Origin of the sequence: Streptomyces marispadix (assembly GCF_022524345.1) — a bacterium.
Taxonomy (GTDB): domain Bacteria; phylum Actinomycetota; class Actinomycetes; order Streptomycetales; family Streptomycetaceae; genus Streptomyces; species Streptomyces marispadix.
In genome coordinates, this window is sequence record NZ_JAKWJU010000002.1 from 2,414,262 (window position 1) to 2,470,945 (window position 56,684).

Genomic DNA, 56,684 nt, shown 5'->3' on the forward strand with positions numbered 1-56,684 from the left:
GCGCGACGTGGAGGGGGACCGCCGGGGCGGCTGCTTGACCCTGCCGGTACGGCGAGGGGTGCGTGCCGCGGTCCGTACGGCTGCCGCGCTCCATGCGGCGGCGCTCGCAACTGCCGTAGCGGCGCTGTCGGTCGGTGAGGTGGAAACCCCAGCCGGGGAGGGCTTCGGAGCGTCTTCGTCGTCCATGGCGCTGTCGCTGGCGCTGCTGCTCGGTGCCGTGGCCTGCGGTGCGGTGGCGTTCTTACCGTTGCTACGCGAAGGCGAGAGCGGCGCCCCGGAGGCACTCGATCCCCGGCGTGCCCTGCGGGCGCACGAGGTGCTGGTGGCCGAACGGATGCTGCTGGCGGGCGCGTTGCTGGCCTGCGGCTGGGGGCCGCTGCCCGCGCTGCTGATCGTCGTTCCGCTGCTGGGCCTCAGCCTGGTCGCGCAGTCGCGGATGCGCTCGCGCCATGAGTTCCCCGGCCCGGACGGCACCGTGGCGCATTCGAGCCCTGTACGGGATCTGCGAGGTGATGTCACATCATGCTGAGCCCTCGACTCGCCGGGCGGATACGGGAGTCGGTCGACGCGGGCTGCGAGGCGCTGTTCGCCCGGCAGCGCGCGGACGGCGTGTTCGACCCCGGCGGCAGCCGCTTCTCCCCCGCCAACACGGCCGCCGCCCTCATAGCCCTGCACCACGCGGACGACGCGCAGGAACGGGGCCGGGAGAAGGGCACCGCTCACGACGGCGTCGTCGGCGCCGCCGTGGCCCGGCTGCTGAAGTCCCAGCGCCCCGACGGCGGTTGGGCGATGGCCGGTGTCCCCACCGAGCTGCTGGCCACGGCCGCCGCGACGGCCGCGCTGCGGCTGACCGCCCTCGGGCGTGCGCAGTCCGCGATCCGGGCGGGCGAGGGCCTCGTCAAGCGGCTCGGCGGTGCGCAGGCGCTTCCCGAACCGACGATGACCGGTCTTGTACGGCAGTTCGACGCGCTGTCGGGCGCCGGGGACGTGGCGTCGCTGCCGAGACTGCCGCTGGAGCTGATCCTGCTGCGCGGCCCGGCGCGCAGGATGCTCAGCCTCCGGCTCCCGATCTTCGCGAGCATGGCGCTGGCCCAGTCCGCACACCGACCGCCGCCGCCGTTGCTCGCCCCCTTCCACGGCCGGGCCCGGCGCGAGGCGCTGCGGGTGGTGCGTGACGCGTACGAACGCGAGGGCACGACAGGGGAGTTCAGCACCGACCCCTGGCTGACGAGCCTGATCTCGCTCGGCATCGCCCGCTCGGGTCTGGCACCCGACATCTCCCGTGCGTCGGCGCGAAGGCTGCGTGCGATGGCGCAGCCCTGCGAGGGCGGCTGGGATCTGATGCCGCTCGACGTGACGTGGTCCACGTTCGCCACGTCGGCGCTGCTGGAGGCCGGTCACGCCGAGGACCCTCGGCTGGAGGCGACCCGTGCCATGTTCCGCGAACGGCAGCAGAACGAGCCGTTCGCGGCGCTCGGCTGCCCTCCCGGCTACTGGGGCTTCTCCAGCGCGCACAGTTGGCCGATGGCGCTGGAGACCGCGGAGGTCGGCTCGGCGCTGATGCGCATGCCTGGCGGCGCCGGCGACGTACACGCACGGCGTGGCGTCGAGTGGCTGACGGCGATGCAGGATCCGTCGGGGTCCTGGAGCCTGGCCGTACGAGGCAGTAAGCCGGGCGGTTTCGGGCCCTGCCCGCACATGACGGCGAAGGCCGTACGGACGCTGCTCGACCAGGGGGCGAGTCCCCAAGACCGCCGGGTGGTAAGGGCGTTGCGGTGGCTGAGCCGTGTGCAGCTCCCGGACGGATCGTACGAGGCGATGTGGTATCGCGGGCGGACGGCGGGCACCTCCGTGGTGCTGGAGACCTTCAGCCGCGCGGGACTCGGCGACGGGCCGACGGGGCGGCGGGCGAGGGAACGGCTGCTGAACACGCAGTCGGAGGACGGCTCTTGGGCGACGCCGGACGAGGAGGACCCGGCGACGGCCGCCGGAGCGGATTCACGAGACGCCGCGGGCACCGGTTCCGGCACCGTCGAGGAGACCGCCTGGGCGCTGCACGCGCTCCTCGCCGCGGGCGCCGATCCACACGGCGAGCCGGTTGCCGCAGCCGCACGCCGGCTGACCGACTGGCAGCGCACGGACGGGAGTTGGCAGGGAGCGCCCGTCAACGAGTACGTCCGCCACTGCTCACGCTACGCAGACGACGGCATCGCCTCGGGCCTGGCGCTGCGCTCCCTGGCCCGTCTCCGCGCCGCCCTGGACGGCGACCCCGGGCATGAACACGCGCCGGACCGTACGAAGGAGGCCGGTACGGCATGAACCAAGGCCAGGGCACGAACGGCGGCCAGGGCGTGAACGGCGGACAAGGCATGAACGGCGGGCACGCGACGAACGACGGCCGAGGCGTCCAGGGATCGAACGGCGGACGGGACAACGGACAGGACAACGAACGGGACGCGGGCCACCGCGGCGACTACGACGTGGTGGTGTGCGGCGCCGGAGTGGGCGGTCTCGCGTCCGCCCGCGCGCTGAACGCGATCGGGCTGCGCGTTCTGGTCGTCGACAAGCAGCGCAGCCCGCGGCCCGTCGCGAAGGGCGAGGTGCTGCAACCCGGAGCGCTCCGTGCGCTGCGCCGCTGGGGCACCGACCGGCTGCTGACTCGCAACGGCGCGCTGCGACTCGGGCGGCTGGTGGTGCGCGACCCGGAGGGCGGGCCCGTGATGACGCTCGACTACGGACGACTACCGCCCGCCGACAGCTCGTTGCTCGCACACGACCATCTCGCCGTCCTGGAGGCGCTGACCGCCGGGCTGGGTCCGGACGTCGAGATACGCCGAGGGGTACGGGTCGTCGAGGCACTGCGCGACGACACCGGACGGGTCGTCGGGGTACGCCTCGACGACGGGCGGGGCCGCGCCCACACGGACGGCGACGACGGTGACGACGCCCACCGGGCCGACGGCCGTACCCGCAGCGGCACTTGGGACGTACATGCCCCGCTCGTCGTCGCCGCCGACGGCATCGGCTCCCGTCTGCGCCGCGCCGCGGACATCGGCGGTACCCGCCGCGACTATCCGCACCGGCTGGTCTCGTTCGAGCTGGCCGATCCGCCCATGCGGCCGGAGGACTTCTCCGCGTATCTCACCGACCGCGGGCTGCGGCTGGTCTATCCGCTGCCCGGCGGGCGCATACGCCTCTATGTCCAGGCACGGCCGGGTGAGCTGCGCGGTCTGGACCGTGCCGGGTTCGCACGCTGGGGCGCGGACGCGGTCCGTGAGGTGCCCGCGCTGGAGCCGCTCGCCGATGCCGTGTCCACGGCGGCGGACACCCGTCAACTCTTCCCCGTCGGCCGGTTCCTCGCCGAGCGGCTGACAGCCCCGGGGCTCGCTCTCGTCGGCGAGTCGGCGTTCGCCGTACACCCCATGGCCGCGCAGGGCATGAACGCGGCGATCACCAGCGCCGCGGCCCTGGCGGAACAGCTCGCGGCCCGACTCGCCCCGCCCGTAAGGCCGTCGGCGAAACCGTCGGCGCAGAAGAGGACGACGGAGACGGCCCCCGCGGCCGGGACGGCGACTGGGACGGCGACGGCGGAGCAGACGGAGCGGCTCACTCGTGCCGCCGTCGACGAGGCCCTGCACGGCTATGAGTCGGAACGGCTGCCCGTGCTCGCGCAGGCGGCAAGCACGAGCGACAAGGCCGCCCGCATGGTCACCGAACTCGCCTGGCCCGGACGGGTGCTGGGCCGCCGCGCGGTGCGCTGCACCGGCGCCAACCCCCGGCTGCTGCACACCGTCACGTACAACATGGCCGGGCTCGGCCCCCGACCGCTGACGCTGCTGGACCGGCTGCAACAGCTCGGTCTGCTGCCCGACCCCCGCGCCCATCGCGTACCGCAGGAGTGAGGCGCCCCCGCGACCCGCCCTCCCGTACTTCTCGCCCCGGTCTTCCTCCCAGACAACCCCGCCCCGTCAACTCGCCCCGCAGAACGGAGAATCCGTGAACGCCGCCCTCGACCCCAAGGACCAGAAGGACCCGCAGGAGATGTCCGTACGGCCCGTGTCCGGCGCGATCGGCGCCGAGCTGCACGGCGTCGACCTCACCGCGCTCGACGACGAACTCTTCGCCCGCATCCATGAGTTGCTGCTGCGCCACCTCGTGCTGTTCATCCCCGGGCAGTCCGGACTGACCCCCGAGGCGCACGTCGCACTCGGACGGCGCTTCGGGGAGGTCGAAGTGCATCCCTTCCTGCCGAAGCTGGAGAGCCATCCCGAAGTGACCCTCATCGAGTCGGACAAAGGCGGCAAGGCCGACGAGTGGCACATCGACGTCACCTTCAGCCCGAACCCGCCGGTCGCCTCGATCCTCCATCTCGTCACCTGCCCCGAGTCGGGGGGCGACACCATGTGGAGCAACCAGTACCTCGCCTACGAGACGCTCTCCGACCCGTTCAAGGAGATGCTGGACGGGCTCACGGCCGTGCATGTGCTTCAGGCGCCGGAAGTCGGGACGCTGTCCGCCGAACACCCCGTCGTACGCGTACATCCTGAGACGGGACGGCGCTCGCTGTATGTGACGCGGATGTGGACCTCGCACATTCCGCAGCTCAGCCGGAACGAGAGCGACGCGGTGCTCCAGTACCTCTTCGAGCACTCCGAGTCGCCGCGCTTCAACTGCCGTTACCGCTGGGAGCCGGGCGCGGTGGCCATCTGGGACAACCGGGCCACTCAGCATCTCGCGATCAACGACTACCAGGAGTACCGCAGGGGCCAGCGCGTCACCGTGCTCGGCGACCACCCCACGGGCGACGCGCCCCGCTGGAAGCCCTACGAGCGGCGGGGCGACGAGCGCTACTACCCGCGCCGGGTCAACGCACGCAGCGGCTACTGAGAACCCGGTGGCTGTCGAGAAGGCAGTGGCTACCGGGAAGGCAGTGCCCGGGGAGACCCGACCGTGACGCCGCGGCACTCACCGCCGACACCACGACGCTGACGCCGGACGCCCACACCGGACGCTGACGCTGCCGCCCACACCGCGACGCTCAGGCCGGGTCCTGGCCGAGCGCCCGCATCCCGGGCGCGCAGCTCTCACGCAGCCGCGCCAGCTCCTCCGGCGGCAGCGCCCGCGCCGCGCCCCGGCGGTCTCCGTCGAGCAGCGCACTCGCCTCCCGCAGCCAGCCGGGGTGCGGCTCGACGCCGATGTGCCGGGCGAGCGCGGTCAGTCGGGGCTCCGGCGCGTCGAGCAGTTCGTCGTACGAGAGCGAGGCACGCAGCGAAGGCGGCACCTCCGCGAGCTGCTGAAGACCCTCGGTGATCATGCCGCTCCACAGCTCGCCGAACCGTTCCACGGGTACGGGCCGCTCCAGCACGCCACGCAGGTCGAACGAGTCGTCCGCCGTCAACTCGCCCAGGGCGGCGGCGAGATCCTGTTCGGGGCTGCCGTCCTCGGCTTGCGCGGCCATGCGAAGCAGCCGGAATCCCGCGTGCCTGCTCATGGAGAGCGCACAGTCGGGGCCGTAGCGGTGCAGATGGACGAAGCGGGCCTCGGGGAAGGCGGCCCGCAGCCTCGGCACGGCCGTGAGCGAGAAGCCCGACCGCTCGACGACGGCCCGCCTGCCGCCGCTCATGCGTGCCAGTTCGTCGAAGAGCGCCAGGTAATGGTCCGCGGCGGGAGCGAGTTCACGTCCCGCCAGCACCGGCTCCAGCGCGTCGAAGAGGGCGTCCGGCTCGTCGGTGAGATGCGGCAGGGTGGTCAGGCAGAGCGCTGGGATGCCGCCGTCGGCCGCCGAGAACCGGCCTCCCCGCACGCCCGGGTACAGATGCTCCGGCAGCGGCGTCCCCTCGCGCACCATGCGGTCGGCGAAGGGCCTGGGAGTGGCGAGCAGCCGCCAGAACTCCTTGCCGGTCAGGGGCTGTTCGGGCAGTGCGCCCGGTTCGACGGAGGCGATCAGCTCGCTCACGCTGAGCACATCGGGGTGGAGTCGTAGCACGCGTGACAGCGCGGTCGAGCCACAGCGTCCGGTGCCGACGACGAAGGTCAGCGTCCCGGAGGCCCGCCCCCGCCCGGCCGAAGCATCCGGCGTGGTGTCCGGCGTGGTGTCCATCCAGCCCGTCCCCTACAGCTACAGCACGAAGTCCACGTTCGACGCGTCAAGTCCTCAAGTCCGCTTCCACCGCCCGCGGTTCGCGCGCTCACAGCACGAAGTCCACGCTCACCGGCGCGTGATCGCTCCAGCGCGCGTCGTGGGAGAGGGCCCGCTCCACCTCGGCCTTGACGGCACGTTCGGCCAGGCCGTGCGTCGCCACCACGTAGTCGATGCGCCATCCCGAGTCGTTGTCGAAGGCACGCCCGCGATACGACCACCACGAGTACGGGCCCGCGACATCCGGGTGCAACTCCCTTACGACATCGCGATATCCGCCGTCCGCGGGGTCGAACACGCGGGACAGCCACTCGCGTTCCTCGGGCAGGAAACCGGCGTTGCGGCGATTGGCGCGCCAGTTCTTCAGATCCGCCTCCTGATGCGCGATGTTCCAGTCACCGCACACCAGCACCTCGCGCCCCTCCGCGGCGGCCCGTTCGCGCAGCTCGCGCAGATAGGGAAGGAAGGCGGCCATGAAGCGTTCCTTCTGCGCCTGCCGCTCGGTGCCGACGTCCCCCGACGGGAGATAGAGACTGGCGACGGTCATGCCCGGCAGATCCACCTCGGCATAGCGCCCGGAGTCCTCGAACTCCTCGGCGCCGAAGCCGACTTGCACGCGGTCCGGTTCCCGCCGGGTGAGCACGGCGACACCGGCACGGCCCTTGACCGCCGAGGGCGCGAACACCGTGTGCCACCCCTCGGGGGCGCGCACGTCGTCGGGAAGCTGATGCGGCTCGGCGCGCACCTCCTGGAGGCAGACCACGTCCGCGTCGGTGGCCGCCAGCCACTCCCGGTAGCCCTTGCCGGCCGCGGCCCGCAGCCCGTTCACGTTGATCGTCGTCACCTTCGGCATTCCGGTCACCTTACGATGCGGTCATGCGAATCGTCCGTGTGCCCTACGACCACCCAGAAGCGAGGAAGCTCGACGACGCCGTGCAGCAGGAGTACGCGGAGCGTTACGGCGACGAGGGCGACATCACGCCGCTCGACCCCGCCATGTTCGAGCCGCCGCGCGGCCTGTATCTGATGGCGTACGACGACGAGGACCGCCCGGTGGCGACGGGCGGCTGGCGCGCACAGGACCGCAACGACGAGGGCTACTCGGACGGCGACGCCGAGATCAAGCGGATGTATGTGGTGCGCGAGGCGCGCGGCCGCGGGCTCGCCCGGCGCATTCTCGCCGCGCTGGAGGACGACGCCCGCGCGTCGGGCCGCGTACGGATGGTGCTGGAGACGGGCACGGCGCAGCCCGAGGCGATCGCGCTGTATGTCTCGTCGGGCTATGAGCCGGCGGAGAAGTTCGGTCTCTACCGTTTCGAGTCGGCGAGTCGCTGCTACGCGAAGCCGCTCTGACCGGTGCCGGGACCCGGCCCGGATTCCGGTCCCGGACCCGGACCTGGACCTGGACCTGGGCCTGGAAGATGGCCTGGGCCTGGAAGATGGCCTGGGGCAGAGCCGGGGGTGGGACCGACTCCGGTGCCAGGACCGGCAGTCGGGCCCTGGCCCGTGACCGGACCGGTCACCGGACCGAAGCCCGGCGGCATGTCCTCCTCGTCGTCCGCGATCGCGCGAGAGGACGGGCCCCCGACGATGCCCGCCGCAGCACGGGCCAGTTCCGCCGCCTCCGCGATGCCGTGCTCCTCCACCGACACCGCCTGCATTCCCGGCAGCCGGGCGGCGGCCAGCTCCCCCGTCAGCGCACGCCCCGGCGGCAGTTCCACACAGCAGTCCACCTTCTCCTCCGCCAGCACCGCGGTCACCTCCGTCCAGCGCACCGGCCGTGCGGCCGACCAAGCGAGGTCGTCGAAGACGGCGTTGGTGTCCCCGAACAGCGACCGCCCCTGCACTCCCCCGACGTAACGCACCCTCTGCGGGCGCCTCTTGACCGTCGCCAGGTGCTGCGCGAGCCGGATCGCGACATCGCTCTCCGGACCGTCGCCGCTCTCGGCGGCGTGCATCAGCTCGCCCCGCAGCCGTACGGCACGAAGCGCCTCCTCGAAGGTGAGCACGTCCGCGAGCACCGCCGCCGCATAGCCTCCGGCGCCGTGCCCCGCCACGTAGGAGGGCCGTACCTCCTCGTCCTCCATCAGCGCACGCGCACCCGCGACGCCAGCGATCAGCAGCGCCACATGGCACGCCACCGGCGAACGCTCCAGCGCCTCCGCGGAGTCCAGCTCGGCGATGCCGTCCGCGTAGTCGCCGCCGTCACCGTCGCCGCGCTTCGCGCCGTTCCCCGCGCCCCCGCCCGTACGGGACGCGAGGCGCCGCAACGCCCAGTCCGCCTCGGCGAGTACGGTCGCGGACGCCGCGGTGTCGGGCAGCCTGTGCAGCATGCCGGGACGCTGCGAACCCCGGCCGGGGAAGAGGAACGCGATGCTCATGGGGCAAGCCTGGCGCGCCCGCACTCACGGCGCCAATCCGTCTCATGCCCGTCCGCCCTCGAACTCGCTTGCCCGCGCCCGTACGGCCACTTCCCTGGATACGGCCACAATCAAGTTCCCTGGATACAGCCACAATCAAAAAGAACCACTACGGACTGCTACGAAGCGCTAAGAGCAGCAGCGGACCTTCATCCCGCGAGCCACCGCGATCCGTCCACGCCCCGACTCCCATGTGAGGCCGACGCCATGCACACGACCGGGCACCCCCTGCTGCGGCTGCTGCTCGACGCCGCCGACGGCCGCTTCCCGCCCGCCGACGGCGGCGTGACGGTGCTCGGCCCCCTCTCCGGCGGTCTGGAGTGCTCCGTCGCCTTCACCGGGCACGCGGTCGTCGCCACCGCCCTCCCCGCCGACGATGTACGTGCGCTGCGCCCCGACGGTTTCGGCGGCTCCCTCGCACCCGACCTGCTGCGGGCGCTCGCCGGTCCTCACGGCACGATCGGCGGCGTCGACGCCACCCTGACCGCACGCGGTACGGGCGGCAGGCCACGGCTGCCCGTACGCAGCGGCGTGGAGGACCGTCCCCGGGTGCGGCACGCCCGTGAACTCCGCACGCGCATAAGGACGTTCGGCGACGAGCGGGGTCTGGTCGTCCTCGCGGAGGGCCTCGCTGGGCGGCGCGAGCTGAGCTGCGAACTCGACGATCCGGCCACTGGCGCCGGTCGCGGCCTCGGCCGCTCACTGCTGCGGGACGCCCTCACCCTCGTCCCCGGGGGAGAGCCCGTCTTCGCCGCCGTATCCCCCGGCAACGCCCGCTCCCTGCGTGCCTTCCTCGCAGCAGGCTTCACCCCGGTCGGCAGCGAGTGCATCGTCCGGCCGTCGCGAGGGCCCCGAACCGCCGATCGCTGAGCGGTGCAAGGCCGGACAGACCGGTGCCGCTTCGCGGCGCGAACGCCCCCTGTGTATCGGCGCTCGCCTGTGCTTCCATCTTTGACATGACCATGAAGCGGCGCCAATTCCTCAGAGGCACGGCCGCACTTCCTCTCGCCGCGGCGCTCGGCGGAGCCACGACCGGCGTCGCGGAAGCCGCGGCACCCGGCCGCGATGCGGTACGCGCAGGACCCGACGCATGGATGTCACAGCTTCCGGACGGCGTACTGCTGCGAGAGCTGACGATCCCCGGCACCCACAACTCCGGCGCCCGGCACGGGGGCCCATGGACCGAGTGCCAGAACACCTCCGTCGCCGAACAGCTCTCCTCCGGCATCCGCTTCCTCGACATCCGGTGCCGGCAAGCTCTTCGAGGGCTCGTTCACGATCCACCACGGCGCCGCCTACCAGCACCTCAACTTCGAGGACGTACTCGGCAGTTGCCGCGACTTCCTCGCCGCCCACCCCTCCGAGACCGTACTGATGCGCGTGAAGCAGGAGTACTCCGAGGAGAGCGCGGAGAGCTTCCGGCTCGTCTTCGAGGACTATCTCGACGGACGCGGCTGGCGCTCCCTCTTCCGACTCGACTCCGCACTACCCGACTTGGGCGGGGCAAGGGGCAAGGTCGTACTGCTCGGCGACTCCGAGGGCCTGCCCGGGGTGCGCTACGGGGACCCGCTGCTCTTCGACGTCCAGGACGCGTACATGGAGGAGCCAGGGGCCAAGTACCCGCTGATCGAGGACCACTTCCGCAAGGCCGTCGGCCAACCCGGCAAGTTCTACGTCAACTTCGTCAGTACGGCGGCACTGCTGCCGCCCCGCTCCAACGCCGACCGGCTCAACCCCCGCGTACGGGACCTCCTCGACGCCCCAGAGAACTCGTCCTGGCACGGGCTGGGCATCGCCCCCATGGACTATCCGAACGAACACGGCCTGATCGAGGCCCTGTTGAAGCATCAGCCGACGGCGAAGGACGGTGCCGGAGCGCCACGGGCGTGACGCGGGGCCGGCACCGCTTCGGCACCGGCCCGCTCTTCCCTGGAACGCGATCTCACCTCTCCTTGATCTCCTCGCGCTGCACCTCCAGATTCACGAAACGCGGTTCGGACGTACACAGCGCTCGCACCTGATCGGCGATCTGCTGCGTCTCCGGGAGCTCGCTGTTCTCCATCGCCTTCTGGTACGAGGGGAATTCGACGATGTCGACGAAGTGCCTGGGGTCCTCACGGTCCCGTCCGTGCATCTCGTGCAGAACGGTCCGCTTGCCCTCGGTGGCCTTCATCCACTGGTCGAACACGGCGTCCAGTTCGTCCTCGCGATCGGTCTCGTACTCGATGACCTGGACGAATGTCATGGACCATCGCCTCCTGTCCTCATGTCGTCTGTCGTCCTGACGTCCTGTCGTCAACTCCCCCTGGGCTTCGCGTAGTCGACCGCGCCGCCTGCGAAGCCGCAGGCGAACGAACTGCTCGTCGCCGGCAGACGGCTTCCGGCGGCACGGCGGTCACACACTGAGCGGCACGGCATGGACCTCCTCGACCGAGTGCCCGGCCCGCCGGTGCACGCGCCGTACCGCCTCCGCGGAGGGCGCCTCGGACAGGCAGAAGACCGTCCCCGTCTCGGGATCGGCCCACGCGTGCTCGAAGTGCACGCCTTCGTCATGCTCGGCGGCGAGATCCGCCCGATGGGCGTCGTCGAGCTGTTCCGCCGTGACGCCCTTCATCCCATGGTGAATGTCCATGAACTTGGGCACAGCTCTCCACCTCCGGTGGTCGCGGTGATGACCCCGTCCACTCCATGGTGCAACCGGCCGATGAGAACCCCCAAACCACCACAATCCGCCCCCATGCGACACCGGCCCGCGACCCCGTTCCGGAACCCTTCACGCCGATGACAAATACGGCCCCCAGCCACGGGCGCGACCTAGAGTCGTGGAGCCTTATCCGTCCCAGGGAGCGCTGATGAGAGACCAGTTGCCACAGGCTGAGGCCGACAGCACCCAGCGGCGCTACGAGGGGGCGCCACTGGGGGCCCCGTCGCGGCGGCCAGGCAGGCTCGCCCTCCCGGTGGCCGCGGCCGTCTCCGCGATGCTGCTGCTCGGCGGATGCGGCGGCGACTCCGGTACGGCGAACGTCTCGAAGTCCTCCAAGCCTCCGACGGTGGAGAAGCTGGCGTCCGCGCTGAAGTGCAAGGCGGACATCCAGAAGAAGGTGGAGGACTACCGCCTCGGGGTGTGCAAGGCGAACAAGACGCTGTACACGTTCGTCACCTTCAAGGACAACAGGGCCAAGCGAGGCTGGCTCGACTACTCCAAGGACTACGGCGGCACCTATCTCGTCGGCTCACGCTGGCTCGTCGTCACCGAGAAGCCTTCACAACTCGGTCCTATCCAGGCGCAGTTCGGCGGAACCGTCGAACGCGGCAGGGGCCACGGAGGCCACGGCCGCTCCTGACGGCACCCTTGGCCACTGACTTCGACCGCCGCCGCTGACGGCGGACTTCGCTCCCGACGGCAGTCCCCGCTCCTCACGGCGTCTGCCGTCGCCGCCTGCTCCGAGCCCGAAGTCACCCCGTACGGCCGCGTGTTGGGCGAAACGCGCCGGGGCGTTGGCAGCCTTGAGCGTTCCCGCCCCACCCGTACGTACGCATGCCTGCGCCGCCGACGGACCGCAGGCATGCACGTACGCATGTCCGCAGGCAGACGTGCCGTACGCGAACTGCGCTCACGCGTCCCGTTCCCTGGCCGCGCTCCCTGACGCCCGTTCCCTGACGCCGGTCCCCTGATAGCCGTTGCGAACGCCGACGCCGCGCGAGGTCTTGACAGTGGGAAGGTCCGGGCGCAGCATCCCCGTACGGCTAATTAACTATCTAGTGCGTTAACAGTTCGGCCGCCGGTGATCAGCCCGGCCGCCCCTACGCTCGGCACGGCCACCCCGTGAGCGGCGTGAGTGAACCGTGACGCCCGGCCCGCCCCCATCGGGCCCCGAACCGCAGTCCCGGCCCCGGCCCCGACTCAACCCCCGTCCCCAGTCCCAGCCCGAGTCACAGCTCGCCCCCACCCACACCGCCCGCCCAGCCCTGACCGCCCGGCTCCCCGGCACGGCAGGGCCTCCCCGGAGGAGAACCGTGTCCGCTCACCCGGTCGACGCCCCGACCCCGCCCTCCGTCCCGCAGGGCAAACCCCGTAAGGCCGCGATCGCCGCATGGATCGGCAGCGCGCTGGAGTACTACGACTTCTTCATCTACGGCAGCGCCGCCGCCCTCGTCTTCCCCAAGGTCTTCTTCGACCCCGACGACCCGGCCAGCGCCACGCTGATATCCCTCGCGACCTTCGGCGTCGCCTACGCCGCCCGCCCGGTCGGAGCCCTCGTCCTCGGGCACTTCGGCGACCGGCTGGGCCGGCGCAAGATCATGGTGCTGACCCTGATCCTGATGGGCCTGTCCACCTTCGCCATCGGCTGTCTGCCCACATACGCACAGGTCGGTACGGCCGCCCCCGTGCTGCTCGTGCTGATGCGGGTGCTCCAGGGCCTCTCCGCGGCGGGCGAGCAGGCCAGTTCGAACTCGATGACCCTGGAACACGCCCCCGAGCACCGCCGCGGCTACTACGCCAGCTTCACCCTGAACGGGACACAGGCCTACCAGATCCTCGCCACGTTGATCTTCATCCCCGTCGCCGCGCTGCCCGACGACCAGCTCTACACCTGGGGCTGGCGCATCCCGTTCCTGCTGAGCGCGGTCGTCGCCGTCGTCGGCTACGTCATACGCCGGAAGCTGGAGGAGACCCCCGTGTTCCAGCAGGTGTCCGCGAACAACGAGGTGGCCCGTATGCCGCTGCTCCGCCTCGCCCGCGACCACTGGGCCGACGTACTGCGCGTGATCGCCGCCGCCCTCATCGCGACCGTGAGCACCATCTTCACCGTGTGGGCGCTGTCCTTCGCGACCAGCGACTCCGTGGGCATCGAGGACTCCGCGATGCTGTGGGTGGGAGTCGTGTCGAACGCCGTCGCACTGCTCGCCATACCGCTGCTGGCCAGGCTCTCGGACAGGGTCGGCCGTAAGCCGGTGTTCCTCTTCGGGGCGCTCGGCTCGGCGGTGATGATGTTCGTCTACCTGTGGGCGATCTCCACGGGCAGCGTCCCGCTGGTCTTCGTGACCGGCATCGTCCTCTTCGGGCTGGTCTACAGCGCGTCCAACGGCATCTGGCCCTCTCTCTACGGCGAGATGTTCAGCGCCCAGGTCCGTCTTTCGGGCATGGCCGTCGGCACGCAGATCGGCTTCGCCATCTCGGGGTTCGCGGTGGGCTTCGCCCAGCAGATCGCGGGTCCGGGCGGCGACGACTGGGGGAGCGTCGCGTCCTTCACGGCGGCCTTCTGCGTCATCAGCGCGATCGCCGTAGCGACCGGCCGGGAGACGCACCGGGTGCCCACCGCCGAGCTGGGCCTCGGGGCGGCGGCACGTACGCCGGACAAGGGCGCGGCATCCGCGTCACCGTCGGCGTCCTGAACCGTCCATCACTTTGAACTGCCCCTAGAAGTACGGCTGTTGAAGCGATCGGAGGAGATGTTGCACGGCACGGACACCGATGGGTCCGGAAGAGGAGACCCGGGTCACGGTTCCGGAACCGGCGCCGGGGGCGGAGCCGGAACCGCCCCCGGCGCCGGAACCAGCGCGGGGACCGGGGCCGGGGCCGGGCGTGCGGCTGCGCCTCACGCGGAGATCACGCCGCCGATGCCCCCGCCCGCACGCTCGTACCTCACCGGACTCATCGGCTCCGGCATCGGCCCGTCACTGAGCCCGGCGCTGCACGAGCGCGAGGCCGACCGCCACGGCCTCCGCCTGCTCTACCGCACCCTCGATCTCGCGGCCCCCACGGGACCGGGCGGCGTGCGTGGCGCCGAGGCCGCCCCCGAACTGCTCCAGGCCGCCCGTGCCGTCGGCTTCGACGGCCTCAACATCACCCACCCCTGCAAGCAGTCGCTGATCGACCACCTCGACGAACTCTCCCCGGAGGCCGCGGAACTCGGCGCCGTCAACACCGTCGTCTTCCGTAAGGGCCGGGCGGTCGGGCACAACACCGACGTCACCGGCTTCACACAGTCCTTCGCCCGCGGGCTGCCGGGCGCACCCCTCGGCCACGTCGTACAGCTCGGCGCGGGCGGCGCCGGAGCCGCCGTCTCACACGCGCTGTTCGGCATGGGCGCCGACCGGCTCACGCTCGCCGACAAGGACCCCGCCCGTACGGAATGGCTCACGGCCGACCTGAACCACCGCTTCGGGCACGGCCGTGCGATCGCGGCGGACCTGGCCGCCCTGCCGGAGGCGCTCGCCCGCGCGGACGGCCTCGTACACGCCACCCCCGTCGGCATGGCCGCCCACCCGGGTCTGCCCCTGCCCGCCGAACTGCTGCACGGCGGCCTGTGGGTGGCGGAGGTCGTCTACCGGCCGCTGAACACGGAACTGCTGCGGCAGGCCCGGCGGCTCGGCTGCCGCACACTGGACGGCGGAGGCATGGCCGCCTTCCAGGCCGCCGACGCCTTCCGGCTCTTCACCGGGCTGGAACCGCACACCGACCGCATGCTGGAAGACCTCGCCCGCCTCGTGGCCGACCCCGAGCCCATGCGGTACGGGCGTGAGACCGGGGCATAGGGCTCGGGCGCGGGGTTCGGGCGCGGGGCCTCGGCACGGGGCTTCGGGCACGGGGCTGGTCGCGGGAACTCGGGGCCGGAGCCCCATGAGTCCTGTACGCACCCGCAGACCGCCCGGGGCTCCCGCGCCCGGACTTCCTAGACTTGAGAAACCCGACGGTCACCTGAGAGAGCCGTCCGTACGCACCGACGAGGAGCCGCATGGCCGCCCCCCTCTCCCAGCCGTCGTCCCGTACGGGCAAGCGCACAAGAGACGCGGCCCGGACGAAGGCGGAGATCCTCAAGGTCGCGACCCGTGAGTTCGCGAGGCTCGGCTACACCGGCGCCCGCGTCGACGTGATCGCCGAGCAGATACAGACCACGAAGCGGATGATCTACTACTACTTCGGCAACAAGGAGCAGCTCTTCGTCGCCGTACTGGAGCGCGCCTACGCCGGCATCCGCCACCGCGAGCAGGAACTCGACGTCGAACATCTCGACCCCGTCGCCGCCATCCGCCGTCTCGCCGAGCTGACCTTCGACCACCACGAGGCGCACCCCGACTTCATCCGTCTCGTGGGCATCGAGAACATCCACGAAGCCGAGCACATGAAGGCGTCCTCGGCGCTCAGCTCCCTCAACTCCCCGGCGATCACGGTCATCAGCCGCATCCTGGACGCCGGACGCGCGGACGGCGTCTTCACCGCCGACGTGGACGCGCTGGATCTGCACGCGATGATCAGCTCGTTCTGCTTCTTCCGGGTCGCCAACCGCCATACGTTCAACGCCCTCTTCGGCCGCGACCTGACGGCCCCGGACCGGCACGAGCACTACCGCACGATGCTCGGCGACATGGTGATCGCCTACCTCACGGGCACGGGCACGGGCACGGGCACGGGCATGAGCACGGGCACCCAGGGACCTGGGCCGTCCGCTCCACGGCCCTGAGCACCCTGAGCGCGGCCCGGCCGCACGCCCCCGTACCGTCCCCGCCCCGGGACTCGGCCCAGTCCGAAATTCCCTGTCGCCACGGCCGGAACGGGCGGAGACTCACCTCATGACTGACATGGGCACCTTCCGCGACGCGGTCACCGCATGGGCGGCAGGCGGCCCCGGCGACCTCGCACGCGAACTGGCCGGGCGACTGCCCGTCGAGACCGTCGTCCTGCTCGAAGGACCCAGCGACGTCGCGGCGGTGAACGCCCTCGCCGCCGCCCACGCCCGGGACCTGGCCGCCGAAGGCGTCTGCGTACTGGCGATGGGCGGTGCGATGAGCGTCGGGCGCTTCGCCCGCCTCCTCGGACCTTCAGGACTCGGCCTGCGCCTAACTGGCCTGTGCGACGAAGCGGAGCGTCCCTACTACGCCCGCGGCCTCGCGCAGCACGATGCGGCACCGCGAGAGCCCTTCTTCGTCTGCGCGGCGGATCTGGAGGACGAACTCATCCGAGCGCTGGGCGTGCCACGCGTCGAGGAACTCGTCGACGCGGAGGGCGACTCGCGCGCCCTGAAGACCTTCCTCCGCCAGCCCGCGCAGCGTGGCCGCACCTCGCAGCAGCAGCTACGGCGGTTCTTCGGCACGAAGAAGGGACGCAAGATCCACTACGGCCGCGTCCTCGTCGAGGCCCTGGCGCCCGACCGCATACCCGCCCCGCTCGACGGCCTGCTCACGAGCCTCTGACCAGCGAGCCGTCGCGCACCGTTTCCAACTGCCCGTACACCCGAAGGATCGTGGTATGTCCGGCGACCGTCTCATGCGCATACACAGCGCCGCGTTCCAGGCCATGGCCGAGAGGGTCCTACAGGTCACCGAGCTCACCTCACGCCTGAACGTCCTGCCCTTCGAGGACGAAGCGGGCAAGGCAGAGCTCTTCGAGCAGATCCTCGGCAAGCCACTGCCGCCGAGAGTCACGATCTATCCGCCCTTCTACACGGACCACGGCCTCCACCTCGACCTCGCCGAGCGCGTGTTCATCAACCAGAACTGCACGTTCCTGGACTACGCCGGAATTCGGCTCGGCGAGCGCGTGATGGTCGGCCCGAAAGTCACGTTCATCACCAGCGGCCACCCGGTCGATCCCGAGGAGCGGCGGCTGTACCTCACCGGCGCTCCCATCGACGTGGCGGAGAACGTGTGGATCGGCGCCGGGGCCACGATCCTGCCCGGCGTCAGCATCGGCCGTGATGCCGTGGTCGCCGCCGGCGCGGTCGTCGCCGACGATGTTCCGCCGGCAAGCCTGGTGACCGGCACCAAGGCAACCGTGCAGCGACGGTGGTGACGAACTCTCCGGGGCAACGCCAAGCCCCCGGACCACGGGCAGTCGTCCGGCGAACCTCCCCGAGCCGACTGCCTTCCGTCCACTGCGACGGACCCACGTCGCGGCCACGGTCGCAGTCGCCTCACAGGCCGCTGACACCGAGGTGAACGACGGAAGCAACGGAGCGACCAGCTCGCACAGGGGACCACGTCTGCGGCAGATCAACCCTCACGTGGCGACAACATGCCCGCAGCTGACGCCACTTGAGTCACGCTCCTACTACTGCCTACTGCCCTACCCGCCCGTCGATCCGTTCGCGCAGCAGATCGGCGTGCCCGCAGTGCCGGGCGTACTCCTCGACGCGGTGGACCCACAGCTCCCGCACGGAGGTCCCGTCCTGCCCGACCCGCGTGCCCATGTCCGGATACTCGGCCAACGCCGCATCGGTGGCCGCCTGTTCACGAGCGAGATCGGCGAACGCGCCGTCGACCAGCGCCGGTTCCCCTGCGGCTCCCTCGAAGTCGGCGTCCCGCGCTCCGTAGAGCTTCGGTGCCGGATCGTCCGGGAGAATCCAGTTGCGCCAGTCCCGTTCCACCTCGGCGAGATGACGTACCAGCCCCAGCAGCGACATGGTCGACGGCGGCACCGACCGCCGCGCCAGCTCCTCCGGCTCCAGCCCCTCGCACTTCATCCGCAGGGTCAGCCGGTAGTTCCCCAGGAAGTCCTGAAGAGTCGCCAACTCACCGTCGGGACTGGGTCCGTCACTGTTACGCGGATCCTCGTCGGGGTCCGCCCACATGTCCGGGTGGACGGTCGCCTGACTCCACCGCTCGGGCTCGTCGCTCACGACCCTCACGATGCTGAGCGCCGCCCGCGTACGCAATCGATTATCCGGCGGTGGTGCGTCGCTCACGGCGCTTGTCCCGCACATCGACGGCGAGGTGCGGCCACGCAGCGACAAGCCCCGCCAGCTCATCGGCGCTCGGAGCGCTGGGAGCGTTCGCAGGGTTCGCAGCGTTCGCAGCGGGCAGGCACGCTCCGGGACGGAACCGGACGGTGGTCCCGGTCGTACCGTCGTGCGCGATCGGCTCCAAGTCGCTTACGGGGACGCCGTATTCGTACCGCTGGGTCCACGCTCCGCCGCGCCGCCGGTTGGTGTGGATCAGCTCGCTGCTGAGCACGGCGACGACGGACATGCCCCTACGGGGGTGCCCGTCGGGCAGCGACTGCGCGCCGGGACGGCCCGGCCCGTCGGGACGGTCGGGACGGTCGAAGAAGCGCAGGTCCTTCGTCGCCATGATCGGCTTCTTCACCGGTACGCCGTGATCGTCGAGGCGTGTGTCAGTGCCACGCCCGTCATCGGCGACAGAGACAGAGCCGTCAGGGTGCAGCGTGACGAGGCACCGCCCGCCGTTTCCGCACTCGGCCTCGTCGGCCGCGTAGGCCACGACTTCGAGAATCAGGTGCCGGACGCCGCCGGGGGCGAAGCGGCCCGGGTCCCGGCGGATGTGCCGAAGGTGACCGAGATCGACGGTGCTCGCCCAGTCATGAGTCGTGTTCCGCCAGGAAGCCCTTGGACGCATCTCCATCCGAGAAGTATGCGGAGGTCGCCCGGGGAGGGTTCCGCGGGGAGACGCCGTCGACATGCCTTGTCGCCCCACTTCGCATGGTCGTAAAGTCTGTTCAGAATCTACTGAACGACAGGCGACAGGATGATGACCCCGGAGGAAGCCGAACTCGTAGACCGGATCGGCCTGTTCATGGAGACCGTCGGCGCACCGCGCACCATGGGCCGGATCTACGGCTGGCTGCTCATATGCGATCCGCCGAAGCAGTCGCTGACCGAACTGGCCACAGCGCTAGGGGTGAGCAAGGCGTCCGTCAGCACCATGATCCGCCCGATGCACGAGGGCGGTCTCGTCGAGCGACTGCCGTCGGCTTCCCGCCGGCATTACTACGGGGTGGCTCCCGGCGGCTTCACACGCCTGCTGCAAGTTCAGCTCGCCCGCATGCAAGCCGGCGCCGACGTGGCCGAGTTCGGCCTTTCCGTGATCGGTGAGGACCGGCCGGAGCAGCGCGAACGCCTCGCGGACCTAAGGGACTTCTGCGAGTTCTCCGCTACGGAGCTGGCAGGCGACTTCGTGCGGCGGTGGAGGGACTACCGCGCAGCGAACAGGAGCGATCGATGACGACTGAGAAGGTCGACTTCACCGGGGTGCAGTCCACCATGCTGGTAACGCTGTTCCTCAGGGCGGCCGACGCCAGGGACGCCGAACCCGTGCTCGGCGACCACTTCGCCGTCGAGGCCGTGAACCGGATCGACTACGACTGGAAGAAGATCGACAAGCCCGGCTCCCTCCGTGGCCGGTTCGGCGTGGCGCTGCGCGCCAAGCTGCTCGACGACTGGACCGCCGGCTTCCTGCGCCGCCACCCGGACGCGACTGTGCTGCATCTGGCCTGCGGCCTGGACTCCCGGGCCTTCCGGCTCGAACTGCCCGCCGGGGTGCGGTGGTTCGACGTCGACCTGCCGGACGTCATCGAACTCCGCCGCAAGCTGTACGACGAGGACGACCGTTACCGCATGATCGCCACATCGGTGACCGACGCAACGTGGCTCGACGGCGTCCCCACCGACAAGCCCGCTCTGATCGTCGCCGAGGGCCTGCTCATGTACCTCGAAGAAGCCGAGGTACGAGGGCTGCTGCGGCGGCTCACCGATCGTTTCCGCACCGGCGAGCTGATCTTCGACGGGGCGGCTCCCTGGATGGCCAGGACGACGCAGCTGCTCTCGAAGTACCTGGCCAGGTGGTACCGCTACCCGCCGTTCCGGACCGCCGTCCGCGACGGCTCGGACATCGAGCGCTGGAACCCGTCGCTGCACTACCGCGACGACATCGCCACCATGGCCCGCTACGAGCAGATCCCCGACCCCAAGGCCCGCCGCACCTACCGTCTCGGCAGCCGAATCGCCTGGTACAGGAACAGCATCCGCGTATTCCGCGCCGAGTTCTGAACCCCACCGTCAGCTCGGCATACGTCCGGCCCCCTCGTAAACGATCACCACCGGCCGCGTCCGCTATCGCTCCAGCGCACGGTAAAGCCCCCGCGGGATCTCTCCTACGGGGGCTTTGACCTGCGGTGGACCTGAGGGGATTTGAACCCCTGACCCTCTCGTTGCGAACGAGATGCGCTACCGGACTGCGCCACAGGCCCTTGCGACGGGTGAAACCTTAGCATCCCCGCCGGGCCCGGCGGTAATCCGTTCCTGTGCTGGTCACCGCGCTACGAGGGCAGAGGACGGCACAGGGCGGGACGCAGGCTGCGGCCTCGTCCCACGTGGTCACTCGTTGGCCGCTCGCGGGCGTTCCCCGTCCTCGTACTGGTCGAAGAGCGGGGTCTGGCGCCGCCCACGGCCGCGGCCGGTGCCGGAAACGGGCGCCGAGGACTCCTCGTCCTGGTGCTGTCCCGGGCGGGCGAACGGCTGCGGTTCGCCGGCCGCGCTGCTGGAGCGGGCCGAGCTCCACGTGCCCGGTGCCTCCAGGTCGACGCCGCGGGTGCTGCGCGGGGCTACCGGCGCGCTGACATACGTCGGCAGGGGCACCGGGACGGGGTCCCAGCCGCCGTCGGGAACGCGGTCGCCGTCGCGCTGCTGGTCGACCCACTCCGCGTGGTCGGTCTGTTCGACGAGGGCGCGCCTGTCGGCCGCCGCGGGCTCCTCCCGGTGCGCCCCGGAGGCACGCTCCGGTGCCGTGGACTGCCCGGCGGGGGCGTGGAAGCCGCCCGTCTCCACCCCGGGGGCCCCTTCGGTGGCCGCCTCTTCGTCCCCGGTCTGTGCGTGCGGCTCCCTCGTCGCGGGCTCGGCGCGCCGCTTGTCCATGGTGCGCGCGAAGCGGCGGCGCTCCTGCACCCGCAGGTGGACGATGTACGCGCTCAGCAGCACCCCGGGCACGCCAGGGGCCCACAGGAAGGCGAGCCCGCCGACGGCGGCGACGATCGTGCCGGCCGTGAAGGCGAGGAAGAGCACCATCGTGGTGCGGCGGCGCCGGGCGAGCACCTTGGCCCGCTTGTTCTTCTGCCTGGCCTTGTCGCGCTCCGCCTTGCTGCGTCCGTCCCCGCCCCGTGCACCGGCGTCGCCGCCACCGGCACGGTCCCCGGAAGCCGCCGACGCGGACGCCGAGCCCGGCACAGGGGACGAGACCGACGCGGGCTTCGCAGTAGCTGCGCCGAGGACCTCGGTGGGAGCGCCCGTGGCGTCGTCGCCCACGATGGTCTTGGGGTCGGCGAAGGCACGTACGTCGACGGACTCGTCGGCGCCGTCCAGGTCGTCCAGATCGTCCGCCCCGTCCAACTCGTCGGCGGCGTGCGGCACTTCGTCGTGCTCGGCGACGCGGCTGCCGTCGGGGAGCGGCAGATCGCCGTTCTCCTCTGGGTCTTCGCCGCCGCGGCGCTCGTTCTCCCTGGCGTAGCGCCGTTCCATCGCCGCCTTGCCGGACAGCAGACGGATGGCGGTGCTGAAGCGTTCCGTCGGACGGGATTCGTTCAGCTCGTCCTGCCTGCGGAGCCACATCGGCACCAAGTAGGCAGCCCAGGCCCCGACGATGACTGCGTAAATGAGGCCACTGCTGTTCACCCTCACACGGTAGAGGGGTTCGGCCGCAGCCATCTGCCAAATACGGCGGTGTGTCGCACGATCAGGCTGATCTCTCCATGTTTTTCACCGGCGTTGACCCGTAAACCTCCCGGCGTTCTCAATTGCCGTGCGTGCGTGGGGTGTTCAGACGAGCACCCCAATATCGAACGCCTATTTTATTTACGTGAGGCGCCGGGTGAGGTGCGGTGCCAGCGCGCGAGCAGCCCCTCCGGCACTTCCTCGGTGGTCAGAGCGAAGACGAGATGGTCGCGCCACGCACCGTCGATATGCAGATACCGGGGCCTCAACCCCTCCTCGCGGAAGCCGAGTTTCTCCACCACGCGACGGCTCGGGGTGTTCTCGGGGCGGATGCAGATCTCGATGCGGTGAAGTCCGACCGTACGGAAACAGTGGTCCGTTGCGAGCGCCACTGCCGTCGGCATCACTCCGCGTCCGGCGACCTCGCGGTCGATCCAGTAGCCGATATGGCCCGAGCACATCGACCCCCAGGTGATTCCCGCGACCGTCAACTGGCCCGCGAGACGCCCCTGATGCTCGACGACGAACGGAAGCATCCGGCCTGCCTGAGCCTCCGCGCGCAGATGCCGGACCATCTGCCGGTACGAGGGGCGGTTCGGAGGTGTCAGACCGGGCGGAGCGGGCGGGATGGTGGCCTCCCAGGGGCGCAGCCACTCGCGGTTGCGCTGGTTCACCTCGCGCCAGGCGCGCTGGTCGCGCAGCTTTATAGGACGGAGGGTGGTCGCACCGTCCGTCAGCACGATCGGCCAGGACGCGTTCAGTTGGAGTCCCCTCTGGGGTGGTCTCCGCCGTGGATCTGGTCTACGGCGTGCACCAACAGCCGTCCCAGTACGGCGAGTCCGTCACGCACACCGCCCGACGAACCCGGGAGGTTCACGATCAGCGTGCTCTTCGCGACGCCCGCCGTGCCCCGAGAGAGGGCGGCCGTCGGCACCTTGCCGACGCCCTCGGCGCGGATCGCCTCGGCGATGCCGGGGATCTCGTAGTCGAGGACGCGGCGCGTCATTTCGGGAGTGTGATCGGTGGGCGAGATGCCTGTGCCGCCGGTGGTCAGTACGACGTCGTAGCCCGCGGCGACAGCGGCGGCGAGCACCTCCGCCACCGGTTCGCCGTCCTGTACGACGCTCGGGCCGTCCACGTCGAAGCCCATGGAGGACAGCCCTTCGACGAGCAGCGGGCCGCCCGTGTCCTCGTAGACGCCGTCGGCGGCGCGGTTCGACGCCGTGACGGCGAGAGCGCGGTAGGGGTGCGGTGCCGGGCTCATACGGCGGACTCCTCACCGCCGGACCCGGACCGGGACCCGCCGGACCGGTCCGGCTGAGCGTCCGGGTCGAAGTCCCTGCTGTCGCCGCGTCCGCGGCGGCCCGACCAACTCCCCGCGGGGCGCGTCCAGTCACCGGAGCGGCCACCGCTCTTCTCGTCGACCCGTACATCGGAGATCACCGCGGACTTGTCGACGGCCTTCACCATGTCGACCACCGTCAGGGCCGCGACCGTCACCGCCGTCAGCGCCTCCATCTCCACTCCCGTACGGTCCGTGGTCTTCACGCGTGCCCTGATCTCGACGGCCTCGTCGGTCACCGACAGATCCACGGTCACCCCCGACACCGCGAGCGGGTGGCACAGCGGCACGAGGTCCGGGGTGCGCTTGGCGCCCATGATGCCCGCGATACGGGCCGTGGCCAGGGCGTCCCCCTTGGGCAGGCCCTCGCCGTCCTCGCCGCGCAGCAGTTCTACGACGCGAGGGGAGACCAGCACGCGGCCGGACGCCCCGGCGGTGCGCGCCGTGACGTCCTTCGCGGAGACGTCGACCATGCGTGCGGCCCCACCCTCGTCGATGTGGGTGAGGTGCTGCTGCTCTGCGCTGCTCATCGTGCTCCCGAGACCGTCCCTGTGACCGGATACGGTACCGGGCTCGCGGCGCCTCGGCTCTGCCACGGCGGCGCTAGCCGTCCAGCGGTACCACGGTCACCTCCTCGCCCGGGGCGAGGCGCGTGGTCTTCTCGGGGACGTCGATCAGTGAGTTCGCCTGTGCCAGGGCAGCGATCAGGTGCGATCCCGCGCCTCCCACGGGACGGACCACCCCGGTCGTCTCCCCGGGGCCCGGCGGCAGGTAACTGCCGCGCAGGAACTGGCGTTTGCCCTCCGCCGAGGTCAGCGCCTCGTCGGCCTCCAGGCGGGCCCGCGCCGTCTCCCGCCGTACGGAAGCGCTGCCCATCAGGGCGCGCACCGCCGGACGTACGAACAGCTCGAAGGAGACGTAGGAACTGACCGGATTGCCCGGGAGGGCCAGCACCGGGGTGCGGTCGGGGCCGATCAGGCCGAAGCCCTGCGGCTTGCCGGGCTGCATCGCCAGGCGGCGGAACTCCACGCTGCCGCTGCCGCCGTCGATCTGCGACAGCACCTCCTTGACCACGTCGTACGCACCGACGCTGACGCCGCCGCTGGTGACGACGATGTCGGCACGGATGAGCTGGTCCTCGATCGTGGCGCGCAGAGTGTCGGCGTCGTCCGCGACCGCGCCCACGCGATAGGCGATCGCACCGGCGTCGCGGGCCGCCGCCGTGAGCACATAGCTGTTGGAGTCGTAGATCTGGCCGGAGCCCAACATCGCGCCGGGCTGGACGAGTTCGCTGCCGGTGGAGACCACGACCACCCGGGGGCGCGGACGCACCCTGACCGTGCCGCGGCCGATGGCGGCGAGAAGACCCACCTGGGGCGGGCCGAGGACGGTGCCCGCGCTGAGCGCGACCGTGCCCGCCCGGACGTCGCTGCCGCGCGGGCGCACATGCTGGCCCCGCTCGACGGGACGGTGCACACGCACCTCACCGGCGGCGCCCCCCGGGTCGAGGCTGCGGGCGCTCATCGTCTCGACAGGGCCGCCGCCCAGGCCGCCGTCCGTCCACTCCACCGGGACCACGGCCTCGGCTCCCGGCGGCAGCGCGGCGCCGGTCATGATGCGGGCGGCCTGGCCGCGTTCGACCACGGGGAGGTCGCCCTCCCCCGCCGCGACATCCCCTATGACGGAGAGCACCGCGGGGAACTCCTCGGAGGAGCCTTCGACATCGGCCGTACGCACCGCGTACCCGTCCATGGAGCTGTTGTCGAAGGGGGGCAGCGGCGAGGGCACCGTGACGTCCTCGACGAGCACGCACCCCTGTGCGTCGAGCAGTTGGAGCTCGATGGGCTCAAGGGGGCGGACACTGCTGAGGATGTCGTCAAGGTGCTCCTCGACCGACCAGGTCTCGCTCAAGCCTCACATCTCCTCGGTGACGAAGCCGCGCAGCCAGTCCCGGAACTCCGGGCCCAGATCCTCACGTTCGCATGCGAGTCTGACAATGGCGCGCAGATAGTCGGCGCGGTCGCCGGTGTCGTAGCGCCTGCCGCGAAAGACGACGCCGTGCACCGGGCCGCCGAGGGACGGTTCGGCGGCGAGCGTCTGCAAGGCGTCGGTGAGCTGGATCTCGCCGCCGCGGCCGGGTTCGGTCTTGCGCAGCACCTCGAAGACCGCCGGGTCGAGCAGATAGCGCCCGATGATCGCGAGATTGGACGGCGCCTCCTCGGCCGGGGGCTTCTCCACCAGGCCGGAGATGCGTACGACGTCGGTCTCCTCGGTGGGGGCGGCGGCCACACAGCCGTAGAGGTGGATGCTCTCCTGCGGGACCTCCATCAGCGCGATCACGCTGCCGCCGTGCTCCTCGCGCACCCGCGTCATGTGTGTGAGCAGCGGGTCGCGCGGGTCGATGAGGTCGTCGCCGAGCAGTACGACGAAGGGCTCGTCGCCGACGTGCGGCGCGGCGCAGAGGACGGCGTGGCCGAGTCCGCGGGGGTCGCCCTGGCGTACGTAGTGCATGGTCGCCAGGTCGCTGGACTCCTCGACGCGGCTGAGCTTGGTCTCGTCGCCCTTGTCGCGCAGGACCTGCTCGAGTTCGTAGTTGCGGTCGAAGTGGTCTTCCAGCGGGCGCTTGTTGCGGCCCGTGACCATCAGTACGTCGGAAAGCCCGGCCGTGACGGCTTCCTCGACCACATACTGGATCGCCGGCTTGTCGACGACCGGGAGCATCTCCTTCGGCGTGGCCTTGGTGGCGGGCAGGAAGCGGGTGCCCAGACCCGCGGCCGGAATGACAGCCTTGGTGATCCGTGCTCGGGAAGTAGTCATGTCCCGCACGATAACCGGTGGCTTTGTGCTGAAGGTAAGGCTTCGCACGGATATGCACGGGTATGAGCACTCGCACACCGGGGGCCACCGCGACCGCTCGCGACACCGAAGGGACCGGAAGCAGCGTTGGGCGAAATCCACGGTAGTAAGCACGCGTTGCGGGAGAGCATCCTCGCGGTGAGGGCCCGATTGACGGCGAACGACGCACAGGCGACGGCCGCCGTGCTCGCCGAACGCGCGCTGGAGCTGCCCGAACTGGCAGAGGCACGCACGGTCGCCGCCTACGTCTCGGTGGGGCGCGAGCCCGGCACGGGACCCCTGCTGGAGGCGCTGCGCGCCCGCGACGTAAGGGTGCTGCTGCCGGTGCTGCTGGCGGACAACGACCTGGACTGGGCGGTGTACGAGGGCCGGGAGAGGCTGACGCCCGCTCGCAGGGGCCTGCTGGAGCCGGACGGTCCGCGTCTGGGCCCGGACGCGGTGACGGAGGCCGACGCGGTGCTGCTGCCGGGGCTCGCCGTCGACGGCCAGGGCATCAGGCTTGGGCGCGGCGGCGGTTCGTACGACCGTGTGCTGGCGCGGATCGGGGCCGCGGGCGTGCGTCCGGCGCTGGCCGTGCTGCTCTACGACGCCGAACTCGTCGGCTCGGTACCGGCGGAGCCGCACGACCTGCCGGTGGCGGCGGCGGTGACGCCGTCGGCGGTGCACCGCTTCACGGCGCCTCCGCCGCACCACGGCTGACGCGCCGCCCGGCGGCCGCCGCGACGCTCGGGAACGGCTCACGGCAACCGGCACCGGCACCGGCCAGGTCTACGGCTACGGACTCCCGCAACGGCAACCGCTGCGGCTGCGGCTGCGGCTGCGGACACCCGCTACGGCGTCAGCGCCATCTTCTCCTCGGTGCCCTTCTCCACTGCCCGCTGGCTGAACGCCCAGGGCAGCAGCGCCCCTTCGGACCACTTGTCCATCTGGTCCACGTAGTGCGGGTTGTAGGCGTGGCCCGAGGCGCCCGTGAGGTTGATCCAGCGCGACTTGTCGAAGTTCTCAAGGCTGACGACCATCCGCATCGACGGCGCCCAGATGACGTCGTAGCCGCCCGCGGCGTTCCAGCCGGTGGCGTTGACCGCGTCCTTGCCTCCGCCGAGGTCCCATGGGCCGCGGTTGAGCAGGAACTGCATGAAGCCAGGGCCCTCGGTCCCTATCGTCTGGTTCTTCAGCATCAGATGGTGCAGACGTCCCCAGCTCCAGGAGTCGATGTCCTTGCCGAGCTTGGACGTCAGCTCCCAGCGTGCGTTCTTCATGGCGTGCGCGAGGAGTTCGTCGCGGTCACGGTCGCCGTGGCGGCCGTTGTTGCCGGGCGTCTTCCACCAGTCGCTGTGCTCGTCCTTGATCAGATTGCGTACGACCTCGTACCAGCGGTCGCCGCCGTCCGGCTGTGCCGAGGCCGCGTCCCGCACTCCGCACTCGCGTACCAGGCGGGTGTTGCCGTCCAGGTCGTCGACGGGACCGGACTCGTCGGAGGGGCGCACATTGAGGCAGTCGCCCTTGACGCGCAGCTCCTTGGGGAGTTTGTTGCCGAAGGCCAGCAGCAGCATGTTGCGCCAGACCGCGTTGAAGTAGGCGGCGGGGGCGGAGTCGCCGTCCTGGGTGTAGTCCCAGCCTTCGAGGAGGCGCTGCGCGTCCCGTACGTACTCGTCCTCTATGTCGATCTTCAGCAGGTACGGCACGAGCAGCTTGGCGATCTCGCTGCTGTTGTCCATCTGCATGGTCTGCATGTCGCCCATGGAGATCTTGCCGCCGTCGGCGATCTTCGAGCTGATCAGATCGTTGATGCGCTGGCTGCGGGTGCCGTAACTCCAGTCCCTGGTCAGCAAATAGGGGTACTTCTCCTCGTCCACGACGGCCTGGTTGGCGGTGACTATGTATCCGCGGGCCGGGTTGTACTCCCAGGGCAGCGCCTTCTGCGGCACATATCCCTTCCAGCGGTAGCGCGGGTCCCAGCCGGGCGCCGGGTAGCGCCCGTCGCCCTCGCCGCGCACCGGGATGCGTCCGGGCGCCTGGTAGCCGATGTTGCCCTTGGTGTCGGCGTAGATCAGGTTCTGCGACGGGACGGCGAAGTCGCTTGCCGCGGCGCGGAATTCGCCGAAGTCGGACGCGCGGTTCAAGGCGAAGACGGCGTCCATGGTCTTGGTGGGCTTCAGCGCCGTCCAGCGCAGCGAGACGCCGTAGCCGTCGCCGCGGTCGGGTGCGGCGTTGTCCACGGGTGACTCCTCGCCGACCTTGCGCAACTCCCGGTCGCGGTCGGAGATCACGGGGCCGTTGTCGGTCTCGCGCACCGTTATCCGCCGGCTCTCGCCGCCCGCGACCTTGATGGTCTCCTCGCGGGTCTTGTACGGGCGCCGCCTGCCGTCGTAGAGGTAGCCGCCGTCCTTGAACTTCTCCAGATACAGGTCGGTCACGTCCGCGCCGAGGTTCGTCATGCCCCAGGAGATGTCCTGGTTGTGACCGATGACGACGCCGGGCAGCCCCGCGAAGGTGAACCCGGAGACGTCGTACGGGCAGGACTTGGTGACCGTCCGGCAGTGCAGCCCCATCTGATACCAGATGGACGGCAACTGGGGTGCGAGGTGCGGGTCGTTGGCCAGCAGCGGCTTGCCGGTCGTCGTGTACTGCCCGGACACCACCCAGGAGTTGGAGCCGATTCCGCTGTTGCTGGGGCCGAGCAGCGAGGGGATCTCGTCGAGCCGAGTGGCGAGGGAGCTGAGCTGAGAGCCCGCGCTGCGCACGGCCTGCTGCGCTGCCGGGCCGCCGCCGTCGGGCGAGGTGGCCGAACTGCCCGTCGGCTCGAACTCCTTGCTCTTGCGGCTGACCGTGCCCTCGGTGATCGGCTTGTTCCGCTCCTTCGGATAGTCCGGATAGAGCTGGGCGATCTGGTCGCTTGTGAGGCGCCCGGCCATCAGCGCGCGGTCGATCTCGGACGACATGTTCGCGCGCAGGTCCCAGGCCATCGCCTTGAGCCAGGCCACGGAGTCGACCGGGTCCCACTTCTGCGGCTTGTAGTCGTTGGAGAGCCCGAGCGCCGCGTACTCCAGCGAAGCGGCCGAGTCCCTGTGATCCTTCAAGTAGGCGTTGACGCCCGCCGTGTACGCCTTGAGGTTGGCCTTGCTCTCCGCGGACAGCCGGGCGTACTCGCGTTCGGCGACCCGGCGCCAGCCGAGGGTGCGGAGGAAGGCGTCCGTCTTGACCTCGCTCGCGCCGAACATCTCCGACAGCCGCCCGGCCGTGGTGTGCCTGCGTACGTCCATCTCCCAGAAGCGGTCCTGCGCCTGCACGTACCCCTGCGCGGTGAACAGGTCGCTCGAACTGTCTGCGTACAACTGCGGGATGCCCTCGCGGTCCCGCTGCACGGTCACCGGGTCCTCAAGCCCCTTCAGCTTCAGTGAACCGGTGGTCTGCGGGAAGGAGTCGCGCACGGTGCTGATCGTCCAGAAGGTGCCGCCGCCGACACCTGCCACGAGCAGCAGCACGACTGCGATCACGATCAGACGGGCGCGTCGCGAGGTCTTCTTGGCGGGCATCGCTGTCCTTCGAGGGGCAGGGTGGACCTTGGGCGTGAGGACCGGTACGGAGCTGTCGGAGCCACGCCGGACCAACCATAGGCGGAGCCGGAGCGGCGCTACACAGTGAGTCACGCCCGTACCGTCCGCGACATTCAAGCAATGGTAAATTGTTAGCCACATGAACGAACTGGCGGATCTGGAACGGACTTCGCTTCCTCCGAGAAAGCCCCGAGAGAGAGGATCTGCCCCTGAGTGTCGACCGCCTCAACCACCTGCTCCTACTCAGCACCCTCGTCCTGCTTTTCGCAGTCGCGGCGGTAAGGCTCTCCTCCCGCAGCGGGCTGCCCAGCCTGCTGGTCTATCTCGGCATCGGCATCGCGCTCGGACAAGACGGTCTGGGCGTGCAGTTCGACAACGCCGAACTGACCCGCACCCTCGGCTACGCCGCCCTCGTGGTCATCCTCACCGAGGGCGGACTGAGCACCAAGTGGCGTGAGATCCGCCCCGCCGTCCCCTCGGCCGCCGTGCTCTCCACCGTCGGAGTCGGCGTCAGCGTCCTGGTCACCGCCTCCGCCGCCCACTACCTCGTAGGTCTCAACTGGCAGGCCGCGCTGCTGATGGGCGCCGTGGTCTCCTCCACCGACGCCGCCGCGGTCTTCTCCGTACTGCGCAAAGTGCCGCTGCCGAAACGGCTCGCGGGCGTGCTGGAGGCGGAGTCCGGCTTCAACGACGCACCCGTCGTCATCCTCGTAGTGGCCTTCTCCCAGCTCCACTTCGCGCCCGGGGACTGGTACGTGCTCGTGGCCGAGATCGTGCTGGAACTCGCCATCGGCCTGGTGATCGGGCTGGTGGTGGGCAGGCTCGGCGAACTGAGCCTGGGGCGGGTGGCACTGCCCGCCTCCGGCCTCTATCCGATCGCCGTGATGGCGCTGTGTGTGCTGTCCTACGCGAGCGGGGCGCTGCTGCACGGCTCCGGATTCCTCGCGGTGTACGTCACGGCGCTGGTGCTCGGCAATGCGAAACTGCCGCACCGCCCTGCCGTCCGGGGCTTCGCCGACGGGCTGGCGTGGATCGCGCAGATCGGGCTCTTCGTGCTGCTCGGCCTGCTGGTCACCCCGCACGACCTGCTCGACGACTTCTGGCCGGCCATCGGGGTCGGGCTCGCGCTGACGGTCGTCGCCCGCCCGTTGTCGGTGCTGTGCAGCCTGCTTCCCTTCGGGCGCCGCCTGCGGGACCAGGCGCTGCTGTCGTGGGCGGGGCTGCGCGGAGCGGTGCCCATCGTGCTGGCGACGATTCCCCGCGTCGCCGAAGTCGACGGCAGCGAGCGCATCTTCAACATCGTCTTCATGCTCGTGATCATCTTCACGGCGGTGCAGGGGCCGACGCTGCCCTGGGTCGCGCGCAAGCTGAACCTCAGCGACAGCGAGGAACCCATGGACCTGGACATCGAGTCCGCCCCGCTGGAACGGCTGCGCGGCCATCTTCTGTCCGTCGCGATCCCGGAGCACTCCAAGATGCACGGCGTGGAGATCACCGAACTGCGCCTGCCGCCGGGCGCCGCCGTCACATTGGTCGTACGGGACGGCAGCAGCTTCGTACCGCTGCCCACGACGATGCTGCGGCACGGCGACGAACTGCTGGTGGTGGCCACGGACGAGGTACGCGACCAGACCGAGCAGCGGCTGCTCGACGTGGGGCGGGGCGGCAAGCTCGCGGGATGGCTGCGGCAGGGCTGATCAAGGGGACCCGGGGGCGGGCCCGTTCGCGGGGGTCACGGGCACGGATGCGGCCGTTATCCTCGTGCGCGCAGGGACAGTTCACCGTTTCCGCCTGACGCAGGGCTGGCGCGGCCGTAGGCACCGCGCGAGAGGACAGCCTTCGGCGCGACCGCCCACGCGCTACCAGGTGGCAGAGAGGCTCGGCCGTGGCAACCCCGGCCACAGCGACCGGAGGCCGCCGTACCGGCTATGGCGCACTGCTGCGCACACCCGGCGCATGGCGCTTCCTGATACCGGGCTTCCTGGCCCGTCAGCCCATAGCCATGCTCGGCATCGGCACGGTGCTGCTGGTCGAGCACACCACCGGCTCGTACGGGGCGGCAGGCATCGTCACCGCGGTGTCGGGCGTCTCCATGGCACTGCTGGCCCCGCAGGGCGGCAGGCTCACCGACCGCTTCGGACAACGGGCCGTGCTGGTCCCCTATCTGCTGCTGCACACGCTGTCGGTCTCGGCACTGATCGCCCTGGCACTCGGCGGGGCGCCGCTGTGGGCGCTCTTCGCGGCCGCCGTACCGGCAGGCGCGAGCATTCCGCAGATCAGCCCGATGGTGCGGGCACGTTGGTCGGCATGCCTGGGCGGTGCGGAGGGGTCGGGAGTTACGGGTGCCGCCGACGTTACGGGCGTTACGGGAGTTGAGGCGGACGAGGCGCAGGGCACGAACGGGGCGGGCGACGCCAACGACGTGGACGGAGCCGGGAGTTCGGGCCGCGCGGACGGTTCGAGCAGCGCGCACGGTTCGAGTCGAGAGGGCAGCGCCGCCGGCTCCCCGCTGCTGACGACGGCGGCGGCCTTCGAGTCGGTGACGGACGAGTTCAGCTTCGTCGTCGGCCCCGTACTGGCGACCGCGCTGTGCACCGGCGTACACCCTGCGGCCGGACTGGCCGCGGAGGCCGCCCTGATGCTCGGCAGCGGACTGCTCTTCGCCGCACAGCGCGCCACCCAGCCCGAGATCCGCGGGGACTCACGACCGGGCCTCCGCCGGGCCGAGGGCGACGGGGCAAGCGGAGGCGACCGTGGCAACGGAGGCGACGGGCGCAGCGCCGCGAGCAAGCGTGACCGCGACGGCGGTCGGGCCGACGGCGGAGGAGCCCGCGTCGGCGGAGGGTCGGCGCTGGGCGTCCGCGGCGTGCGCGTGCTCATCGCCGTACTGCTCGGCATAGGCACGGTCTTCGGCGGCATGCAGGTCTCGGTCGCGGCGTTCACACAGGCCGCGGACGCCCCGGAACTCAACGGCGTCCTCTACGGCGTCTTCGCGGCGGGCAACATGTCGGCCGCCCTGGCCGTCGGAACGGTCCGCTGGCGGCGCAGCGCCGACATCCGGCTGCTGATCGCCTATCCGCTGCTCGTCCTCGCCGCGCTCACGCTCGCCGTCTCGGCCCAACTCGCGCCGCCGCTGCCGCTGTTGGGCGCCCTGGGACTGCTCCTCGGACTGTGGGTGGCACCCTCCATGATCACTGGCTTCACCCTGGTCGAGCTGCTGGTGCCCGCTTCCTTCCGTACGGAGGCGTTCACCTGGCTGACCGGGGCGGTGGCGCTGGGGCAGGCGTCGGGTTCGATGGCCGCAGGCCAGCTCACGGACGTCGCGGGCGCGGGCGCGGGCTTCTTCGCACCGCTCGCGGGCACGGGTCTGGCGCTGGCCGCTCTCGTCCTCTTCCGCCGTCGGCTGACCGTGGGAACGGGCCATGGCTCGTACGGGGGTGGGGTGGGTCACCGTCCAGCCGTCCCAGTGGACTGAGGCGCGGGAATGCTGCACTATGGAGCGTCGTTAGCACTCACCGAGTAAGAGTGCCAGGAGGAGAACGTGCCGACGTACCAGTACCAGTGCACCCAGTGCGGCGAGGGCCTCGAGGTGGTGCAGAAGTTCACCGACGACTCGCTTACCGAGTGCCCGAGCTGTGAGGGCCGCCTGAAGAAGGTCTTCTCGGCCGTCGGCATCGTCTTCAAGGGCTCCGGCTTCTACCGCAACGACAGCCGTAGTTCCTCCACGGGCGGAGGCAAGTCCTCGTCCGCTTCCTCGGACTCCTCGTCCTCGGGCGGCGACTCCTCTTCGAGTTCGGACTCGTCGTCCTCTTCGTCCTCGGACTCCAAGTCCGGGTCGGGTTCCTCGGACAGCGCGAAGTCGGGCTCGACGTCCGGCTCCGGCTCGTCCGGCGGCAGCGGCTCCAAGAGCACCGCGAAGGCGGGCACTTCGGCCGCCTGAGGCCCGCTCGGGCGTCCCGCTTCGATCCCGGTCAGGGCCCCGATTCCGTCGGGGCCCGGTTTTCGGCCCGCACCCGGCACCCGAGCCCCGGTCACGACCCCATCCGGGCTTTGGCCCGGGACCTGTAGTGGGCCCCGGTACGTGCCGGAGGCCGAGGCTGTACGGTCCGGCCGCGCACGCTCCGCGGCTGCCCGTAGGGTGGCCCGCATGAGTGAACAGGCAGAGATCGGCGTCATCGGCGGTTCCGGCTTCTACTCCTTCCTCGACGACGTGACCGAGGTCGCGGTCGACACCCCTTACGGAGAACCGAGCGACTCGCTCTTCATCGGCGAGCTGGCCGGGCGCCGGGTCGCCTTCCTGCCGCGGCACGGCCGCAAGCACCATCTGCCACCGCACCGGATCAACTACCGCGCCAACATGTGGGCGTTGAGCTCCGTGGGTGCGCGGCAGGTGCTGGGCCCCTGCGCCGTCGGAGGGCTCCGCCCGGAGTACGGGCCGGGCACGCTGCTCGTGCCGGACCAGCTCGTCGACCGCACCAAGTCGCGTGCGCAGACGTACTTCGACGGCGAGCCGCTGCCCGACGGCACGACTCCGCACGTCATACATGTGGCCTTCGCCGACCCCTACTGCGAGAACGGGCGCCGGGCGTCGCTGTCGGCCGCACGCGAACACGGCTGGGACGCGGTGGACGGCGGAACGCTGTGCGTGGTCGAGGGCCCGCGCTTCTCCACTCGCGCCGAGTCGCGGTGGCACGCCGCGCAGGGCTGGTCCGTGGTGGGCATGACGGGCCATCCGGAGGCCGTCCTCGCCCGCGAACTGGGGCTCTGCTATTCGTCGTTGACGCTCGTCACCGACCTGGACGCGGGCGCGGAGACCGGCGACGGGGTCTCGCACGAGGAGGTGCTCCGCGTCTTCGGTGAGAACGTCGGACGCCTGCGGAACGTGCTCTTCGACGCGGTCGCCAGGCTGCCCGAGAAGCGTGACTGCGGCTGCGCGCAGTCGCTGGGGGGAATGGACCCGGGCATCGAACTTCCGGGGGCGCTGGACTAGGAGGGCCGGAGGCTTCCGGCCGCTCGGAGGGGCCAGGGCGGTCGTCTGAGGCTGTCCGCGGCGTAGACCCGCTGGGCAGAGGGATCGGGAGTCGGGTGGCCGGGGGCCGCTACGGCTGGCGTAGGCGCTACGTGCAGTTCCCGGCGCGGGCGGCGCGAGCATGCTTCGACGCACTCGTGAGGGTGGCGGATTTGTCCACAACCACGTGGTTATCCACAGAACTGCTCTGATTTCTCCGGCGAGTTCACAAAGCGGGCAGTCTGGGCTGCGGAAGAGGAGTGACCGACGCTCCGACGCTCAGACGGCAGGCGGTGATCGTGATGGCCCGGCGACTCGGATCGCGCGGAGGCGGCGCGGGCGGCATCCATGGTGACGGTGACCACGGTTCGCGCCCTTATGAGCGGCGCGACCGCCCCGGCCCTGTTCCCGGCCGCTGCGTGGTGGCGGACATCACACCGATTCGTCCGCGATCGCGCGGCAGACACCGTCTGCGACGGATCACGCGAGGAAGGCGACGAGTCACCGCTGCGGGCCTCGCCGTAGCCGCGGCGGCGCTGTCCGGTCAGATCGCCCGTGCCGACCGTCCCGCTCCGGCACCCACCGAGAGCGCGCGGAAGCCCGCCGGTTCGCCGACTGCCGTGTCGTCACAGGCGGTTGAGCGCGCACCGGGAGCGGGACGGCGCACGGCCACGGTGTCCGTCCCCGTACGGATCGCGGACGCCGGGGCCGTACGGCTGCTGCGTCCGGGAGACCACGTCGACGTGATCTCCGGCGCGGACGGCACCGAGTCCTCCAGGGTCGTGGCCAGGGGCGCCCGGGTGGATCGGCTGCCCGGGTCCGTGGAGACTGGGCCGGTCGGTGCGGCGGACGGCGGAGCGCTCGTCGTGCTCAGGGTGCCGCGCGGGACGGCCACCGCACTCGCCGGTGCGGGAGCCGCCGGCAGGCTGGCGGTGACGCTGTGCTGAGTCCGTGCTCCCGCCGCCCAGCCCACCGCGCGTACCTCGGAAAGATCGACGAAAGACAGGTCGTAGAGCGTGGGAGCTGTGGAGAGCGAGAAGAAGAGCCTGCTGGCGGGATTCAGGGAATTCCTGATGCGGGGCAACGTGGTCGAGCTGGCGGTCGCGGTCGTCGTCGGGACGGCCTTCAGCAAGATCGTGGATTCCGTCGTCAAGGGCCTGATCAATCCGCTGGTCGGTGCGATCGGCACGAAGGACCTGGACAAGTACAGCTCCTGCCTGAAGGCGCCCTGCGAGATCAACAAGTCCACGGGCGAAGTGGTGAAGGGCGTCCCGATCAACTGGGGTCCCGTGCTCAGCGCCTCGCTGACCTTCCTGATCACCGCGGCGGTCGTCTATTTCCTCATGATCCTGCCGATGACCAGGTACAAGGAACGGCTGGCCGCACGGAAGGGCACCCCCGAGGCGCCGCCCGAGGTGAACGAGATCGATCTGCTGACGGAGATCCGCGATCTGCTCGCCGCCCAGCGCGACGGTTCGGGACCGGGGGCGGGCTCTGCCGACCCCGGGGCCACGGGCACGGAAGGCGCGCTGGGGCAGCAGCGCGACGGGGACGAGGGACGGCCGGAAGTGAGCACGGAGAAGCGGTAGTCGGGCCTGCGGCCCCCGGCGCGATCGGCGGTGCGGCGACTGACGGCGGGCCTGACGGTGGCCGGGCCGCCGCCTGTAGAGCCGCCGCTGGCCCGGGGGCCGGTGACCCTCGCATGTGCGGGTCTGGAGGGAGCGGCCCGTGCGGATGTGGGCCCGACCGATGTGGATGCGCCGGGAGCGGGCCTCACAGGTGGTGCGGCGGCTTCTCCTCCAGGAAGCGGGCCAGGTCCGCATCGGCCTTCTCCGGGCGCTCCCCCCGGGGGACCCTGCCCGTGCCGCCGTCGCCTGCCTGGCCTTCGCCCCAGCCGCTGTCGCTGTCGTCCGCGGAGCGCAGGCTCAGCGGATCGTCGAACTGGAGCCGCGCGGCGGGGTCGGCGGGCTGCTGCGAACCGGTGGTCATGCCTGAAGCCTACGGCGTCCCCCTGCGCCTGGTATCCATGCCGTATGACTCCTCAGGACGCTCTGACGGATGTGCCGGGCATGCGGGTCGGCCACGCTCAGCGGACGGAAGCCGACCGCCCCGGCTGGCTGACCGGCACGACCGTGGTGCTGGCTCCGGAGGGCGGCGCCGTCGCCGGCGTCGACTCCCGTGGCGGCGCCCCCGGCACCCGGGAGACCGACGCGCTGGACCCGCGGAACGTCGTGGAACGCATCCACGCCGTGGTACTCACCGGTGGCAGCGCCTTCGGGCTCGACTCGGCCTCGGGCGTGGTGAGTTGGCTGGAGGAGGAGGGCCGCGGTGTGCCGGTGGGGCCGGATCCGGCCCAGGTCGTTCCCGTCGTACCGGCGACGGTCCTCTTCGACCTCGGCCGTGGCGGCCGCTGGCAGGCCCGCCCGGACGCGGCGCTGGGGCGGGAAGCGGTGGAGGCCGCGGCCTCGGCGGAGCCGGGAGCGCCCGTCCCGCAGGGCAATGTCGGAGCGGGCACGGGCGCGGTCGTGGGCGGCCTCAAGGGCGGTACGGGCACGGCGAGCACCGTGCTGCCGTCGGGAGTCACCGTCGGGGCGATCGCGGCTGTCAACGCCGCGGGCTCGGCAGTGCATCCCCAAACGGGCGCCCTCTACGGGGAGTTGTGGGATTCGCCTCCCCCGGTGCCCGAGGAGCGCACCCACGCGGAGGCGCGACGGCGTCTCACGGAGGCTCAGGAGGAGACGGGCCGCCGGTCCGCGGGTGTGCTGCGTCCTCCTCTCAACACGACGCTCGCGGTGATCGCGACGGACGCCGTGCTCACGCGTGCCCAGGCCCAGAAGGCCGCGGGCACGGCCCACGACGGGCTGGCCCGCGCGGTGCGCCCGGTCCATCTGATGCACGACGGCGACACGGTCTTCAGCCTGGCGACGTGCGAACGCCCCATGGCAGACGGCGAGTTCAACGACCTCCTGGGCGCTGCGGCGGATGTCCTGACGCGGGCCGTGGTCAAGGCGGTGCTCGCCGCCGAGAGCGTGGACGGTCCCGGCGGCGTCTTCCCGTCGTACCGGGACCTCTACGGGCGGTCGTAGCAGCGGGGCCTCCGCCACGACTGCCGCTGGTCGCCGGGCGTTTGCGGACCGGGCCGCGCGTCTTGTCCGTAAGGCCAACGACGTACGGCCGACGGATGGCGCCCGGGAAGACGTCGCCCTGCGCAAGGACTGTGGCGGGTCAACCAGCCGCGGGGACCGTCCCGTTCGGGCAGCGGCGAGCCCGGGTGAAGTCCGCCGGACGGCACCCGGGCGGGTACGGGTCACGCCGCCACGGCCGCCCCCGCGGTCTCCTCACGCTTCTCGTCACGCTTCCCTTCCGGCTTTCCGCCGGTGCCCCCGGCACCCGAACTCCTGCGCCCCCGCGCTCCCTTGAGGAGTACGACGAGCCCGGTGGTGACTGCCGTACCGGCCGCGATCGCGACGAGGTACTGCAACGGCGAGCCGATCAGCGGCACCACGAAGACACCGCCGTGGGGTGCGCGCAGCGTGCTGCCGAACGTCATCGTCAGCGCCCCGGTCACGGCACCGCCCGCCATGGACGACGGGATCACCCGCAGCGGGTCGGCGGCGGCGAAGGGGATGGCGCCCTCGGTGATGAAGGATGCGCCGAGCACCCAGGCGGCCTTGCCGTTCTCGCGTTCCGCGGTGGTGAAGAGCCTGCCGCGTACGACGGTTGCGAGAGCCATGCCCAGCGGCGGCACCATCCCGGCGGCCATGGCGGCGGCCATAATCGTCAGGCTGCCGTTGCCGGGATCGGATGTGGCGATGCCCCCGGTGGCGAAGGTGTAGGCGACCTTGTTGACGGGGCCGCCCAGGTCGAAGCACATCATCAACCCGATGAGCAGACCCAGCAGTACGGCGTTGGCGCCGGTGAGGGAGCCGAGCCAGTCCGTCATGGCCTTCTGCGCCGTGGCGACCGGCTTGCCGATGAGTACGAACATGAGCGTGCCGACCACGGCCGAGGACAGCAGCGGGATCACGACGACCGGCATGATGCCGCGAAGTACCCGTGGCACGGCGACCCGCCGGACTCCCGACACGAGCGCACCCGCCAGGAGACCGGCGACCAGGCCGCCGAGGAATCCGGCTTCGATCTCGACCGCGACGGCACCGCCGACGAACCCGGGCACCAGCCCCGGCCGGTCGGCCATGCCGTAGGCGATGTATCCGGCGAGGACGGGCACGAGGAAGCTGAAGGCGAGCTGGCCGATCTGGTTGAACAGGGCTGCCCAGCTTTGGAGTTCGGTCCACAAGAAGTGGTCGGCCACGGACTTGGCGTCGGCGATGCCATAGCCCCCGACCGCGAAGGAGATCGCGATGAGCAGACCGCCCGCGGCGACGAACGGGACCATGTAACTCACGCCGGTCATCAGCCACTTGCGCAGCCGGGTGCCGTAGCCGTCACCGGGTTCGCCTGCCGCGTCCACGGGGGTGCCGTGGCGGGGCGCCCTTACGGAGAGCTCTCCGCGTTCGGCCTTCGCCCTTACTTCGGCGACGAGTTGGGCGGGACGGTTGATCGCGGCCTTGACCCCGGTGTCGACGGTGGGCTTGCCCTCGAAGCGCTCCTTCTCTCGGATCTCCACGTCGTGCGCGAAGATCACGCCGTCCGCGGCGGCGATGACGGCGGGGTCGACGCGCTCGAATCCCGCCGACCCCTGTGTCTCGACGACGACTTCGGCTCCGGCGTCCCGACCGGCACGTTCCAGGGATTCGGCCGCCATGTAGGTATGGGCGATTCCGGTGGGACAGGACGTCACGGCAACGATCCGGAACGGAGGACCATCCGCTGCGTCGCCGTCGTCGTTCGCGCCGCTGCTCGTCGACTCGCCCTCGGCGCCTGCTCGTTCTGCCTGTGTCTTCGGGACCGGCTCCGGCACCGGCTCCGGGCTGGACGGGGACTCTCCCGCCCCCGGAGTCGCGTTCGAAGTCGCCTCCGTCAGCCCCGTCTCCGTGCCGGACGCTGCGTCCGCTGTCGAGTCGCCGCGTATGAGTGCCGCCGCCTGCACGGGGTCGCTGACCGAGCGCAGGGCCTGGGCGAAGTCCTCGTCGGCGAGCTGCCGTGCGAGCCGGGAGAGTATGCCGACGTGGTCGCCGTGGGCTCCGTCGGGAGCGGCGATCAGGAAGATCAGATCGGCGGGGCCGTCCGCGGCGCCGAAGTCGATGGGCACAGCGGCACGTCCGAAGGCCAGCGTCGGTTCGTCGACGTGTGCGCTGCGGCAGTGGGGTATCCCGATGCCGCCCTCGAGGCCCGTCGGCATCTGGGCCTCCCTGGCCGCCACGTCCTCAAGGAATCCTTCGAGGTCGGTGACGCGTCCCTCGGCGCGCATCCGCTCCGCGAGCGCACGTGCGGCTTCGTCCTTGGTGTCGGCGGTCAGGTCGAGGGCGACCAGCTCCGCTTTGATCAACTCGCTCATCACACGGCTCCATTGGCGCTGTCGGACAGGGGACGGCTCAGCGGGCGTCCCAGGGGGTGGTCCAGGGGTGGCTCTGCGGTCACGGTGACCTCGCCGGGGCGCAGATCCGCGGGGCACGGCATCTCGCTGCCGGGGAGTTGCACCGCCGCCAGGCCATGTGCGACCGCCGATGCCAGGGCCTGTGGCCCTGCCCCACCGGCACCGAGGAAACCGGCGAGCGAGGCGTCCCCGGCTCCCACGTCGCTGCGTACGGGTACGGGGGCCGCGCTGCCGAAGTACGTACCGGTCGCGTCGACCAGCAACTGGCCGGTGGCTCCCAGACTGGCGAGCACGGTCCCGGCACCGGCACCGCGCAGATCCTCGGCCGCCTTCACGGCGTCGCCCACGGTGGCGAGGGGGCGGCCGACGGCTTCGGCGAGTTCGTGGGCGTTGGGTTTGACCACGTCCGGCCGCTCGCGCAGCGCGGCGGACAGGGCGGGCCCAGAGGTGTCGAGGGCGATGCGTACGCCCTGCCGGTGGGCGCGGGCGACGAGTCCCGCGTACCAGGCGGGTGCGAGGCCACGGGGGAGGCTGCCGCTGCACACGATCCAGGAGGCCCCGGCTGCGGGACCGCGACCGGCACGACCAGTGCCGGCACCGCTTCCGCTCTCGGCAGCGCCCCCGTGTCCGGCCTCGGCATCCGCTCCGTGTCCGGCCTCGGCATCCGCTCCGCGTCCGGCCTCGGCAACGGCTCCGGCACCGGCGGCGCGTTCGCCTGCCGCCTCCAGCAGAGCCTCGGCCTCCTCGGGGCTGATCTCCGGGCCGGGAGCGTTGATCTTGGTGAGGCTGCCGTCTGGCTCGGCCAGCGAGATGTTGACCCGGGTCGATTCCCGTACGGGCACGCCCGCCACCTCGATGCCCCGGCGCTCCAACAGCCGGGCGAGCAGGGCGCCTTCGGGCCCGCCGAGCGGCAGGACGGCGACGGTGGCAAGCCCGGCGGCGGCCAGGGCACGTGAGACGTTGACGCCCTTGCCGCCGGGGTCGACGCGGTCGGCGTCGGCACGCAGCACCGCTCCTCGGGCGAGCCCGGCGATCTCGTACGTACGGTCCAGGCTGGGGTTCGGGGTGACGGTGACGACGGTGCCGGGCGTCCTGCCGTGGCCACCGGCCGCTGGGCGCCCCACGGCCGTGCCCGTGCCGGCTCCTGTGCCTGTGCTCATCCCGGTGCCTATTCGTCCGCCGCCCTGCCCACCGCTGTGTCCGCCGCTGTGTCCACCGGCCCGTCCACCGACCTGTCCGCCGCTCATACGCACCTGACCTCCGGCCCCTTGCTCTCGACGGCACGGGCGGCGTCCGCGTCGAGGCCGGTGTCGGTGATGACCAGGTCGACGTCGCCGAGGCCGCCGAAGCGGGCGAAGTGCGCACGCCCGTACTTGCTGGAGTCGGCGAGCAGCACCACCCTGCGCGCCGCCGCGATCAACGTGCGCTTGACCGCTGCTTCAGCCAGATCGGGGGTGGTGAGTCCGCCTTCCACGGAGAAGCCGTTGGTGGCGAGGAAGAGGAGGTCGGCGTTGATCTCGCCGTAGGTACGCAGGGCCCATGCGTCGACGGCGGCGCGGGTGCGGTGACGTACGCGTCCGCCGACGATGTGCAGATCGATCCCCGGGTGGTCGGCGAGCCTGGCGGCGAGCGGAAGTGCGTGGGTGACGACGGTGAACGAGGCGTCGACGGGGATCGAGGCGGCGAGGCGGCCGGTCGTGGACCCCGCGTCGAGGAGAACGCTTCCGTCGGGCGGCAGTTCGTCGAGGGCGGCCCGTGCGATGCGGTCCTTCTCGCCGGGAGCCGAGGCCTCGCGCTCGTCCAGGTCGGGCTCGAAGTCGAGGCGGCCCGCGGGGATGGCACCGCCGTGCACACGCCGGATGGCGCCCGCCCTGTCGAGCGCCTTCAGATCACGCCGTACGGTCTCCGCCGTGACCTGGAACTCCCGCGCGAGCGACAGCACCTCCACTCGGCCCCGCTGCTGTGCGAGGCGGAGGATCTCCTGCTGACGCTCCGGTGCGTACATGTGTCCCCGGTTCCGTTCCATGCCCGAACGTGTGACTCCGCGGGCACGCTACGACCAGAAGGGCTGGATGTAAACACACCTGGACACAAACGGGCATGCACGGGCTCCTATGCAGACACGTTCGGACCCTCTTCCAGGGCGCCCAAGCGCCAGGGGCGCCCCCCAGGCCGGGCAAGGCCGGGCGGGTCAAGGCAGGGAACCGCCGGAGACGGGCGCAACCGTTCCCAGCCGCTGCCGGCGGTTCTCGGCAAGGGAGTTGGAGCCGGATAGCACACAGGACAAGCCAGAGCAGACACCGGCCGACCCGGGCATGAGAGAGTCCCGGCGCTCGGGGGAGGGCACCGGGACTCGTCCTGGGAGCGGCCATGGAAGCCGCCGATCACTGCGCGCTCTTCGTATGACGCCGGGCCCGTGCACTCCACGGACCCCGCCGACCCCACTGGCTCGCTGGCTCTCGCTGACCGCAGCGGATGAGTGCGCTCGTCCTGTTGTTCCGCGTGCTTCTGTGCTGCTCGTACTGCTGCCTCTGCTCGTCCTGCCGTTCTGCTGCCCCCTGCGGCGCGGCTCCGCGAGCACCCCGCCCCGCGTGCCGGTCAGGCCGCCGCGTCGAAGCCGGTGTCCGAGGCGAGCTTCTTCAGCTCCAGCAGCGCGTGCTTCTCGATCTGCCGGATGCGCTCACGCGTCAGGCCGTGCTGCTTGCCGACCTCGGTCAGCGTGCGCTCACGCCCGTCGACCATGCCGTAGCGCGCCTTGATGATCGACGCGGTACGGGAGTCGAGACGGCCGATGAGCCCGTCCAGCTCCTCGCGGCGCAGCAGCGTCAGCACCGACTGCTCCGGCGAGGCCGCGGAGGTGTCCTCCAGCAGGTCGCCGAACTGCGTCTCGCCCTCGTCGTCGACGGACATGTTCAGGCTGACCGGGTCGCGTGCCCAGTCCAGTACGTCGATGACGCGCTCGGGCGTGGAGCTCAGCTCCGCCGCGACCTCCTCGGGCTCCGGCTCACGTCCGTGCTCCCTGTTGAACTCGCGCTGGACGCGACGGATACGTCCCAGCTCCTCTACGAGATGTACGGGAAGCCGGATCGTCCGGGACTGGTCGGCGATGGAGCGCGTGATGGCCTGGCGGATCCACCACGTCGCGTACGTCGAGAACTTGAAGCCCTTGCGGTAGTCGAACTTCTCGACTGCGCGGACCAGGCCGGCATTGCCCTCCTGGATCAGGTCCAGCAGGGGCAGCCCGCTGCGCGGATAGCGCCTGGCGACTGCCACGACGAGCCGCAGGTTGGAACGGATGAAGATGTCCTTGGCCCGCTCGCCCTCGGCGACGATCGCTTCCAGCTCCTCGCGGGTCGCGGTAGCACTCGCCGAGTCGGCGCTCAGCGGCTCCTCGTCCTTGTCCAGTATTCGCCGGGCGTAGACCCCGGCCTCGATGGCGAGGGACAGCTCGACTTCCTTTGCCGCGTCCAGCAGCGGTGTACGGGCGATCTCGTCGAGATACATGCCGACCAGGTCGCGGTCCGCGACTTCGCTGCCTGCGGCGCGAACACTGCTTGCCGTGTCAGTGGCACCGGTCGTGGTGGCCTGACGACGGGCGACGGCACGGGTTGCCATGCGTGCTCCCTTGCGAGTGGACTCAATCAAACTGGTCGGTGGCTTTGGTCGGGCACTCGTCGGGTGCCCCCATCCGTAGGAATCAACGAGCGGAAACCGGACTTAATTCCCAACCGCCGCGTCATTTTCCTGATCATGCAGTACCCTGCCCGGCCACGTCGGCGGACGAGCTGCGGAGACGACCCTGGAGGCACGTTCTGAGCGGGCGCCGGAGGAGTATCCGATGCGCCTGCGCGGCACTCGCACGAGTTCGCGAGGCGAGCCGTCCGCCGTCTTCGGCGCCGTTCGTCATGCCCGCTGAGCAGCGGCATGACTGACTGCTCTCCCTCCTAGAGACGACTCGGAGGGGCGGTTGGTTGCGCGAGTGACCCGGCTCATAGGGACGAAGAGCGGTCAACGGCCGTTCCCCGTACGGGCGCGGGGTGCCACCGGGCCGTTAACCGGAAGCGGCGGACCCGCATCCGGCCAATCTCGCTCCGCCTCGCCGCCGAAGTCGCCCACTACGCAACGTAGGTACGTAACGACGCGGCGCCGGGGCCTGACAGCTGCCCTGTGGCGATCAACGCCGCACGCCCCACGTCGAATTCCCCGACCAGGAGCCCGGACGAGTCCCCCCTCCCCCGTCCTTCCCCCCACCCTTCGCCCGCCCTTTCCCCGCGCTCCGCCTGCACTTCCGCCTGTGCCCCGCATCACAGAGGCTCACCAGTGATTCACTGTCCCCGGTGGGTAGTTGCGGCTTCAACGACCTCTCGTTCAGGGAGGACGCGTAAGAGGCGCGTGCCCGTGGCACCGCAACACAGCGAAAACGCAAGTCACTTGGACAGGAGTTCCATGATCACCCCGACACCGGCAGACTCCGGCTCCGCGCAGCTCAAGGTCGCCGTCGTCTACTACTCCTCGACCGGTACCGTCGCCGCCCTCGCCAGGGAGATCAGCGAGGCCGCGGACGGAGAAGGCCGGAGCCGAAGTCCGCCTGCGCCGCGCGCCCGAGCTGGCGCCGCAGTCCGCCGTCGAAGCCAACCCCGCCTGGGCCGAGCACCAGCGGGCCGCTGCCGCGATACCCGAGGCCCTGCCCGGCGACATCGAATGGGCCGACGCCGTCCTCCTCGGTACGCCGACCCGCTTCGGCAACGTCTCCTCGCAGCTCAAGCAGGTCCTCGACCAGCTCGGCGGGCTGTGGGCGGAGGGCAAGCTGGCCGACAAGGTCTACAGCGGATTCACTTCCTCCGCGACCGTGCACGGCGGTCAGGAGTCGACCCTGCTCGCCCTGTACAACACCGTTCACCACTTCGGTGGCCTGATCGTCGCCCCCGGCTATACCCACCCGTCGAAGTTCGCCGACGGCAACCCCTACGGCACGTCACACGTCGACGCCCAGGGCGACAAGCCGGTGGACGAGACGGCCCGTCAGGCCGCGCGGATACAGGCCGAGCGCGTCGTGAGGATCGCCAGTGCGGTCAAGGCCGGGCTCGCCGCCTGACGCACCATCCGACGTAAAGGCGCAAGCTCCCGGTAGCCGCCGGGAGTCGACATCCGCCGGGAGTCGACAGCCACCGGGAGTCGACGGACCTGACGGCTCGTAACCCCGCGGCAGGCGCACCCCGGCGCTCACCGGCACCGCTCCCCCTCCCCGTACAGCCAGGTGGCGGATGCCGGGCGCCGGGCGCCGGGGCGCCGCCCGCCAGTGGACTGGACCCATGGAACTTCCGCGCGGCGTCTGGTCCTCCCTCCGGACCGCTGCAACGATGTGCGCTCCCGTATGCCCGTAAGCCCGTATGACCGGGCCATGCGGCCCCGTGTGAGGAGCACTCATATGCAGCAGACGCCGCCCACGCAGTCCACCACCCGCAGACAAGTCCTCGCCGGAGCAGCCGGGGCAGCCGGTCTCGCCGCGGGCTTCGCCCTTGCCGCCGGTACGGCGCACGCGGCCACGCCCGGCGAAGACGAACGAATCCGGCGCACGGCCCGCGCGCTGCTGCGCCGGATGTCGCTGAAGGAGAAGATCGGGCAGCTCTTCGTCGTCGAGGTATACGGCAAGACGGCGGACTCCTCACACGCCAAGAACGAGGAGCTGTACGGAGTTTCGACTCCGGCGGAGGTCGTCGCAAAGTACCGTCCGGGCGGCGTCATCTACTTCGACGCCCGCCGCGGCCCCGACAACCTCAAGTCCCCGCGCCAGGTCGCCGGACTCTCCAACGGGCTTCAGCGCGCGGCCCTTCGCACCGGCGCCCGCATCCCGCTGCTGGTCTCCGTCGACCAGGAAGGCGGCAGCGTCGTCTACCGCATGCTGGAGCCGGCAACTCAGCTTCCGGGCAACATGGCGCTGGCGGCGGGCCGTTCACGTGCCGACGTACGCCGGTCCTCCGAGATCATCGGCACCGAACTGGCCGCGATGGGCATCAACCAGAACTACGCGCCCGTCGCCGACGTCAACATCAACCCGGACAACCCCATCATCGGCGTGCGCTCCTTCGGCTCCGACCCGGACCTGTGCTCCGAACTGGTCGCCGAGTCCGTACGCGGCTACCACCGCGGCGAAGTGGCGAGCGCGGCAAAGCACTTCCCCGGCCACGGCGACACCGACGTCGACAGCCACACCGGCCTGCCCGTCATCAAGCACTCGCGCGAGGAGCTGGAGAGGACCGACCTGCCGCCCTTCCGCGCTGCCATCGCACAGGGCGTCGACACGATCATGACGGCACACATCGTCGTACCGTCACTGGACTCCAGCGGCGTCCCCGCGACCATGTCGAAGGCCATCGTGACCGGGCTGCTCCGCGAGGAGCTGGGCTTCGACCGCCTGATCGTCACCGACGCGCTCGACATGGGCGGCGCCACCGAGGACTTCCCGCCTGACGTCGCACCCGTGAGGGCCCTCAAGGCAGGCTGCGACCAGCTCGTGCTCGCGCCGAAGGCGGACACCGCGCACGCCGCCGTGCGGAAGGCCGTCGACAGCGGCGAGGTGTCCCGCGACCGGCTCGACGCCTCGGTGCTGCGCATCCTCGAACACAAGCTGCGTAACGGCCTGTTCCCCCGCCCCTACGTCGACGAGGACCGCGCCGACCGGGTCGTCGGCAGCCGCCGCCACACCGCGGACGCCGCCGCCATCACCGACCGCACGATCACCCTCGTACGCAACGAGGACGGCACGCTGCCCCTCTCCGCGGCGGCCCGCAACGTCCTGGTGACCGGCTGGGACACCGACCAGGTCGGCATCCTCGCCCGCACGGTCGCGGCACGTGCACGCCAGAAGGCCACCGCACTGGCCACCGGTGCCACGCCCGGCACGGAGAAGATCGAGGAGGCCGTCACCGCCGCGAAGGAGCACGATGTGACGGTCGTGCTGACGAACGCCGCCGCGTCCGCCAAGGACAAGGGCGCGGCACAGGCCGACCTGGTGAAGGCGCTGGTGAAGACCGGCAAACCGGTGGTCGCGGTCGCGGTGCGCAACGCGTACGACATCCGCCGCTTCCCCGACGTGCCCGCCTATCTGGCCACCTTCTCCTACGGGAAGCCGTCGCTGGCGTCCGTCGTGAGGACCCTGTACGGCGACGTCGACCCGGGCGGCAGGCTCCCCGTCTCCGTTCCCGCGCTCGACGAGGGGGACGGGACGCTCTACGAATACGGGCACGGCCTGAGCTACTGAGGCTCCGGCGCAGGGCGGTCGAGCCGCGGCCCCCGGCTGGAGCGAGCACATCCCGGGCAGCGCCCCGTCCCCTCGCGGGCGGGGCGCTGACCTGTGTGCGGGACTCGGCATGGGCGGGGCTCTCGGCGCGGTAGGGACCTGCGGCCCCTCATCGGGGCCGACCGGCCCTCTGCCCCGCACGGCGGCGGCAGGAGCCTGGCGAGTGGGACGGGGTCGTTCCGTGGCCCGCGTCCAGCATCCCGAGAACGCCGTCTACAAGGAACCGCAGGGAGCCAGTGCCCATGCCTTCCGCCTCATCCCCTCGCGGCGAGGTGGTGGAGAATCTTGTCCGCGATGCGTGTATGGCACCGTCCATGCACAACGCACAGCCCTGGCGCTTCCGCTACAGCCGCGGAGGCGACTCGATCGAGCTGCGCGCGGTCCCCGAGCGGGCCGTGCCGCACGCCGACCCCGAGCTGCGGGCACTCCATCTCGGCTGCGGCGCCGCCCTGTTCAATCTGCGGGTGGCCGCACAGAGCGCCGGCTTCCGGCCCGTAGTGACGCTGCTGCCCGACCCGGACGACTGGCAGACCCTGGCGTCCGTCTCGCTGCGGGAGTCCGCCGGGACCGTCGACTCGGGGCTGCCGCTTCTCTACAGGGCGATCTCGGAGCGCCGCACGAGCCGCTACCCCTTCGCCGAGCGCCCGATACCGCCCGCCCTCGCCAACCGCCTTGTCGAGCAGGCCCGTTCGGAAGGCGCACGGCTGGCGTTCCTCTCCGGCTGGCACCTGTCTCTCGTACTCGACGTGATCGAGGAGGCCGAACTCAGCGCCGGGCACGGCGGCGACCCGGACGAACGGCTCTGGGTCCGTACGGGCGTGAAGATCTCCGACGCGATCGCGGACGGGGTCCCCCACGACGGCCTCGGGCACCGCGAGGCCGACGGCAGGGCGCCCGTGAGCGACCTCGCCCACGGCAGGAGCGGCCTCGACACGGGCACGGACGCAGGTGCCGAGGCGAGCGGAGCGGGGCCGCATACGGGGACGGAAGTCCCGGGTGCGGGCGAGCGCGGACCGGACATGAACGCGGGCACGAGCCGCCCGGGTACGGGTCCTCAGGGCGCCGTCCCTCAGGGCGCCGCCCCTCAGGGCGGGGTGCCGGGCGCGGGCGCGGGGGAGTTCGCGCAACTGCCCCATCTGGGGCTGCTCTGCACCGAGCACGACCACCCGGACGACTGGCTGATGGCCGGGCAGGCCATGGAGCGGATGCTGCTCACGGCGACCCGGGAGGGTCTGGCCACGTCCTTCGCCACACAGGCGCTGGAACGCCCCGAACTGCGCTGGCTGCTGCGCGACCCCGTATGGGGCTCCGGCCCCGTGCAGATGGTGGTCCGCCTGGGCTACGGCCCGCTGGACCCGGCGACACCGCGCCTGCCGCTGCGGGACGTACTGGAATTCGTGCCCTGACCGAGCCGGGGCCCGCTGCCATGACCGAGCCCGGGCCGTGACCGAGCCCGGGCCGTGACCGGGCCCGTACCGCGACCTGCGCGCGAGCCCGCCTCAGTCAGCCCTTCAAGCCCCTCAAGCCCGTCAATCCCCTCGAACCCTTCAAGCCCCTCAAGTCCTCGCGGCCTCAGTCGCGGCGGCTCCATCGCGGGCCGACCATCGCCCACTCCCGTTCCCACCCCCTGTCCCGTACGGCGTCCAGGCGCCGCCGTACCAGCCAGCCGGCGCTCGCCACGGCGAAGCAGGTGGCCACGGCGACGGCTCCGCCCGCGGCGCCGCTCTCCACGGCCACCTCGGTCGCGTCGGGCGGCGGCTCCTGGGGCATGCCACGGCGGTCCAGCCACACCGGTGCATGTTCGCCGCGGCGGGTCCCGATCTCGACGGGTGCCCTTTCGGTACGGGTACGGCCGTCCGCAGTCGTCCAACTCACCTCGGTGAGGACGGTGGGGTCGTCGGAGACCGTCGCGACCCCGTCCGTGGAGGGCGCGTCCTGGCGCAGCACCGCGGACGTCCGGTGGAGTCCCGGCTCGTCACGGAGGTTGCCCGCGACGGTGTCCGAGGCCATGGCCCCGGTGAGCGGCGCGGTCACCGTCATGACCACCGCGGCTGCCAGCCCCGCCCATGCCTCGGCACGGTCGGAGCGACGCCGGAGCGGATTCCTGCGCCAGCGCCACAGCCATCTCCTCGTCCTCATGTGCCGACTCCTCACCGCGGCTGACCGGCCACGGGAGCGAGGTGATCTGCCGGGCGCGGCCTAAGGGGGCCGAAACGTCCACCGATGCCGGTACGGACGGCCCCCTCCTTCGCCCCGCCGGGACCGTTCGGCCCTACGCGGGCCGCGAGCGGCGGAGCGACGATGCGAACAGCGGCGCTACGCCGGGGTTCCCGAGTGGAAGCAGTGCGACATGAGCGATCTGCCGGAGTTCTCCGAGCAGAACCCCATCAGGGTCCTGCTGCTCGACGACCACGAGGTTGTACGGCGCGGCGTGCACGATCTGCTGGAGGCGGAGACCGACATCGACGTCATCGGCGAGGCCGCCACCGCCGAGCAGGCGCTGGCCCGCGGGCCCGCGCTCCGTCCGCATGTGGCCGTACTGGACGTGCGGCTGCCCGACGGCGACGGCGTGACCGTCTGCCGCGAGCTGCGCTCCCGCATGCCCGAACTGGCATGCCTGATGCTGACGTCCTTCGACGACGACGACGCCCTGCTGGACGCGATCATGGCCGGTGCCTCCGGCTATGTGCTGAAGCAGATCAAGGGCTCCGACCTGGTCTCCGCCGTACGCACGGTCGCGGCGGGCCAGTCCATGCTCGACCCGGCGACCACGGCCCGGCTGATGGGCAGCCTGCGCGGCCCGGAGGCACGCGAGGAGGAGCAGGAGGAGGACGCGTTCGCGGGCCTGTCGCCGAGGGAGCGGGACATCCTCGACCTGATCGGGGAGGGGATGACGAATCAGGAGATCGGCAAGCGGCTGTTCCTGTCGGAGAAGACGGTGAAGAACCACATCTCGCGGCTGCTCGCGAAGCTCGGCGTGGAACGCCGGGTCCAGGCCGCCGTGCTGGCCACACAGGCGCAGGCGCAGTCCCCGGAGAAGGACCGGCACCGCAGGCACTGAAGGACCAGACCCGCGGCAGCACTTCCTGCCGACTGAGAGCGCTGCCTGCCGACTGAGACCACTTCCTGCCGACTGAGAGTGCTGGGACTGCCCGCGTCAGCGCCTGCCGATCGGCGTGCAGACCTCGCGGGGTCCTTCGCCTCGTGTCCACGGCCACGGCAATCGCCATCGCCATCACCATCGCCGTACCGAGACTCAGCCGCCGGGGGTCCCCTCCTCGCCGACCCCGGCTCCGGCCCCGTCCCCGCCCCCGGGCTCGTCCGCCGGGACCCGCCATACGAGCCTCGTGCCGCCGCCGGGGGGCGTATCGAGGCGCAGTCCGCCGCCGAGGCGTTCCGCCCGTTCCGCGAGATTGTGCAGTCCGCTGTGCCGGGCGCCCTCCGGTATGCCGGCGCCGTCGTCCACGACGCCGAGCGTGAACGTCCGCCCCGTCGGCCCGTGTCCACCCGTCGTCTCCCCCGTCGCCTCAGGCGCGGCTTCCGCCGCGACCTCCGCGGTCACGCGCACGCTGTCCGCACTGGCATGGCGTGCGACGTTCGACAGCGCCTCCCTCAGCACCGCCACGGCCTCGTCGGCGACCGCGCCGGGCACCTCCGTATCGAGCAGGCCCTCCATGCGCAGTTCCGGCGTGAAGCCCAGCGCGGAGGCCACGTCCCGCACCGCGCCCGTGATCCGGCCGCGCAGCCCCTCATGTGAGGCGGCGTCGCCGTCGTGGGACCGCAGGCCGAAGATGGTCGACCGGATGATCTTGATGGTGGCGTCGAGATCGTCCACGGCGCGCAGCAGCCGCTCACGTGCCTTGGGGTGCTCCACGAAAGGCTCGGCGCTCTGGAGCGTCATCCCGGTGGCGAAGAGCCGCTGGATCGCCAGGTCGTGCAGGTCGCGGGCGATGCGGTCGCGGTCCTCCAGCAGCGTCATCTGCTCGGCGTCGCGGCGCCGTTCGGCGAGTTCCATGGCCACGGCGGCCTGTCCTGCGAAGGCGCTCAGCGGTGCGATCTGCGGTCCGTCGAAGGGGCGGCAGGGCTTGGCGCGGGCGAGCAGTAGTACGCCCCTGGCCGCGTTCTCGGCGATCATCGGCACGGCGACGGCAGGTCCCAGACCCTCCCAGCGTGGCGAGGCGCCCTCGAACCGCGCGTCGTTCTCGATGTCGGCGCTCACGGTGACCTCGCCCGCGGCCATCGCGGCGCCCGCGAAGGAGCCCTCGCGCGGCAGCCGCAGCGCCCTGTGGTGTTCGGCGTCGGTGCCCGCCGCCACCGCGACCCTCAGCGTCTCGCCGCCGTTCTCCGTGAGGGCGAGTACGCCGAGGTCCGCGGAGAGGATGGTCCGTGCGAGTTCGACGATCAGCCCGAGCACCCGCTGCTCCTCGATGCCGGAGAGCAGCGCCCGAGTGACCTCGGCGTTCGCCTCCATCCAGCGCTGGCGGTAGCGGGCCTCCTCGTAGAGGCGTGCGTTCTCGACGGCCACGCCCGCCGCGGCGGCGAGGGTCGAGAGGACGGTCTCGTCCTCACCGTCGAACTCCCCGCCGCCTCGCTTCTCCGTCAGACAGAGGTGGCCGAACACCTCGTCCCGCACCCTGATCGGCACCCCGAGGAACGAACGTATCGGCGGGTGCCCTGTCGGCAGCCGCCGCGAGGTCCCACTGCCGTCGAGGTCGGACAGCCGCAGCGGCACCGGGTTGCGGGTCAGCTCGTCCAGCAGGACGTCGCCCGCCGGCAGTGGCGCCGTCAGCGGGCCCCCGTCCTCGTTCTTCTGCCGCCCGTCGGCGCCCACCGGGATGAAGCGCGAGACCCTGCCGTCCTCCCCGAGCACGCCGAGCGCCCCGTACTCGGCGTCGACCAGCACCACCGCCGCCTCGGCGATGCGCTGGAGCACCTGCGGGAGTTCAAGCTCACGGCCGACGGAGAGCACCGCGTCGAGCAGGCTCTGGATGCGGTCCCGCTTGCCGCGCACCGCGTCGATCCGTGTCTGAAGCTCTTCCAGCAGGTCGTCGAGGTGCATACGGGGCAGCCCGCCGGGCCCCTCGCCGTCCCTGTGATGCACAGTGCCGCTCATCGACCCTCCGCATGAATTGGGAGGATTTGTCCGTTGCCCTAGTCCAAACAGTAGCCGCTGGACGGGCCGAACGGCACGGCCAGTCTGCCCTCCCGGGCCCGTACGGACAGTCCGTACGGGCCCGGCAGCCGGGACGATCGGCCCCTGCCCGATCCGAAGACCGGCCCCGCCTCTCGCTTGCGGGAAGGCCCCCGCCTTCCGCTTACGGCCGCTCGCCCACGCCCGTACGCAGCTCCCGCAGCCGCCCCCCGCCCGGCAGGCTCCGCGTGAGCGTGGGGGTGTCCATTCCGGCCACGTTCCGCAGACCGGTCAGGAAGGCGCCCACCGCCTCGTCCGCGGTCCACCTCGGCGTCCAGCCCAGCTCACGCCCGGCACGGCCCGCGTCCATCAGCGGCAGCCGCAGCACAGCGTCGAAGAGCTGCGGCGAGGCGGGCAGCAGATGCGAGTGCCAGCTCGCCGCGAGCGCCGTACGCAGCGGCCGCAGCGGCATCCGTACGACACGGGCGTCCAGCAGCCCCGCCAGGACCTCGGCGTCCACGATGGGGTCGGCCGCGAGGTTGAAGGCGCCGCGTGCGGTGCCGGTGACGGCCAGGCGGTACGCCTCGGCGGCGTCGTCGGTGTGCAGAGTCTGCATCCGCAGCCCCGGCACGTCCGGCACGATCGGCACCAGCCCCGGCCTTACGAGGCGCTGCGGCAGGAAAGGTCCCGCGAACAGCCGCCTCTGCTCGCTCGCCGACTCCTGCTTGAAGAGGAAGCCGGGACGCATGCGCACCACGCGCACCTCGGGGTGGCTCGGTTCGAAGCCGTCCAGCGCCCGCTCCAGATAGGACTTCTCCCGGCAGTAGGCCGCCTCGGGCCAGCCGTGCGTCGGCCAGCTCTCGTCGACCTGGCGGTCCTTGGGTCCGGGCGAGTAGGCACCCACCGAGGACGCGTGCACCAGCGCGGGCACCCCGGCGTCCGCGACGGCGTCGAAGACCCGCAGCGAGCCGAGGACGTTGGTGCGCCAGGTCGTGGACGGCTGATGGGTGGGCTGGAAGATCCACGCGAGATGCACGACTGCGTCGGCACCGCGGAAGAGCCTGGTCAGTCCGTCCGTACGGCCGTCGCGCTGCACGTCCTCGCGGCCGATGTCCGCGGAGGCCCAGGTGGTCTTCGGGGGCGACCAGCCCGGGATGCGGCGGGCCACGCCCAGCACCGAGCCGACCTGCGGATCGTCGGCGAGGGCACGCACCACGCTCGTACCGACGTTGCCCGTGGCGCCGACCACGACGACGCGCAGGCCGGGGCCGCCCGTACCGGACTTGGAAGCGCCACGTTCGGGGGAAGCGTCAGGTTCAGGGGTCATGAAGGTTCCTCTCCTCGCCAGTCCTCACGGTTCCGGCCGGTACTCGTGCCGGTTCGGCCGGTGGTCGGCCCGCCCCTACGGTTCTCGCCGGTTCTCGTAGGCCCCCGCGTGTCCGCCCCGCGCGCCCGTCCCTTCACGCCCGTCCGCCGTCCGTCATGTGGCGGCGCGCCCCGAGGGCAGCACGGCTCGGATGTCCGGCGGGAGGACGTCCTCCAGCTTCCGCATCAGCTCGGGCGCCACCGCCGCGTCCAGCACCTCCAGTACGGCGCCCGCACGGCGCAGGGCCTCCTCCTCGGACGTCTCGCCGCGCCAGGCCACGCGCCCCGCGAAGACGGGCAGGTCGAAGCGTTCCCCGCTGGTCCTGCCCTCGGCACGCTCGTGCGGCGACATCTCGTGTACGGCGACGACGCGGCGCAGCGACTCGGCCGCCTCGTGCGGGAGTTGCGCGGCCAGATGGTCGGCCACTCCGTCGGGTACGCGCTCCGCGACGGTCTCAAGGGTGGCACGCACGGCCTGCTCCGCCGCCTGCCTGCTGCCGAGGTCGGCACGCGCCTGCACCTGCCCGGTGAACTCCTCGTAGCGCATCGCTCCTGCCATCCCCTCCGGCTGTGTGGTTCGGTGCGCGGGTGCAGGCGCCGACGGACGATCGGGCGGCCGGTACGACCCGCTCTCGCAGGTCGCCGAGTCGGCGGCCTTCCTGTGAAGGCCCCGGACGACGGTTCATACGACGGTTTCGTACGACGCGTCCGTACGACGGCTCGCATGCGCCCGCCGATGTCCGTCCGCCAAGTCCGCTCCCGCGCTGCTACCGGCCGGGTGACCGCTTGCGCGCGATCCGACACACTTGCCGCTCACACGGGCGACCGGCCGGGTGTACGCGGTCAGCGGGCTCCTTCGCCGGGGCGCCCGGCGGCTTGGTGTCCGGCCCGGTCGACGGCTTGTTCAAGCACGTCACCCGCGTGCTCGACCTCGTCCAGCAGCCGTACAGCCTCCGCCAGGAGAATCCCGTAGGGCTCGGACGGGTCGCTCACGGGCAGCGGCGAGCCGCTCTCCGCCGCCTCGGCCAGCCTGCCGCGCGCCTCCTCCAACTCCTCGACGGCGGCGCCCAGTTCGCGGCACTGCTCGCCCAGCCGGTCCTCGTCGAGGCGGCCGAAGACCTCGGCGACGGCGGCGAAGCACGACAGGAAGTCGCCGTAGCGGACCAGAAACCACCGGTACCCCCGGCCGTCACGGTCTTCCCCGTCGTGCCACTGGTCGAAGCTGCGCGTCATCGACGTCATCTGATAGGTGATCCGCTCCAGGGCGTCGGTGACCTCCTGATAGCCGGTGAAGCTGGGGCGGCCACGCCAGCGGCCCAGCACCCGCCACGGGTGGTAGTGCACGCTCTCCCGTGCGGTCTGCACGGACGTCTGCGCCTGCGCGGTCATGGGCCCGAGCTGCGCCGCGCGATAGCGCCAGCGCTCCGTGCTCTCCTTGTCCAGCTCCCCCCTGCGCAGCGCGGCGCAGACGTCCTCGGCCAGATCGCCCAGTGACTGGCCGAGTACGTGGATGCCGTCCTCGGCGCTGCGGTAGCGCATCGGCGGCAGCACCAGCACGTTCACCACGACGCCGACCCCGCAGCCGATGAGCACGAGCAACACGATCTGCCCCAGCTCTCTCAGCCCCTGGCTCTGCCCGGCAGCGGCGGCGTAGGTGGAGAAGGCGAAGAACGCGGCCGTGGTGACCTGCGACCCCTGCGGCCCCAGCCGCCGCCATCTGCCGATGAACGCCGCGATCAGCGCCACCAGTACGAAGCTCAGCAGATTCGGGCCGAGGAACGCGCCGAACGCGCCCTGTAGCGAGACGCCCACCGACACCGCGCCCACGTGACGCAGCGCCTGCAACAGCGACTGATACGCGGTGATCTGCACGATCAGCACTGCCGAGAACGGTGCGAACGCCGGGCTCTGCGCGCCGATCAGATCGTGCGCGATGTACCACGAGACGCTCGCCACCAGGGCGCTCTTGCCGATGAGCGTGAGCGTCTGCCGCTCGCTGCTGTTCGGGTTCGCGGCCCTGCGCAGCCACTGGGACACGCGGGCCGCACGGGCCTGAGGCGCCGCCGACCGCATCAACGGCGCCTGAGCCTTCGCCATGTGTACGACTCCCCCTCCGACATCCGGCACGACGGGTGCTGGGCGGCACCGCGTACCCCGGGCGACCGTTTCGGACCTCTTTGTGACCGACCTCGCACAGCTTCGTCACGAACAGCCCACGTACGAGTGAAATGCCTGTTTCTCGCGGGCCGGACGGTACGAACGTGCTGCGGTCGGCGGCGCCCCGAGAGCCGCCACCCGAGGGGCGCACCGAACCGGGACCGAAGAAGCACGAAGAGGCACGACCGGAACCGTGCCGGACGAACCGCGACCGCGACCGCGATTGCAACCGCTGCCGCCGCCGAAGGACCGCCACCGAAGGACCGTGACCGAAAGGGCCGCACCATGCCTGTAGTGACCGAACCGCCCCCACGGGAAGCCCCTACCCGCCGCCGCCGGCGGCCTGGCGCTGTGATGGTCACCTGGCTCTCTACGACGGACCACAAGAAGATCGGCTCTCTCTATATGGCGAGCGGCTTCGTCTTCTTCCTCATCGGCGGCGTGCTGGCGCTGGTGATGAGGGCCGA

49 protein-coding genes, 1 tRNA gene and 3 pseudogenes (2 of these 53 cut by a window edge) are annotated in these 56,684 nt (G+C 71.2%); 28 read left to right on the forward strand and 25 right to left on the reverse strand.

Features of this window, described 5'->3' with window-relative positions; translation table 11 throughout:
* The 4 genes from MMA15_RS10210 to MMA15_RS10225 all read left to right on the forward strand — a co-directional run.
* Window positions 1-529: the 3' end of a UbiA family prenyltransferase gene (locus MMA15_RS10210; protein ID WP_241058791.1), read on the forward strand. The gene continues 728 nt to the left of window position 1, outside the view; 529 of the gene's 1,257 nt are visible here — the last part of the coding sequence; its start codon lies off the left edge, out of view; the stop codon is at window positions 527-529.
* Window positions 523-2,319, forward strand: coding sequence for a prenyltransferase/squalene oxidase repeat-containing protein (locus MMA15_RS10215; protein WP_241058792.1), 1,797 nt, complete (start codon window positions 523-525; stop codon window positions 2,317-2,319). The genes MMA15_RS10210 and MMA15_RS10215 overlap by 7 nt, the downstream gene beginning before the upstream one ends.
* A complete protein-coding gene (locus tag MMA15_RS10220) occupies window positions 2,316-3,902 on the forward strand; it encodes an FAD-dependent oxidoreductase (RefSeq protein WP_241058793.1) in 1,587 nt (528 codons plus the stop codon). Before MMA15_RS10215 ends, MMA15_RS10220 begins: the two co-directional genes overlap by 4 nt.
* 94 nt (window positions 3,903-3,996) lie before the next feature.
* Window positions 3,997-4,887 carry a TauD/TfdA dioxygenase family protein gene (locus MMA15_RS10225; protein WP_241058794.1) on the forward strand — a complete coding sequence of 297 codons (891 nt, stop codon included), beginning with the start codon at window positions 3,997-3,999 and terminating at the stop codon, window positions 4,885-4,887.
* Between the two features lie 151 nt (window positions 4,888-5,038).
* On the opposite strand, the gene MMA15_RS10230 is transcribed toward MMA15_RS10225, so the two are convergent.
* Window positions 5,039-6,100, reverse strand: a complete 1,062-nt coding sequence (locus MMA15_RS10230; RefSeq protein WP_241058795.1) for a sulfotransferase — start codon at window positions 6,098-6,100, stop codon at window positions 5,039-5,041.
* Between the two features lie 88 nt (window positions 6,101-6,188).
* On the reverse strand, window positions 6,189-6,992 hold the full coding sequence (locus tag MMA15_RS10235; protein ID WP_241058796.1) for an exodeoxyribonuclease III: 804 nt from the start codon (window positions 6,990-6,992) through the stop codon (window positions 6,189-6,191).
* A 23-nt stretch (window positions 6,993-7,015) separates the two neighbouring features.
* Between MMA15_RS10235 and MMA15_RS10240 the strand changes: the two genes are divergently transcribed.
* Window positions 7,016-7,492 (forward strand): GNAT family N-acetyltransferase, encoded by a 477-nt coding sequence (locus MMA15_RS10240; protein ID WP_241058797.1) that lies wholly within the window; start codon window positions 7,016-7,018, stop codon window positions 7,490-7,492.
* Here the strand turns inward: MMA15_RS10240 and MMA15_RS10245 are convergent.
* Window positions 7,474-8,520: an acyltransferase domain-containing protein gene (locus MMA15_RS10245; protein WP_241058798.1), complete on the reverse strand. Its 1,047-nt coding sequence runs from the start codon at window positions 8,518-8,520 to the stop codon at window positions 7,474-7,476. The two genes, MMA15_RS10240 and MMA15_RS10245, sit on opposite strands and share 19 nt — an antisense overlap.
* A 246-nt stretch (window positions 8,521-8,766) precedes the next feature.
* On the opposite strand from MMA15_RS10245, the gene MMA15_RS10250 reads away from it, so the two are divergent.
* Complete coding sequence (locus MMA15_RS10250) at window positions 8,767-9,429, forward strand: hypothetical protein (RefSeq protein ID WP_241058799.1); 663 nt, start codon at window positions 8,767-8,769, stop codon at window positions 9,427-9,429.
* Window positions 9,430-9,521: 92 nt separating this feature from the next.
* A pseudogene (locus MMA15_RS10255) lies at window positions 9,522-10,449 on the forward strand (phosphatidylinositol-specific phospholipase C).
* Window positions 10,450-10,501: 52 nt separating this feature from the next.
* Here MMA15_RS10255 and MMA15_RS10260 read toward each other — a convergent pair.
* Together MMA15_RS10260 and MMA15_RS10265 are read right to left on the reverse strand one after the other, a co-directional pair.
* Window positions 10,502-10,804, reverse strand: coding sequence for a hypothetical protein (locus tag MMA15_RS10260; RefSeq protein WP_241058800.1), 303 nt, complete (start codon window positions 10,802-10,804; stop codon window positions 10,502-10,504).
* Window positions 10,805-10,954: 150 nt separating this feature from the next.
* Window positions 10,955-11,203, reverse strand: coding sequence for an SCO4226 family nickel-binding protein (locus tag MMA15_RS10265; RefSeq protein WP_241058801.1), 249 nt, complete (start codon window positions 11,201-11,203; stop codon window positions 10,955-10,957).
* Between the two features lie 208 nt (window positions 11,204-11,411).
* Between MMA15_RS10265 and MMA15_RS10270 the strand changes: the two genes are divergently transcribed.
* The 6 genes from MMA15_RS10270 to MMA15_RS10295 all read left to right on the forward strand — a co-directional run bounded on the left by MMA15_RS10270 (window position 11,412) and on the right by MMA15_RS10295 (window position 17,353).
* Window positions 11,412-11,903 (forward strand): hypothetical protein, encoded by a 492-nt coding sequence (locus MMA15_RS10270; protein ID WP_241058802.1) that lies wholly within the window; start codon window positions 11,412-11,414, stop codon window positions 11,901-11,903.
* Between the two features lie 673 nt (window positions 11,904-12,576).
* The gene (locus tag MMA15_RS10275) at window positions 12,577-13,956 is read left to right on the forward strand and encodes an MFS transporter (protein ID WP_241058803.1); all 1,380 of its coding nucleotides are present in this window, start codon (window positions 12,577-12,579) and stop codon (window positions 13,954-13,956) included.
* Between the two features lie 225 nt (window positions 13,957-14,181).
* Entirely contained in the window at window positions 14,182-15,099 is a 918-nt protein-coding gene (locus MMA15_RS10280) for a shikimate dehydrogenase (protein WP_241058804.1), read from the forward strand.
* 200 nt (window positions 15,100-15,299) lie between these two features.
* Window positions 15,300-16,025 (forward strand): TetR/AcrR family transcriptional regulator, encoded by a 726-nt coding sequence (locus tag MMA15_RS10285; protein WP_241058805.1) that lies wholly within the window; start codon window positions 15,300-15,302, stop codon window positions 16,023-16,025.
* A gap of 109 nt (window positions 16,026-16,134) precedes the next feature.
* A complete protein-coding gene (locus MMA15_RS10290; protein WP_241058806.1) occupies window positions 16,135-16,755 on the forward strand; it encodes a TOPRIM nucleotidyl transferase/hydrolase domain-containing protein in 621 nt (206 codons plus the stop codon).
* A 55-nt stretch (window positions 16,756-16,810) separates the two neighbouring features.
* The gene (locus MMA15_RS10295; protein WP_241058807.1) at window positions 16,811-17,353 is read left to right on the forward strand and encodes a DapH/DapD/GlmU-related protein; all 543 of its coding nucleotides are present in this window, start codon (window positions 16,811-16,813) and stop codon (window positions 17,351-17,353) included.
* 265 nt (window positions 17,354-17,618) lie between these two features.
* On the opposite strand, the gene MMA15_RS10300 is transcribed toward MMA15_RS10295, so the two are convergent.
* Both MMA15_RS10300 and MMA15_RS10305 read right to left on the reverse strand, forming a co-directional pair.
* A complete protein-coding gene (locus MMA15_RS10300) occupies window positions 17,619-18,179 on the reverse strand; it encodes a DinB family protein (RefSeq protein WP_241058808.1) in 561 nt (186 codons plus the stop codon).
* A gap of 40 nt (window positions 18,180-18,219) precedes the next feature.
* Window positions 18,220-18,921, reverse strand: coding sequence for an ATP-binding protein (locus MMA15_RS10305; protein ID WP_241058809.1), 702 nt, complete (start codon window positions 18,919-18,921; stop codon window positions 18,220-18,222).
* A gap of 126 nt (window positions 18,922-19,047) precedes the next feature.
* Between MMA15_RS10305 and MMA15_RS10310 the strand changes: the two genes are divergently transcribed.
* Window positions 19,048-19,521, forward strand: coding sequence for a GbsR/MarR family transcriptional regulator (locus MMA15_RS10310; RefSeq protein WP_241058810.1), 474 nt, complete (start codon window positions 19,048-19,050; stop codon window positions 19,519-19,521).
* Window positions 19,518-20,345: a class I SAM-dependent methyltransferase gene (locus tag MMA15_RS10315; protein WP_241058811.1), complete on the forward strand. Its 828-nt coding sequence runs from the start codon at window positions 19,518-19,520 to the stop codon at window positions 20,343-20,345. Before MMA15_RS10310 ends, MMA15_RS10315 begins: the two co-directional genes overlap by 4 nt.
* Window positions 20,346-20,471: 126 nt before the next feature.
* On the opposite strand, the gene MMA15_RS10320 is transcribed toward MMA15_RS10315, so the two are convergent.
* The 7 genes and pseudogenes from MMA15_RS10320 to galU form a co-directional block, all read right to left on the reverse strand.
* Window positions 20,472-20,545, reverse strand: a tRNA-Ala gene (locus MMA15_RS10320).
* A 127-nt stretch (window positions 20,546-20,672) separates the two neighbouring features.
* Complete coding sequence (gene sepX, locus MMA15_RS10325; RefSeq protein ID WP_241058812.1) at window positions 20,673-21,962, reverse strand: divisome protein SepX/GlpR; 1,290 nt, start codon at window positions 21,960-21,962, stop codon at window positions 20,673-20,675.
* Between the two features lie 176 nt (window positions 21,963-22,138).
* The gene (locus MMA15_RS10330) at window positions 22,139-22,744 is read right to left on the reverse strand and encodes a GNAT family N-acetyltransferase (RefSeq protein ID WP_241063123.1); all 606 of its coding nucleotides are present in this window, start codon (window positions 22,742-22,744) and stop codon (window positions 22,139-22,141) included.
* 14 nt (window positions 22,745-22,758) lie between these two features.
* On the reverse strand, window positions 22,759-23,265 hold the full coding sequence (locus MMA15_RS10335; protein WP_241058813.1) for a MogA/MoaB family molybdenum cofactor biosynthesis protein: 507 nt from the start codon (window positions 23,263-23,265) through the stop codon (window positions 22,759-22,761).
* A gap of 116 nt (window positions 23,266-23,381) precedes the next feature.
* Window positions 23,382-23,873, reverse strand: a pseudogene (moaC, locus tag MMA15_RS10340) (cyclic pyranopterin monophosphate synthase MoaC); the annotation flags it as partial.
* A gap of 73 nt (window positions 23,874-23,946) precedes the next feature.
* Entirely contained in the window at window positions 23,947-25,254 is a 1,308-nt protein-coding gene (gene glp / locus MMA15_RS10345) for a molybdotransferase-like divisome protein Glp (RefSeq protein ID WP_241058814.1), read from the reverse strand.
* A gap of 3 nt (window positions 25,255-25,257) precedes the next feature.
* Window positions 25,258-26,160 (reverse strand): UTP--glucose-1-phosphate uridylyltransferase GalU, encoded by a 903-nt coding sequence (gene galU, locus MMA15_RS10350; protein ID WP_241058815.1) that lies wholly within the window; start codon window positions 26,158-26,160, stop codon window positions 25,258-25,260.
* A gap of 135 nt (window positions 26,161-26,295) precedes the next feature.
* Here galU and MMA15_RS10355 point away from each other — a divergent pair, with 135 nt between their 5' ends.
* Window positions 26,296-26,898 (forward strand): 5-formyltetrahydrofolate cyclo-ligase, encoded by a 603-nt coding sequence (locus MMA15_RS10355; RefSeq protein ID WP_505016616.1) that lies wholly within the window; start codon window positions 26,296-26,298, stop codon window positions 26,896-26,898.
* Between the two features lie 131 nt (window positions 26,899-27,029).
* On the opposite strand, the gene MMA15_RS10360 is transcribed toward MMA15_RS10355, so the two are convergent.
* On the reverse strand, window positions 27,030-29,735 hold the full coding sequence (locus MMA15_RS10360) for a penicillin acylase family protein (protein ID WP_241058817.1): 2,706 nt from the start codon (window positions 29,733-29,735) through the stop codon (window positions 27,030-27,032).
* 224 nt (window positions 29,736-29,959) lie between these two features.
* Here MMA15_RS10360 and MMA15_RS10365 point away from each other — a divergent pair, with 224 nt between their 5' ends.
* From MMA15_RS10365 to mscL, 6 genes are all read left to right on the forward strand, one after another.
* Window positions 29,960-31,453 (forward strand): potassium/proton antiporter, encoded by a 1,494-nt coding sequence (locus MMA15_RS10365; RefSeq protein WP_241063124.1) that lies wholly within the window; start codon window positions 29,960-29,962, stop codon window positions 31,451-31,453.
* Between the two features lie 395 nt (window positions 31,454-31,848).
* Window positions 31,849-33,231 carry an MFS transporter gene (locus MMA15_RS10370; protein ID WP_443732563.1) on the forward strand — a complete coding sequence of 461 codons (1,383 nt, stop codon included), beginning with the start codon at window positions 31,849-31,851 and terminating at the stop codon, window positions 33,229-33,231.
* A gap of 66 nt (window positions 33,232-33,297) precedes the next feature.
* Window positions 33,298-33,696, forward strand: coding sequence for an FmdB family zinc ribbon protein (locus MMA15_RS10375; RefSeq protein ID WP_241058819.1), 399 nt, complete (start codon window positions 33,298-33,300; stop codon window positions 33,694-33,696).
* A gap of 207 nt (window positions 33,697-33,903) precedes the next feature.
* Window positions 33,904-34,746 (forward strand): S-methyl-5'-thioadenosine phosphorylase, encoded by an 843-nt coding sequence (locus MMA15_RS10380; RefSeq protein ID WP_241058820.1) that lies wholly within the window; start codon window positions 33,904-33,906, stop codon window positions 34,744-34,746.
* Window positions 34,747-35,024: 278 nt separating this feature from the next.
* Entirely contained in the window at window positions 35,025-35,711 is a 687-nt protein-coding gene (locus tag MMA15_RS10385) for a hypothetical protein (protein WP_241058821.1), read from the forward strand.
* 78 nt (window positions 35,712-35,789) lie between these two features.
* Window positions 35,790-36,353: a large conductance mechanosensitive channel protein MscL gene (gene mscL, locus MMA15_RS10390; protein ID WP_241058822.1), complete on the forward strand. Its 564-nt coding sequence runs from the start codon at window positions 35,790-35,792 to the stop codon at window positions 36,351-36,353.
* A gap of 184 nt (window positions 36,354-36,537) precedes the next feature.
* On the opposite strand, the gene MMA15_RS10395 is transcribed toward mscL, so the two are convergent.
* A complete protein-coding gene (locus tag MMA15_RS10395) occupies window positions 36,538-36,753 on the reverse strand; it encodes a hypothetical protein (RefSeq protein WP_241058823.1) in 216 nt (71 codons plus the stop codon).
* A 44-nt stretch (window positions 36,754-36,797) separates the two neighbouring features.
* Here MMA15_RS10395 and MMA15_RS10400 point away from each other — a divergent pair, with 44 nt between their 5' ends.
* On the forward strand, window positions 36,798-37,850 hold the full coding sequence (locus tag MMA15_RS10400) for a P1 family peptidase (protein ID WP_241058824.1): 1,053 nt from the start codon (window positions 36,798-36,800) through the stop codon (window positions 37,848-37,850).
* 221 nt (window positions 37,851-38,071) lie between these two features.
* Here MMA15_RS10400 and MMA15_RS10405 read toward each other — a convergent pair whose 3' ends face one another.
* From MMA15_RS10405 to MMA15_RS10420, 4 genes are all read right to left on the reverse strand, one after another.
* Window positions 38,072-40,225, reverse strand: a complete 2,154-nt coding sequence (locus MMA15_RS10405) for a PTS fructose transporter subunit IIABC (protein WP_241058825.1) — start codon at window positions 40,223-40,225, stop codon at window positions 38,072-38,074.
* Window positions 40,225-41,424, reverse strand: coding sequence for a 1-phosphofructokinase family hexose kinase (locus MMA15_RS10410; RefSeq protein ID WP_241058826.1), 1,200 nt, complete (start codon window positions 41,422-41,424; stop codon window positions 40,225-40,227). Before MMA15_RS10410 ends, MMA15_RS10405 begins: the two co-directional genes overlap by 1 nt.
* An 83-nt stretch (window positions 41,425-41,507) precedes the next feature.
* Complete coding sequence (locus MMA15_RS10415; RefSeq protein ID WP_241058827.1) at window positions 41,508-42,269, reverse strand: DeoR/GlpR family DNA-binding transcription regulator; 762 nt, start codon at window positions 42,267-42,269, stop codon at window positions 41,508-41,510.
* Between the two features lie 593 nt (window positions 42,270-42,862).
* The gene (locus MMA15_RS10420) at window positions 42,863-43,879 is read right to left on the reverse strand and encodes a sigma-70 family RNA polymerase sigma factor (protein WP_241058828.1); all 1,017 of its coding nucleotides are present in this window, start codon (window positions 43,877-43,879) and stop codon (window positions 42,863-42,865) included.
* 831 nt (window positions 43,880-44,710) lie between these two features.
* Between MMA15_RS10420 and wrbA the strand changes: the two are divergent.
* The 3 genes and pseudogenes from wrbA to MMA15_RS10435 all read left to right on the forward strand — a co-directional run bounded on the left by wrbA (window position 44,711) and on the right by MMA15_RS10435 (window position 48,970).
* Window positions 44,711-45,359 (forward strand): annotated as a pseudogene (gene wrbA, locus MMA15_RS10425) (NAD(P)H:quinone oxidoreductase).
* A 333-nt stretch (window positions 45,360-45,692) separates the two neighbouring features.
* Entirely contained in the window at window positions 45,693-47,525 is a 1,833-nt protein-coding gene (locus MMA15_RS10430) for a glycoside hydrolase family 3 protein (protein WP_241058829.1), read from the forward strand.
* Window positions 47,526-47,878: 353 nt separating this feature from the next.
* Window positions 47,879-48,970 (forward strand): nitroreductase, encoded by a 1,092-nt coding sequence (locus MMA15_RS10435; RefSeq protein ID WP_241058830.1) that lies wholly within the window; start codon window positions 47,879-47,881, stop codon window positions 48,968-48,970.
* Between the two features lie 166 nt (window positions 48,971-49,136).
* Here MMA15_RS10435 and MMA15_RS10440 read toward each other — a convergent pair whose 3' ends face one another.
* Complete coding sequence (locus MMA15_RS10440) at window positions 49,137-49,703, reverse strand: Rv1733c family protein (RefSeq protein WP_241058831.1); 567 nt, start codon at window positions 49,701-49,703, stop codon at window positions 49,137-49,139.
* A 211-nt stretch (window positions 49,704-49,914) separates the two neighbouring features.
* On the opposite strand from MMA15_RS10440, the gene MMA15_RS10445 reads away from it, so the two are divergent.
* On the forward strand, window positions 49,915-50,625 hold the full coding sequence (locus MMA15_RS10445) for a response regulator (RefSeq protein WP_241058832.1): 711 nt from the start codon (window positions 49,915-49,917) through the stop codon (window positions 50,623-50,625).
* Between the two features lie 195 nt (window positions 50,626-50,820).
* Here MMA15_RS10445 and MMA15_RS10450 read toward each other — a convergent pair whose 3' ends face one another.
* The 4 genes from MMA15_RS10450 to MMA15_RS10465 form a co-directional block, all read right to left on the reverse strand.
* The gene (locus MMA15_RS10450; protein WP_241058833.1) at window positions 50,821-52,677 is read right to left on the reverse strand and encodes a sensor histidine kinase; all 1,857 of its coding nucleotides are present in this window, start codon (window positions 52,675-52,677) and stop codon (window positions 50,821-50,823) included.
* Window positions 52,678-52,879: 202 nt separating this feature from the next.
* Complete coding sequence (locus MMA15_RS10455) at window positions 52,880-54,022, reverse strand: SDR family oxidoreductase (RefSeq protein WP_241058834.1); 1,143 nt, start codon at window positions 54,020-54,022, stop codon at window positions 52,880-52,882.
* 153 nt (window positions 54,023-54,175) lie between these two features.
* Window positions 54,176-54,619: a DUF2267 domain-containing protein gene (locus tag MMA15_RS10460; RefSeq protein WP_372498219.1), complete on the reverse strand. Its 444-nt coding sequence runs from the start codon at window positions 54,617-54,619 to the stop codon at window positions 54,176-54,178.
* Between the two features lie 284 nt (window positions 54,620-54,903).
* The gene (locus tag MMA15_RS10465; protein ID WP_241058835.1) at window positions 54,904-56,157 is read right to left on the reverse strand and encodes an FUSC family protein; all 1,254 of its coding nucleotides are present in this window, start codon (window positions 56,155-56,157) and stop codon (window positions 54,904-54,906) included.
* A 345-nt stretch (window positions 56,158-56,502) separates the two neighbouring features.
* Between MMA15_RS10465 and ctaD the strand changes: the two genes are divergently transcribed.
* Window positions 56,503-56,684, forward strand: partial view of an aa3-type cytochrome oxidase subunit I gene (gene ctaD / locus MMA15_RS10470; protein WP_241058836.1) — the 5' end (the start) only. Its footprint extends 1,471 nt past the window's final position; the window shows 182 of its 1,653 coding nt (coding positions 1-182); the start codon lies at window positions 56,503-56,505; its stop codon lies off the right edge, out of view.

Excerpts from the sequence above, each read along its gene's own strand:
- MMA15_RS10215 (WP_241058792.1), top strand. The coding sequence starts at position 523 with ATGCTGAGCCCTCGACTCGCCGGGCGGATACGGGAGTCGGTCGACGCG.
- MMA15_RS10220 (WP_241058793.1), top strand. The coding sequence starts at position 2,316 with ATGAACCAAGGCCAGGGCACGAACGGCGGCCAGGGCGTGAACGGCGGA.
- MMA15_RS10230 (WP_241058795.1), bottom strand. The coding sequence starts at position 6,100 with ATGGACACCACGCCGGACACCACGCCGGATGCTTCGGCCGGGCGGGGG.
- MMA15_RS10235 (WP_241058796.1), bottom strand. The coding sequence starts at position 6,992 with ATGCCGAAGGTGACGACGATCAACGTGAACGGGCTGCGGGCCGCGGCC.
- MMA15_RS10240 (WP_241058797.1), top strand. The coding sequence starts at position 7,016 with ATGCGAATCGTCCGTGTGCCCTACGACCACCCAGAAGCGAGGAAGCTC.
- MMA15_RS10245 (WP_241058798.1), bottom strand. The coding sequence starts at position 8,520 with ATGAGCATCGCGTTCCTCTTCCCCGGCCGGGGTTCGCAGCGTCCCGGC.
- MMA15_RS10250 (WP_241058799.1), top strand. The coding sequence starts at position 8,767 with ATGCACACGACCGGGCACCCCCTGCTGCGGCTGCTGCTCGACGCCGCC.
- MMA15_RS10260 (WP_241058800.1), bottom strand. The coding sequence starts at position 10,804 with ATGACATTCGTCCAGGTCATCGAGTACGAGACCGATCGCGAGGACGAA.
- MMA15_RS10270 (WP_241058802.1), top strand. The coding sequence starts at position 11,412 with ATGAGAGACCAGTTGCCACAGGCTGAGGCCGACAGCACCCAGCGGCGC.
- MMA15_RS10280 (WP_241058804.1), top strand. The coding sequence starts at position 14,182 with ATGCCCCCGCCCGCACGCTCGTACCTCACCGGACTCATCGGCTCCGGC.
- MMA15_RS10285 (WP_241058805.1), top strand. The coding sequence starts at position 15,300 with ATGGCCGCCCCCCTCTCCCAGCCGTCGTCCCGTACGGGCAAGCGCACA.
- MMA15_RS10290 (WP_241058806.1), top strand. The coding sequence starts at position 16,135 with ATGACTGACATGGGCACCTTCCGCGACGCGGTCACCGCATGGGCGGCA.
- MMA15_RS10295 (WP_241058807.1), top strand. The coding sequence starts at position 16,811 with ATGTCCGGCGACCGTCTCATGCGCATACACAGCGCCGCGTTCCAGGCC.
- MMA15_RS10305 (WP_241058809.1), bottom strand. The coding sequence starts at position 18,921 with ATGGAGATGCGTCCAAGGGCTTCCTGGCGGAACACGACTCATGACTGG.
- MMA15_RS10310 (WP_241058810.1), top strand. The coding sequence starts at position 19,048 with ATGACCCCGGAGGAAGCCGAACTCGTAGACCGGATCGGCCTGTTCATG.
- MMA15_RS10315 (WP_241058811.1), top strand. The coding sequence starts at position 19,518 with ATGACGACTGAGAAGGTCGACTTCACCGGGGTGCAGTCCACCATGCTG.
- MMA15_RS10335 (WP_241058813.1), bottom strand. The coding sequence starts at position 23,265 with ATGAGCCCGGCACCGCACCCCTACCGCGCTCTCGCCGTCACGGCGTCG.
- galU (WP_241058815.1), bottom strand. The coding sequence starts at position 26,160 with ATGACTACTTCCCGAGCACGGATCACCAAGGCTGTCATTCCGGCCGCG.
- MMA15_RS10360 (WP_241058817.1), bottom strand. The coding sequence starts at position 29,735 with ATGCCCGCCAAGAAGACCTCGCGACGCGCCCGTCTGATCGTGATCGCA.
- MMA15_RS10370 (WP_443732563.1), top strand. The coding sequence starts at position 31,849 with ATGGCACTGCTGGCCCCGCAGGGCGGCAGGCTCACCGACCGCTTCGGA.
- MMA15_RS10380 (WP_241058820.1), top strand. The coding sequence starts at position 33,904 with ATGAGTGAACAGGCAGAGATCGGCGTCATCGGCGGTTCCGGCTTCTAC.
- MMA15_RS10395 (WP_241058823.1), bottom strand. The coding sequence starts at position 36,753 with ATGACCACCGGTTCGCAGCAGCCCGCCGACCCCGCCGCGCGGCTCCAG.
- MMA15_RS10400 (WP_241058824.1), top strand. The coding sequence starts at position 36,798 with ATGACTCCTCAGGACGCTCTGACGGATGTGCCGGGCATGCGGGTCGGC.
- MMA15_RS10405 (WP_241058825.1), bottom strand. The coding sequence starts at position 40,225 with ATGAGCGAGTTGATCAAAGCGGAGCTGGTCGCCCTCGACCTGACCGCC.
- MMA15_RS10410 (WP_241058826.1), bottom strand. The coding sequence starts at position 41,424 with ATGAGCACAGGCACAGGAGCCGGCACGGGCACGGCCGTGGGGCGCCCA.
- MMA15_RS10415 (WP_241058827.1), bottom strand. The coding sequence starts at position 42,269 with ATGTACGCACCGGAGCGTCAGCAGGAGATCCTCCGCCTCGCACAGCAG.
- MMA15_RS10420 (WP_241058828.1), bottom strand. The coding sequence starts at position 43,879 with ATGGCAACCCGTGCCGTCGCCCGTCGTCAGGCCACCACGACCGGTGCC.
- MMA15_RS10430 (WP_241058829.1), top strand. The coding sequence starts at position 45,693 with ATGCAGCAGACGCCGCCCACGCAGTCCACCACCCGCAGACAAGTCCTC.
- MMA15_RS10435 (WP_241058830.1), top strand. The coding sequence starts at position 47,879 with ATGCACAACGCACAGCCCTGGCGCTTCCGCTACAGCCGCGGAGGCGAC.
- MMA15_RS10440 (WP_241058831.1), bottom strand. The coding sequence starts at position 49,703 with ATGAGGACGAGGAGATGGCTGTGGCGCTGGCGCAGGAATCCGCTCCGG.
- MMA15_RS10445 (WP_241058832.1), top strand. The coding sequence starts at position 49,915 with ATGAGCGATCTGCCGGAGTTCTCCGAGCAGAACCCCATCAGGGTCCTG.
- MMA15_RS10450 (WP_241058833.1), bottom strand. The coding sequence starts at position 52,677 with ATGAGCGGCACTGTGCATCACAGGGACGGCGAGGGGCCCGGCGGGCTG.
- MMA15_RS10455 (WP_241058834.1), bottom strand. The coding sequence starts at position 54,022 with ATGACCCCTGAACCTGACGCTTCCCCCGAACGTGGCGCTTCCAAGTCC.
- MMA15_RS10460 (WP_372498219.1), bottom strand. The coding sequence starts at position 54,619 with ATGGCAGGAGCGATGCGCTACGAGGAGTTCACCGGGCAGGTGCAGGCG.
- MMA15_RS10465 (WP_241058835.1), bottom strand. The coding sequence starts at position 56,157 with ATGGCGAAGGCTCAGGCGCCGTTGATGCGGTCGGCGGCGCCTCAGGCC.